Genomic DNA, 57,671 nt, shown 5'->3' with positions numbered 1-57,671 from the left:
TCAGGGTCTGCGGTCCAAACCAGGCGGCCGGAACAACCGTGCCGACCCAAGTCGCCATTTCGGCGGCGGTCGTGGTAACGATATAGGAGATCTTGAAGCCGACACCCGTGAGAGTCACCACGCCAACGATGATGCCGACGGTGGCCGCGGCCGCGCCGACCGCAAGCGCGTATTTCGCGCCATCCCGAAGGCCCTCAAGAACCTCGGTAATCGACATCCGCCGGCGCGGATTGAGGAGCCCGACGGCGATACACAGCGTAATTCCCCAAAATGCTGCGAAATAGGGCGTATAACCGGACAGCAGAATGGCGATCAGCACGACGAGCGGGATTACGGTTGGCCAGTCGCGCCGGAAGGCTTCCTTCAGGTCGGGCATCTCCTCGTCGGTCATGCCGCGAAGGCCGTCACGTTTCGCCTCGAAATGCACCTGAACCAGGACACCGAAGAAGTGCATGAAGGCCGGCACGATCGCCGCTAGGATGATCGTCGTGTACGGAAGGTTGAGGAACTCGATCATCAGGAAGGCGGCGGCGCCCATGATCGGAGGCGTGATCTGTCCGCCAGTGGAGGATGCCGATTCCACCGCCGCTGCGAAGGTGCGCTTGTAGCCCAACCGGATCATCGCAGGGATGGTAAGCGAGCCGACGGTGACGGTATTGGCGACAGAGGAGCCCGAGATCATCCCGAACAACGCTGATCCGAAAATCGATATCTTTGCCGGCCCGCCCGCGTATCGGCCGGCGATCCAGGCGGCACAATCAAGAAACAGCTGGCCTAGCCCGATGCGGGTAGCGAACACGCCGAACAGGACAAAGTGGAACACGTAGGTGGCGACAACGCCCAGAGCGATGCCGTAGATGCCCTGGCTCGTCAGATAGAGGTGATTGATCAACTGCGAGAAGGTCGCGCCCGGATGAACGAGGATGCCAGGCATCGCCGGTCCATAAAGCGAGTAGATCATGAACAGGAGGGCGATGATCGGCAAGGGCCAGCCGACCGAGCGGCGGGTCGCTTCCAGAAGCACGAGCACGAGCACGCCTCCCAGCACGACATCCGTCGTGGTCGGATTGCCAACGCGGAAGGCAAGCTCGTCCAGCGGTATGAAGGGCACGTGCATGACGGCTACGACCGCACCGATCGCCAGCGCCCAATCGAACAAGGAGATGCCCAGTGGGCGAAGCAGGCTCGATGCCGAAGCCGCGCCATAGCCCCGCCGCGTGAACGGAAAGACAAGGAAGATCAATCCGAGCACGAACGAAAGGTGGATCCCGCGATGCAGCACTTCCGACAACAGGCCAAAGCCGGCGGTATAGTAGTGGAAGAGCGACAGCACGATCAGCAACGCGCCGACAAGCCTTGCAGCAAACGGTACGAGCGGCCTGAAACGAATTTCTGAATCGAACTTCTCTTCAAGGGCGCGCGCTTTGGCTTCGTCCAGCTCCAAAGGGGACGTCGTCCTGGTCAAATCTTCGGTCATTGCGGTGCCCCTGAGACGGCTTATACTAAGAGCAATGGGGCGAGCTTGATCTGCTCGCCCCATCCCTGATCGGTGTGTCAGCAGCGTTATTTGAGGACGCCGGCTTCCCGGTAGAACTTCTCAGCCCCCGGATGCAGCGGAATGCCGAGGCTGGTCGTAGCATTCTGCAGGGTGATCAACTTGCCCTTCGCATGGCCGGCATCCAGCGCGGCACGGGTCGCATCGTTCCAGAGCGTCTTGGTGATATTGTAGATCACCTCGTCCGACTGCTTGGCGCTGGTGACCCACTGGGCGGCCACCGAGATCGTATTGGTTTCGCCTACGTCCTTGTAGGTGTCGGCCGGGACCGTGTCCTTGGAGAAGAAGGTATATTCCTCCAGCAACTTCTCGACTTCCGGGCCGTTGATGGGCACCAGCGAGATACCGCTCGAGGTCGCCAGTTCGGAGATGGCACCGGTCGGGTAGCCTCCAACGAAGAAATAGGCGTCAAGTCCGCCATCGCGCAGACGGTCACCAGCCGGACCCGGCTTCAGGTGTTCCGCCTTGATGTCGCTTTCCGTGAGGCCATAAGCGCCAAGAACGATGCGAGCGTCGACGATGGTCCCGGAGCCCGGTTCGTCGATCGAAACGCGCTTGCCCTTCAAATCGGCAACCGAGTTGATCCCGGCGTCCTTGCGGGCGACGAGGTGGATGGTTTCCGGATAGAGCGTTGCGATCAGGCGAAGATCCTCGACTTTGCCCTTGCCTTCGTAAAGGCCCGTTCCGCTGTGCGCCCAATACGCAACGTCGGACTGGGTGAAGCCCGACTCCATGGACCCGCTCTGGATCGCGTTGATGTTGGCGACCGATCCGTTCGACGCAACTGCGGTCGAAACCAGGCCGGGAACACCCTTGTCGCCCGCACCGGAGATCGCATTCGCGATGAGCCCGCCGATCGGGTAATAGGTGCCCGCTGTTCCGCCCGTGCCGATCCTGAAGAAGCTGGGCGCCTGTGCGCCTGCAATGCCGGCGCCGATCGCGACTGCGCCGACGACTGCCGCAACTGCAAAGATCCGTCTGGTGATACTCATGTTGTTCCCTCCCTTGAGTCCACTCAACATGGAGAACCAAGGGAGCTCTTGTCAACCAAGGGAGAGCGTTCGCCGGGTCCAAATCCTCGGCTGTGATGCTAGCGGATCCGACACGTCTGGAGCTCAATCTGCGGCACAATCGGCATGACAAACCGCATAGTGATGTTAGATCTTGCAGATCGTATTTTGGAATATTCGTTTATAAAAATTTAGAGCCGCAGGGCCCTTATGAGGCGATGCGAATGTTCCCGCTTCGACAGAAGGCATGATGCCTGAACCCAGGAGTTTCTTTCATGCGTCTCGTCGATATTTCCGTTAGCAAGCGCCTTTGGGCAGCCGTCGCCGTGCCGATGCTGGCAGCTGGCTATATTGCTTATGCCCAGAGTTCCGAGCGCCTTGAGACCTACCGCGGCATGAGCAGCATCGTTACGGTCAGCCAGGAGATGGTGAAGATCGGTGGCGTGGTTCACAGCCTGCAGATCGAGCGCGGGTTGACCACCGGATTCCTGACTTCAAGGGGAACAACGAACGGACCGGAGCTTCGCCAGGCGCGAACAGCGTCGGATAGTGCGATGGCCGGCTTTGCCGATGCGATGAACACGATCATGGCGGCGGTCGATACGGATCTTTCATCGGCGCGGCGCAGCCTGGAAGACAAGCTCGCCAGGATCACCGCTCTGCGTGCGTCCGTCGACCAGCTTAGCGCGAACGGCCAGGACGTCTTTACGACCTATACCTCCGCCATCTCGGAGATCATCGTCCTGGCGGACCGGCTGTCCAACCTGACATCCAATGCCGAGATTGCGTTGCGGATGTCCGGTTACGTCGACCTGATGCAGGCCAAGGAGGCCGCAGGCCAGGAGCGCGCCTTCGGCAACGCGTTCATCATCGCCGGTCAGGCTGATCCGGCGCGATTTGGTGCTTTCGCATCGTTCGCCGGTGAGCAGGAGGCACTGATCGCATCAGCCTTCTCCACCCAGGACGAAAGCCAGCGGGCGCAGTACGAGCGCATGCTCGCCGACGTCTCGCCGGTGGTTGAGGATTTCCGCGCCAAAATCGTTGGCAAAGGCCTCGGTGCGCCGCTTGAGGGCCTTGAAAGCAAGACATGGTTTACCGCCACCACCAAGCGCATCGACACGCTGAAGGAGATCGAGTCCCAGAACCTCAAGGACATTAGCGAGCAAGCGCTTGAGGCCGCGGCTGCGGCCTACCGAGATTTCCTGACCCTTGTGGTGATCTGCCTCGCGGGTGGCCTGATGACGCTCGCTCTCTCGGGGCTGATGGCGATGACCGTCGTGCGTCCGATCGGGCGCATGGTCGGCGCCATGCGGCGGCTTGCCTCGGGCGATCTCGACTTCGGCCCGGTAACGACTGGCCGCAAGGACGAAATCGGCGAGATGGAACAGGCGGTGCAGATCTTCCAGGAGGCGGCCGTGCGCAACAAAGAGCTGGAAGAAGCTGAGGCGGAGCGCCGCGCTGCGGCCGAGCGCGAACGCATCGCGATGCAACAAAAGGCAGATGCCGAAGCGGAGGCACGCCTTGTCCGCGCGACCGAGATCTTCGCGGCAAGCATGAAGCGGCTGGCTGCCGGTGACATGATGTGCGAACTGCAGCAGCCGCTCGACAGCCATTTCGAGGGCCTGCGCCAAGATTTCAACGCTTCAGTGCGGCAGTTGCGCGAAACACTGCAAAGTGTAGGCATCTCCATCTCGACCGTTGCTGGTGGCTCTCGCGAAGTCTCGTCGGCATCTGACGATCTTTCCCGCCGTACCGAGCAGCAGGCAGCATCACTGGAGGAAACCGCAGCCGCGCTGGAAGAGATTACTGCCAATGTTTCGGCGACCTCCAAGCGTGCCGCCGAAGCCCGCCAGGTCGTGCGCGATGCCGAGGCGAAGGCCGGGCAGGCTGGCGCCGTCGTCGAAAATGCAGTCCTCGCCATGGAGCGGATCGAGCACGCCGCCCGCCAGATCGGCCAGATCATCAGCGTGATCGACGAGATCGCATTCCAGACTAACCTTCTTGCGCTCAACGCAGGAGTGGAAGCCGCCCGCGCTGGTGACGCCGGCAAGGGCTTTGCCGTGGTGGCGCAGGAAGTCCGCGAGCTGGCCCAGCGTTCGGCAAAGGCGGCCAGGGAAATCAAGGAGCTCGTGGGTAATTCGGAAGCGGCGGTCGGCGAGGGTGTGCGTCTGGTCAGCGACACGGGCACGGGCCTCGGCGAGATCACCGAACTTGTCCAGCTGGTCACGCGGCATATGGAGGCGATCGCAACGGCCGCTCAGGAACAGTCGGCCGGCCTGCTGCAGATCAACTCGGCGGTCAACCACATGGACCAGGCGACACAGCAGAATGCCGCAATGGTCGAGGAAATGAATGCCGCAAGCGCTACCCTTGCGCATGAAGGCACGACGCTCAACCAACTTCTCGCGCAGTTCCAGCTCGGCAGCTCCGAATGGACCATTGAGCGGCAGGCCGCGTGACAGGCCTCCGCGGCTTGCTAGCCAGACGTTCAAATATCGGGAGACTGTCAAGCGTCTGACTGAGATGGTAGGCTGGACCGCGCTCGTGCATACGAGAGCCGACGAGGAAGGAGAAGAACGTGTATCTTCGCATCGTCGCTGCGGTTGCGGCCTCCGCCTTGCTGTCCAGCCCTGCTTCCGGGTTCGACGCCGGGGGCTTTGCCATGCAGCAGCATCAACATCAATTGATGCGGCAGCAGAGCACTCCGAACAATTCCAAGGAACAGCCGCGAGCCAGAAGATATAGCAGTCAGGAAAAGAGCCTTCGCGGGAGGCTCCTCCAGCGCAAGCAGCGGCTGCGGATCGAATACGAGCAGCGGGTCAGGCGAGATGGCCGCCCGTCCGCCGATCGCTGGCTCAAGAAGGAAGCCACCCGCCTCGGAAGAGAGGCCGGGCGTGCTGTCCGTGATCTTCGGTAGAGAGCCTGCTCGGGCGGGCTTTAGCTCAAGAACATGCGGATCAAGAGGCTGGCGGCGGTTACCGCACCGACGCCCGCCAACCAGAGGCCGATGAACCAAAACGTCTTCCTGAGGCTGTCATTCGTCAATGATAACCCTCCTCTGGGTCGATCTTCCCGCGGAATACCCAGTAAGCATAGGCGGTGTAGACGAGGATTATCGGCACCAGAACGACCGCGCCGACGAGGAGGAATTCCAGGGAGCTTTCCGGAGCCGCGGCATCCTTGATCGTGAGCACGCCGGGGATCATGTAGGGGTAGAAGCTGATCCCCAGCCCCGCGAAGCTGAGAACGAAGAGGCCGAGTGCTGCGAGGAATGGCTGCAGGTGCTTGTCATGTGTGAGCCCCGTGCCAGAGCGCCAACGCGCAGAGGGCGAGCAGCAGCGGCACGAAGGATGAGAAGAAGGCGGCGGGCCAGCCAAACCAGCGCTCAAAGTACATCTCGTTGATGAACGGCGTCCAGAGCGACACGATCCCGATCAACGCCAGAATCGCCAGGCTTAGCGGCCGCGCAAGCTTTGCCGAGCGCGCCTGGATGTCTCCGGTGGTCTTCAGATTGAGCCAGGTGACGCCGAGAAGAGCGTAGCCCACGAGGACCGCGACACCGGTCAGGATCGAGAACGGCGTGAGCCAATCCCACCAGCCGCCCGCGTACTGCCGTCCTTCCACCGCAATGCCCTGAACGAGTGCGCCAAGCGCGATGCCCTGCATCAGGGCTGCGACAGAGGATCCGATCCAGAAGCCAAAATCCCACAGGTGGGACTCGTGGTGCGTGCGCCAGCGGAATTCGAAGGCGACACCCCGGAAGATCAGGCTGACCAGCATCAGTATGATCGGCATGTAGAGCGCAGGCAGTATGATGGCGTAGGCGAGCGGAAAGACCGCCATCAACCCGCCGCCGCCCAGCACCAGCCAGGTTTCGTTGCCGTCCCATACTGGCGCGATGGAATTCGTCATCACGTCGCGGTCGCGGCGCTTGCGGAAGAACGGAAAGACAATGCCGATCCCGAGATCGAAGCCATCGAGCACGACATAGGCGAGGACAGCGAAGGCAATGATGCCGGCCCAGATGAAGGAAAGATCAACGTCCATGATGGCCTCCAAGCGGATGCTCCTGTGCCGCACCAGGAGTGATCCCGGCGGTCCTGATCGGTCCGGCTTCGAGTTCCCGATGCGTATCAAGTGGCGTCGGCGGTCGGCGCATCAGCTTGAGGAGGTAATAGACGCCAATGCCGAACACGATGAAGTAGACTGCGATAAAGATGAGGAGCGACGTTCCGACCGCTGGCGCGGAAACGGGCGAAAGACTTTCGGCCGTCCGCAGGTGCCCGTAGACCGTCCAGGGCTGGCGTCCTACTTCCGTCGTGTACCAGCCTGCAAGCACGGCCACAAAGCCGGAGCCTCCCATGACGACTGCAGAGCGTTGAAGCCATGGGCTGTCGTAGAGCGTGCCTTTCCAGCGCGCCCAGAGCGACCATAACCCAAGTCCCAGCATGAGGAAGCCGATGCCGACCATCACGCGGAAGGTGATGAATGGCATCAGGGCCGGTGGACGCTGGTCGCGCGGCCACTCCTTCAGCCCCATTATCTCACCATCCAGTTGGTGCTTCAGGATCAGCGAGCCGAGCTTGGGAACCTCCACCGCATAACGCGTGGTCTCGGCTTCGTCGTCGGGTATCCCAAACAGGATCAGTGGAGCACCATTGGTGTGTGTTTCGTAGTGCCCTTCCATGGCAGCGATCTTCGCGGGCTGATGCTCCAGCATGTTCAGTCCGTGAAGGTCGCCGACAAAGATCTGGATTGGGGTGACAATGGCAGCCATCCACATCGCCATGGAGAACATGATCCGCGCCTGCCGGTTCGCCCGGTCCCTGAGCAGGTGCCATGCACCGACCGCGCCGACGGCGAAAGCCGTTGTCAGAAAGGCAGCCAGCACCGTGTGGACCATGCGGTAGGGGAAGGAGGGGTTGAAGATGATCTGCCACCAGTCTTCCGGGATGAACACGCCATTCGCATCGGTGCTGAAGCCTGCTGGCGTATGCATCCAGCTATTGGCAGAGGTGATCCATGTAGCCGAAATCAATGTGCCAATCGCCACCATCGCCACCGCCACCATGTGCGCGGCATCCCCGACCCGCTTGCGACCAAACAGTGCAATGCCGAGGAACCCCGCTTCCAGGAAAAACGCGGTCAGTACCTCATAGCCCATGAGCGGACCGATGACTGGACCTGCCTTGTCCGAGAAGGCTGACCAGTTGGTGCCGAACTGGTAGCTCATCACGATCCCGGAGACGACGCCCATGGCGAAGGTCACCGCGAAGATCGTCTTCCAGTACTCGAAGAGCTTCAGGTATGCCTCGTCGCGCTTCCAGAGCCAGAGCCCGTTCAGGACGGCGAGGTAGCTGGCGGTGCCGATCGAGAAGGCGGGGAAGAGGAAGTGAAACGAAACGGTGAATGCAAACTGGATGCGAGCCAGCATTTCCGCGCTTAGTCCGAGGAAGGTCATCGCGGTCCTCATGATAGATCCGTGGCATGCCAGAGCTGCCACGCGATGAGATCATTCGCGCGCACACAGGTAGCCGCGCGCGAAGGGCATCAAGATGCTCTCAGGAGAAACAACAGGCAAGAGCGGCGGACGATATGTATTTCATCTATCTGCTGGTCTGCCCGCGCCTGGTATGGATAGAGGAGCAGACCGGCCATACCGCTTGTTAGCTCCGCCCGTTGATGGTGTCGCTCCAGTATTGATGAAGGGCCGGTACGTCGCCACTGGTCAGGATCGGCATCGCGCCGTGCAACTGGTCGTCCGTCCAATCCCACCATTTCATTTCCAGCAGCATTGCCACCTCTGTTTCTCCGAAACGGGTTCGGATAGGCTTGGCTGGGTTGCCGCCGACGATGGTGTATGGCTCGACATTGCGCGTCACCAGTGCGCGGGTGCCGATCACGGCCCCGTCGCCGATCCGAACGCCGGGCATGACGATCGCTTCCGAACCGATCCATACGTCGTTGCCAACGACGGTGTCACCGGCAGCCCGGTATCCATTCTCCGCACCGGCGAAGGCTTCCACTTCCGGCATCCAGAAGAAGGGGAAGGTGCTGATCCAGTCGTTGCGATGCCCCTGGTTGCCGGCCATGATGAAAGCTGCACCGGAGCCGATCGAGCAGAAGCTGCCGATAACGAGCTTGTCCGCACCTTCGTCGGGAATGAGAAAACGGGCGCAGTCGTCGAAACTGTGGCCGTGGTAATAGCCGGAATAATAGCTGTAACGGCCAACGATGATGTTGGGATTGGTGACCTGACGGTGAAGCGTGATGCCCCTGAACGGGCTCTCAAAGAAGTTCTTCATGATCTGTACCACTGAATGATGTCGTATTGCGGCGGTCGTTCACAAGCGATGACGCGCACGAACGGGTCTGGCGCCGATGGGATCGGTGTCAGGCGAAAGCTTCTCGCGCCGCTGCGCGGAAGCAGCTTCAGATGGTACAGTCTGCGGACTTCATGACTGCATGATGCGTGACGGGCATCACGAAATCAAGCTTCTGCTTGGATGCGGCCAATCCTTAGCGCGCCCGTTCCAGCATTCCGAAAAGATCGCGTGGGTCGTCTGGATCGGCAACGATATCCAGGTCCTGCGAGAATGGCGTTCCTGAAAGTTTATCGCGCACATAGCGTAGCGCCGAGAAGTCCTCGATCGCGAAGCCGACGCTGTCGAACAGGGTAATCTGACGATCATCGCGCCTGCCGTTATCGAGCCCGGCGATGACCTTCCAGAGTTCGGTCACCGGGAAGTCTTCGCTCATCTGCTGGATCTCGCCCTCAATCCGTGTCTGTGGTGGATATTCCACATAGGTGTCGGCGCGAAGCAGGATATCCGGATGCAGCTCGGTTTTTCCGGGGCAGTCACCGCCGATTGCGTTGATATGGACGCCGGAGCCGACCAGGTTATCGGTGAGGATCTGTGCGTTCTGCTTGTCGGCGGTGCAGGTCGTGATGATCTGCGAACCTTCGATGGCCGCTTCGGCCGTGCGGCAGCTTGTGACTTGCAGTCCTTTCCCTTCCAGGTTCCGCGCGGCCTTCGCCGTTGCCGCCGGATCAACGTCATACAGGCGCACGTGGTTGATCCCGACAACCGCCTTCATGGCGAGCGCTTGGAACTCGGCCTGTGCGCCATTTCCGATCAAGGCCATGGTGGTGGCGTTCCTTGGTGCAAGATGCCGCGCGGCCATGGCTGATGTTGCCGCCGTCCGCAATGCCGTCAGCAAAGTCATTTCGGTGAGGAGGATCGGGTATCCGTTCAGGACGTCCGCCAAGAGCCCGAACGCTGCAACCGTCTGGAACCCGTTCCTCGTGTTCTTCGGATGGCCATTGACGTATTTGAAGCTGTAGTTCGTGCCGTCGGAGGTCGGCATCAACTCGATCACGCCGTCGCGGGAGTGGGAGGCCAGGCGAGGGGTCTTGTCGAAGGATTCCCATCGGCGGAAGTCCTGCTCGATATAATCGCTCAACTCCTTCAGGAACGGCTCGATCCCGACGTGATGCACGAGCCGCATCATGTTCTCGACGCTCACGAAGGGAACGAGTGCTTTTGCCGAGGGCAAAGTCGCGTGCATTAGATCTACCTCTACATTGTCCGACCGTCGGCACGGGATTGTCGGCCGTAGAGACGGAAGATGGGAGGGCGATCGACCCGATCAATGGGCAAGCCCGGAGATACATCACATAACCTAGATGAGGTCTGCGAAACTGCTCGGGAACGGCGGTGAGCACGGAACGTCGATGGTCCTGCCGGTCGGCGGGCGTATTCTCTGACCTGTGTTGGCCCAAGCGCGGGGGGACATATGGGCGCCTACTACCGCCCCAGCCAGACCGTACCAAAAGGAAATCGTCGGATTTTCATGGATCGACCAGATGTTGATCAGTCTTGAGGGGCCGCTTTACCAGGGGGAGGGGCATCGGCAACGATGACCTCAACCCCTGCGGCCTGCAGGCTGGTCAGAACCGCGGATGGAGGCAAGGCGTCCGTGACCAAACGCGAAACTTGGTGAGACTGACAGACGAGGACGAGGGCGGTCTTATCCAGCTTGGAGGAGTCGACAAGCACCGTGACTTGCCTTGCCCGGCTCATCATCGCGCGCGCGGTATAGGCTGCATCGGCGACGAAATCCATGAAACGCCCGCCGCTGTCGACAGCCCCCACCGTCAGGACAGCGTGATCTGTGCTTAGCATTTGGATCTGATCGTTCGTGATTGAGCCCAGTGTTTCGCCACACTCGTGGTAATATTGCCCCCCTAAAAGAAACACGCTGTTGCCGCCTGGAGGTTTGGATGCAGCATGCGCAACGTGCTGCGAGTTGGTGAAGATGGTGATGCCCCTTTTTTCAGCGAGCGCCTCTGCAAAAAGAATGGTCGTTGAGCCGGAGTCGATCAGGAGGCTGTCACCCTCTCCAAAGAGTTCGGCAGCCCTCTTTCCAATCCGGTATTTTGCGTCCCGATTAAGCTCCAGCCGAGATCCGAACGTGTCTTCCTGGGCCGATTGCAGCCTCACCGCCCCGCCGTGAATCTTGCGCAGCAGGCCTTGTTCCGCAAGCGAGGTCAGGTCACGCCGCACCGTCTCCCGCGACGCATCCAGCCACTCGGCCAGATCGACAACCATGGCTCGCCCATCGCGGTAGACACGCTTGAGGATCGCAGACTGACGTGCCTTCACAGCATTGCGCTCCCTCGCTTCCTTGCGTTCCATCTAGATCCTCAGCTTCCGATCGGCATAAGCTCACACCTGACGAGCCGGCTCATACATGTCTTTGCGTGTAGTTTTCGGCGGTGAGCGAGATCGTTCGCCAGCCTAAGTTCCGGGTCAAGACGAGGCGACTGCTGCACCAAACTGCTGGACGCTTTCACGGGCGCTACGGAAGGTCTCGGCCCAGTGAGCGGGAATATCGCGCGGCTGAAGAAGCCGGCCCGTTGGCTTGCATTCGATTTCGTCGCCGGCGCCCCGTGCTGCGAGCTGCGCGCAGCCAAGCGCGGTGAGCTCTGGCTCGTGCGAAATCAGAACCGGCGAACCAAGCACATCGGCCAGGAATTGGCAGAACCACGGATTTTGGCTCATGCCACCGTCGATGCTGATCGGCCCGGCCTTGCCGGCAATGTTCGCCATGGAGGCTTTGACCTCGGCAACACGGAAGGCAACGCCTTCCAGCACGGCCTGCACCATGTCGGTTTTCGATGTGTCCAGTGACAGCCCCATCCACGCCCCCCGGGCGTTGCGGTCCCAATGAGGGCAAGCGAGACCGGCGAGGGCAGGAACGAAAGCCAAGCCCCGTGCAATCGCAGGCTCGGCATCGAAGCGGTTGATCTCGTCGAAGCCGGAGAAGAGACCGATCTGGCGCGCGAAGTTGACGGCGGATGACGCAGCGTAGACTCCGCCATCAAGCGCATAGACCGGCGGCTTGCCCGCCTCGACCCAAGCGATGGTCGGGAGCACCCCGGGTGTACGTAAAAGCCGATCGGTCAATGTCAGGGCGAAAGCGCCGGTACCGAAGGTAATCTTGGCATCCCCGGCGTTGCGGGCGCCATGGCCATAAAGTGCTGCCTGCTGATCAACGATCGAAGCTGTCAACGGAAGTCCGTTAGAGAAGCTGCCAAGCGCGCCGGTTGTGGAGCGAATGGGCGGCAGGGCCTCGATGGGCACGCCGAACATTGCGCAGAGCTCCGGGTCCCATTCAAGGATAGCAAGGTTGAGGAGGCTCGTTCGGGAGGCCGTTGTCGGATCCGTCGCGAACTCACCCGTCAGCCGATCGCGGAAGAACGCATCGGTGGTGCCCAGACGCAGCCGGTTTTGTGCGAGGAGGGTCCGTGCCTGCGGAATGTTTTCGACGATCCAGCCCAGTTTCGTCGCGGAGAAATACGGATCGAGCGGCAGGCCCGCCCGCTCGAGCGTTAGCGTTTCCGCCCCCTCCGACTTGAGCCTGTCGCAAACATTGGCGGTCCGAGCATCTTGCCAGACAATCACCGGCGAGATCGCCGTCTTGGTGTCCGCATCCCAGGCGAGACAGCTTTCTCCTTGGTTGGCGAGACCGACGCAATCCACCTCTGGGGCGGCGCCGAGGCACGCGACGAGATTGGTGATCAGTTCTTCGGGGTCGTGCTCGACGAGGCCCGGCGCGGGATAAATCTGCTGGTGTTCGAAGGAATGCACAAGCCGGATCCCGGCTTCGTCCAGGATGAGCGCCCGGGTCGACGTCGTTCCCTGATCAATCGCAAGAACTCTCACGTTTCCTCCAGCACGATCTCGACCGGAGCGGCATGCGGCGGTAGCGGCACGGTAATGCGGCGCTCGGGGCGGCTGTCGATCCTGATCGATGAGTATTCGACCCCTGCGGCTCTCACCGATAGGCGCCCCTTAACCGGGCGATTGACGCGCAGCTGGAACCGGCGGTGTGCGGTTTCACCTACCCTGCCAAAACGTTGCGGGACGACCCAGGAAAGCGCGTCGCCTTTCAGCGTGACCGAGTGTTGCGAATCTTGCGGCAGTGAGCCCGCCAGTGCAGCCGTGATCGAGCGCGCAACTGCGAATCCTTCGGCCCAACTCCATCCGGCGGTCTCGACCGGACGAAGCAGGTTGCCGGCGGCGAAATAGGCAGGGTCGGAGCAGCGACCGAATGCGTCGATCACGGGACCACCGGTCGCCCTGTCCTTCTCGAGATGGCTGCCGTCGAACAGCGTTGCCTCGGGCCGGAACATGCCGGTGACAATCACACCGTCGGTCTCGATCACGCGCGTTCCTGCGGGACCGTCAACAACAACGCGCTCCACCCGTTCGCGGCCTTCAATGGCGCGGATCGTCGTCGACAGATACAGGGGGACTCCCTTGATTTGCGGGTATAGCGCGGCCGGCCAGCGTGCTGTCGGCTGCGCATTCTGTTCGATCATGGCCACCGGTTTGATCCCGGCATGGCGGCAAGTCATGATTGCGGAGAAGGATACGAGTTCCGTCCCAAGGATGACCGGGCGGCGAAACGGACGACGGCCTTCAAGGTAAACCATGCTCTGCAGTGCGCCGGTCGGAATGATGCCGCCCGGCTTCTCGCCACCGATAAGGCGTTGCGCGCGAGAACTTTCACGCACCCCCGTGGCGATCAGCACGATCTTTGCGTCAATTGTTGTTACGCCAGCGTCCGATGTCACCGTAACGCGTGGGCCAGGTTCGAGCCCGACGACGTTGACGCGCGTTGCGATCTGAACGCCAGCCTCAACTGCCCGCGCGACAAGTGCACGCGCGTAGTCGGGACCCTTCATCAGCCGGCGAAACTCGCGCAGTCCAAAGGGGTAATGTCCGCAATGGCGGGGAATGCCGCCCGCCGTTGATTCGCGGTCCACGACAAGAACGCGTGCGGACTTCGCAAGGATTGTCGCGGCGCCAAGCCCTGCGGGTCCTGCACCGATGACGAGGACGTCGGTTTCCTGCGGCAGCGTCGTCATTGCGCCTTCTCCGCCATCGGCCGGTCGAAGTGGCCTTCGGTGAGGCGGGCCAATTCGGCCGAGCAGAAGAAGCCCTGGCAGCGGCCCATGGTGACGCGTGTGCGTCGCTTCAGTCCCGCAAGCGAATTCGTCGGCACGGGACCATCCAGAGCTTTCTGAATTTCGCGCTTCGTCGCGAGCTCGCAGTGACAGATGATGCCGCCATGACCTTCGGTTTGCCAGTCACGCGGGAAAAATTCGCTGATGTTGGGAACTGTAGGCCACACAGGATCAGCGGGTGCCGCAAGATTTAGCTCTGCGAGTTTGAGCACGTGTTGCGCAATACCGAGCGCTGCCGACAAGCCGGTCGAGCGGATGCCGCCGACAGTGATGTATGTCCTGTCATGGGCAGTGATGCGGTAGTCCTTGAACTCCGTGGCAGGTCGCAGCCCGGCATATATGGCCGTTGCCTGCTGGTCCTTTAGCGCGGGCAGAATCTCCTCGCCACGCCTCTTGAGCGCTTCGAGTGTTTCCGTGACCAACACCGCATGCTCGCGGTCGTCCTGATCTTCCGCCGTCGGGCCAACAAGGAGGTTGCCGAACGCAGTGCGGCACACAACGACGCCCTTGGTGATCTTGTTCGGCACCGGCAGGAGGATATGCGATGCGAGCTTCGCGGCGGGTTTGTCGTAAACGACAAACTGGCCCTTGCGCGGCTTGATGTGGAAGTCGCGGCGGCCGATCAGCTTTTCATCCAGCAAATCGCCCCAGAGGCCGGCGGCATTGATGACTAAACCGACATCGACTGTTCCACGCGATGTCTCTAGCACCCAACCATTATCGCTGCGCCGGCCGGCGGTCACCTCTGCACCGCGCAGGACCTCGGCTCCGTTCTCGATTGCCTGCAGGAGGTAGGCATAGGGAGCTGACCATGGGTCGATGAGATGCTCGCGAGGCACCCGGAAAGCCGCACGCGCGCCTTTGCCGAGGCCGGGTTCCGCCCGTCGCATTGCCGTCTCATCCAGCGCCTCGACATCCGCGACGCCGTTTTGGTGCGCCTGTTCCATCAGGGTCGGCAGGAGCGCTTCTTCTTCCTCGCTCCAGGCGACGACGAGTGCGCCGGACTTAATAAGCGGCAGGCCGAGCTTCCCATGTATCTCAAGATATTCGGCATAACCGGTCGCGACACAGGTCTGTTCGAGCGAGCCAACGGGTGCGTCGAAACCGGTGTGCAGGATCGCAGAATTTCCCTTGGAGGCCCCGTCAAGGATGTCCACCGCCTTTTCGATCACTGCGACACGTGCACCCGCCAGCGCAAACCGCCGTGCTAGTGCGCAGCCGACCACACCCGCGCCGATGACGGCAACGTCGAAACGACCAGGGAGCGCAGAAACATCGTGAGACATGGAGCTTTTTGACCGGACTGACTCAATCTGCTGAGAAATGCCCAGATAGTCAATCGTCGCTACAGGAAATGCCCGGATGCCTCGTTGGCGGCAAACTATTTTGTTGACACGGTCATTGACCTGTCCACAATTGCCATCAGCCAATCATAAGAATTGGAAGGGGACTGCTGAAGTGACGCCGGACACGATTAGAGTGGCCAGTTGGCCTTGTGGTGCGCGATGGGGAGGATGCCGAGATCGGGCCTCGCCGCCGAATCTGGAAATCCTCACGTCAACACCAGGTTTTAACGCACGCTGCTTGGCAACAGTACGCTCCTGAAGTTCTATCGCTGACTGTGGCGCTTCACCGCGAACGGCCAGTTGTGCCATCTTGCGGGATGGCGGGTGGCCGGCAATTCTGGGAACGTCGCTGCCGTGACACTGCACGAGAGAAAGATTTCTTCGCGAAAGGTAGTAAATGTCGTCGGTCGTTAGATCCTACGTGCGGTTCATGGATCACCTTGCGAATTTCATAGGCGAGTTCGCCAAGTATCTCATCTATCTGATGATCCTCGTGCTCTTGTTCGACGTCATCTCGGACAAGGCATTCAACCAGGTCCAGAACTGGACCGTCGAAACGGCGCAGTTCACGCTCGCTGCCTTCTACTTCCTTGCCGGACCCAAGACGCTGAAGGATGATACGCATGTGCGTCTCGACCTGATCTACGCGCACCTGTCCGAACGTGGCAGAGCCATCATCGACATGATCACGGTCTGGATCGTGATGTTTTACCTCGCGGTGATGCTGTGGGGTGCGACGTCCTCGCTCAAGTATTCCTGGATGACTAAACAGAAGCTCCCCTCGCTTTGGGCCCCCTCGCTGGTGCCGATCAAGGTGCTGATGGTGATCTGCATCGTGCTTATGATCCTCCAGTGCATTTCGATTTTCTTCAAAGACGTCGCCAAGGCGCAGGGCAAGGTGCTTGCATGAGCTATGAAATGATCGCCCTCATGATGTTCGCTGGCATGGTATTCCTCATGCTGACCGGACAGAGGGTTTTCGCAATGATCGGCGCGGTAGCCGCGGCAAGCGCGCTCTCGCTTTATGGCAACGCGTCTGCCGAACTGCCCTTCAACGCAGCCTTCAAGCTGTTTTCATGGCACGCGCTACTGACCCTGCCGCTTTTTGTCTACATGGGGCACATGCTCTCCAAGAGCGGTATCGCCGAAGAGCTCTACCAGATGATGCATGTCTGGTTCGGAAAGCTGTCCGGCGGCCTGGCGTTGGGCACGATCCTGCTGATGGTCATCATCAGCGCGATCAACGGCTTGTCTGTCGCGGGCCTCGCAATCGGCTCGGCAATCGCGCTGCCGGAAATGCTGCGTCGCGGTTACGACAAGGTGCTCATCACCGGTGTCGTGCAGGGCGGCTCGACGCTTGGCATCCTGCTGCCGCCGTCGGTGGTGATGGTTCTGTTCGCGGTAATCGCGCGTCAGCCGGTGTCCGACCTATGGCTGGCCGGCGTTTTCCCGGGCCTGATCATGGCAGTGATCTTCGCGATCTATGTCTATGTCCGCGTCAAGCTGAACCCGTCGCTGGCTCCAAAACTCAGCGAGGATGAGTTGGCTATGCCGCTGCGACAGAAGCTTCTGCTGCTGCGTGCCGGTATTATTCCGATTGTCATCTTTATGCTGATGATTGGCCTCTTCATCACCGGCTACACCAGCCTCTTGGAATCCGCCGCTGTCGGCGCAGCCTCCGCAACCGTCGCAGCCGCCATAAAGGGTCGGCTGTCGCTTGCCCTGCTCAATGAGACCGCGCGCGAGACCATGTCGATCACCGCGCTGTTTATGTGGGTGATCCTCGGCGCGCTCGCCTTCTCGTCGGTCTTTGACGGGATTGGCGCCGTGCGGGCCATCGAGAATGTCTTCATTCACAACTGGGAACTTTCGCCCTGGGCGGTCATCATCCTGATGCAGCTCAGCTTCATCCTGATGGGCATGTTCCTCGACGACACCGCGATGCTCGTCATCGTCGCGCCGCTCTACATTCCGCTCGTCGCGCGCCTTGATCTTGGTATCGACCACCAGATGATCTGGTTCGGCATTCTCTACACGATGACCTGCCAGATCGCCTATATCAGCCCGCCTTTCGGCTACAATTTGTTCCTGATGCGCGGTCTGGCCCCGAAGGAGATCACCCTGGTCGACATCTACAAGTCGATTTGGCCCTTCGTTATCATGATCATGCTCACGATCGCACTTCTCATGATCTTCCCGCAGATCGCGACATGGCTGCCGAACTACGTACGCAATGGCTAACAATCAATAAGAACCGAAGGAGAGTGGAATGACTGAAATCATCAAGCCGCAGACGCCGTCCGAGCGTATCCTCGCGAGCCGTCGCAAGTTCCTTGCGGCCGCTGGTCTCGCCGCCCCGGCTGCACTTGCAACGCCCGCAATTGTGCGCGCGCAGGCACCGATCAAGTGGCGTCTCCAGACCTATTCAGGCGCACCGCTCGGTGCGCACGTCATCAAGCCGCAGATCGACGCGTTCAACGCGGCCGCCAACGGCGAAATGGAAATCGAACTCTATTATGCCGACCAGCTGGTTCCGACGGCCGAACTGTTCCGCGCGCTGCAGAACGGCACGCTCGACGCGATCCAGTCGGACGAAGCCACCATGGCCTCGCCGGTCGATATCGCCGTTTTCGGCGGCTACTTCCCGTTCGCAACCCGCTTCAGCCTCGATGTCGCGGCGATGTTCATGTACTACGGCCTCGATAAGATCTGGGAGGAAGCTTACGCCGACGTCGAGAACGTCACGTACCTGTCCACCGGCGCCTGGGATCCCCTCCACATCTTCACCGTCAACAAGCCGATCCGCAGCCTTGCCGACTTCAACGGCCTGCGCGTCTTCGGCGTGCCGACTGCGGGCCGCTTCCTGTCTCGCTATGGCATGATCCCGGTTACCGTGCCTTGGGACGACGTTGAAGTGGCAATGCGTACCGGCGATCTCGACGGCGTGGCATGGTGCGGCTTCACCGAAACCTACGAAGTTGGCTGGGCGGACGTCTGCAAATACGCCCTGTCCAACTCGGTCACCGGCGCATGGTTCGGCTCCTACTTCGCCAACACCGAAAGCTGGAAAAAGGTGCCGCCGCACCTGCAGCAGCTCTACCGCACGACGATCGACCAGTCGCACTATTACCGCAACGTCTGGTACTGGGGCGGCGAAGCACAGCTGCGCGTCCACGGCGAAAAGCTCGAGCAGACTTCGCTGCCGGCCGAAGAATGGGCACAGGTCACCAAGGATGCGGAAAGCTTCTGGGATGAAATGGCGTCCGAATCCGAACGCGCGGCGAAGGTTGTCGCAATCTTCAAGAAATACGCTGCCGACCAGCAGAAGGCCGGCTACCCCTATCGCTAAGCGGTCCTGATAGTAGAAACATACGCCTGCCGGATTTCACATCCGGCAGGCGTTTCTTCATGTGCTTGGCGGCTACGGTACCCGTGCTCTGCCAATATTTCGCCCTAGTGGACTAGGCCTTCACATACCCCAGGCCTTCGACGATCTTCCCGTCGCGGACCCGCATGATGGTGACGCCTCTGACGCGGTCGGCTTCTCCTTTTCCCCACTGCAAGCTCCAGCGAATGGTGCCCCTGTCGTCACCTGCCCATATCTCTTCGAGAGAAAAAGCAAGGCCGCCATTCGAGGCGATGCCTTTCCAGAACGAGAGGCAGGCGTTGCGACCCTCGAAACGTGCGCCATCCGGCGCCGGGCTTGTGTTCTCGAGGACGCAGCTTTCGTCAATCAGATCATCAAGATCGTCCGGACGGTGCTGCTCGAATGCAGCGTTGAACCGTTCGAGGATACTGTGGGTCACGTTGCTTGGGTCGATCATTGCCTCACCTCGTAAGCTGTCTTCCCGGGACCGGTGAAGTTGACGGTGGTGAGGATATCGCGTGGCCGTGGCCGGTGGTGGATCGAAAGTTGCTCTTCTCGGCTAAAGTTGAACTGGTCGCATTTAGCGACCACCTCGTATCGCCTGCCGCATCTCGTGTGGCCGCACCCCGAACTGGCCACGGAATTGCGAACGGAAATGGTGCAGGTTCTCGAAGCCAAGCGAATAGGCTATTTCCCCAACAGTACGATTGGTCGTGACAAGCTCCCGCTTGGCGCGGTCCAGGCGACGCGCCAACACATAACGATGCGGCGGCAGACCGACCGTCCGCTTGAACGATCGTGCAAAGTGGTAAGGGCTGAGACAGGCTTCTCCGGCAAGATCACGGAGAGTGAGGGGCGCCGTCAACTGATCTTCTATTCGCTCCATCACCCGCTTCAGGCGCCTTGGACTTAAAAGCTTCGCGCTTCCCGCCGGTTGCCCAGCGCCCACCACCTGCCGTGCCAGGATGTGCTCGATCGTGCTGATCTCCATCGTCGAGAGATGATGCAGGCCAAGCGTCGCCCTGCGGAGAACGTGGGCGATTCCAATAATATTTCCTTCTACAGTGAACCGGGGACGCGGGTTCTTGTCGAGGGTGGGAATAAATTTGCTGCGCAGATCGCCGCTGCACTCTGCTTCCTCGGCCAGCAGCCCCTCGTCGAAATAGATTTCGAGGGTGTCGCTGAATTCCGGCACGCGCAGAAGTGTCGTCGGCTCTTCCCCAATGACGTAGAAACCGCCGGGTGCGACAGAGACGTCATATGTTCGTCCGCCCTGCTCAAGCGCAACGTGATCATGTTCTGAGAAGACGACCTCAAGCCGGTGCTTGCGCGTCCGCGACGCGCCTTCGAAAGGTGGCATCCAGGCGTAAACGACTTCGACATGCGGAAGCATCAGCCGATGCCGCTGCTCAACTTGGTAGAGCTGGTGCAAACCCGCTCGATGGCTCTCTGACATCAGGCACCTCCAGAAAGGATGGCATCCAGCGTAAACTCGATGGGGCCGCGGTGCAGCGAAGACATCTCTCCACCAGATCAAAGATCGGCGGATTGCTCAAGTCAGTCTTTTAGAATGTGAGCAAAAACCGATCCTCTCGAACACGGGCGCACCTTCTAGCCTGACAACGCAGCCGCTCGATGGAGGGCGGCTGTAGCCGAGGGAATGAACCAAGGAGTTTCGGAATGGTGACGGGATTTAGGACATTATTGCTTCGCGGGCTGACCACGTGGCTTCTCTTCGGTTTGACCGCTGGAGCGGGTTCCGCAGCCGCCCAAGACGCTTCTTCGAGCCTCGAGGGACGATACGCCGGCAATGCGGCACTCGGCACGCAACCCCGATTTCCGATACATCTTGAACTGCGGGAGACGGACGGAACGATAACGGGAACAATCACGATCCCCGGCAACAGCTTTACATTCGATGCACCTGCGGCGGGCGACAGCATCGATGCCACGTTCCGAGGTGAAAGCGGTGACGGCACGCTGACGCTGCGCAAGACTGATGGCGGCTTAAGCGGCACATTCTCTTTCCAAAACCAGCCCGGGGCAATGGACCTCCAACCCACGTCCCAGAGTGCAGACGACTTGTTCCGCCCACGACAGCAGAACCTCGACTTATCCAAACAGCAATGGCTGGAAGATCTTGATGCATTGGCCGAGTTCCTGACGCGGCAACATGCCTCGCCGTTTCATCGCGTTCCAGAAGAGGTATTTGACCGCCAGGTCGCGGAATTACGTCTCGCGATTTCGCGCCTCGACGGGGCAAGCATCGCGATCGAGTTCCGCAAGCTCGCCGCCTTGATTGGCGATGGCCACACGTTCGTGGAGGCGCTGCATGACCGTCCTGCCTTGCCCATCGAGCTCTTCTGGTTCGATGACGGGATCCGCGTTGTTGGCGCGGCGATCTCACAGCAAAACCTGTTGGGCGCGAGGCTGCTCACCATATCCGGGCTCCAGGCGAGCGACTTGGTTGAGCGACTGCGCCCTCTTGTTCCCCAAAGCGGGACGCCCTGGTTTTATCGCGAGAAGCTACCGGGTCTGCTGCGCGATCCTGATGCTCTGAGCTCGGAAGGAATCGATTTTAGCAAGCCTGTCCCTTTCACCTTCGAAACAGTGGATGGCGCTCAGGTTGAAGCTCACCTCACTCCGGAAGCCAGGGACGCTGATCTGCTCCCGTTCTCGGGCAACTTGCCGCTTTGGTTGAGGCAGAAGCAGCAGGGGTTCTGGAGTGAATGGATCGGGAATGATGCAATCTATGTGAACTGGCGCTCCTATGACGGATTGTCGGCAAGCGTCACCCAGTTGATGCAGGAACTGGACGAAAAGCGGCCACGCAAGCTGATGATTGACCTGAGGGACAACAGCGGTGGCGACTTCCAGTTGGGGCGGAAATTCCTGGAGCAGATCAGAGATCGATCCTGGCTCAACCGTGAAGGCGCGCTTTACGTGCTTATCGGCCGCAAGACCTTCTCGGCGGCCATGACCAACGCTGTCGACTTCAAGACGACAACCAACGCGATTTTGATGTGCGAGCCCGCCGGCGCGGCGCCAAACAATTGGCAGGAAGTGCGCCGAACCTATCTCCGACATTCCGGGTTGCAAGTCAGCGTATCAACGCAGCATTACGAATTTCTGCCTGGAGAGCACCAAGTTGAGCCCGACCATCAGGTGCTGCCAAGCCTGAGCGACTGGAGTGATCCGCAGGATGCGTGTGTTCGAGCTGTTCTCAACCAGCCGATCTCGGAAGCGAAATAGACCGTCAGCTTTAGCCAAACCTTCTGTCGGAGAAGAACAAAAGTGGGACGTCACCCAAACGGGGGAAGAAAACGGCCGGCCGAAGTGCAAGGTAACAAGGTACCTTGCGGAGGCCTGAATGTCGCGCATCAAAATCCGGAACAAAAAAGGGTTTGCCCTCGCGGTTCAAGATGTCAGGAGCGATCCTGAGGAAACGCATTTCGTGCGAGAGGTATCACGCGACGCGTGCGACGTTCTGACAGCCTGTGGCCTTGACGGATGGAGTAATGACGGAGCGTCGCAGCGTTATCATTTGCGCGGCGAGAACAAGCTGTTTCGTGCCGCCTTCGAGCTCTTTTCGGTGACCTGTCCCCGCTGCTTGCTGGCTTGCAAGAGTGTCGCCGAAATACCCGCGGCCGTCGTCACGCAACCTGGGCAAGACCAGGTGCCTCCTCGCGATGAATAACACAATTCGGGGAGAGCCAGAACACTACTCCGCCGCTGCCAGCGGTCTCTCGTTCACAGGGATGAATGGCCTCAACTCCTGCACGGCGAAATCTATGCGCTGCGACAGTGCTTCAGAGGAAACCTTGTAGTCTGTGAAGTCACGGTCCGACGCATAGATGGCGGTCGGCATGACGTGCGACATGAAGAACCCGAACAGCGGGCGTAGCTGATGCTCGACCATAAGGGCATGCCGATCCCCACCGCCCGTGCCAACGATGATCACCGGCTTGCCGCGCAGTTCGTGCGGCTCGATCAGGTCGATCAGGTGTTTGAAAATCCCGGGATAAGAGCCTTTGAAGGTCGGCGAGCCGACAACGAGTGCATCGGCAGACACGATCTGCGCGAGCACCTTGTGGGCCTGTTCGTCCAGGTCCTTTCGCCACTGCGCGCGCCCAAGCGATGGTCCGACATCATGCAGGTCGAAGATGGTGGACGCGACTCCATAGGCGCATGACGTCTTTGACAGAACCTCATCCACGAGCGCATATGTCTTGGACGGCCGGTTAAAGCTCCCAGCAAGTCCAACCAGTTTGAATGCCATCAACGATCTCCCGGAGCTCAACAATGAAGGGCAATATGATCTACCGCGGCGCTGAACCAAAGGCATGCCGAACCGAAGTTTCGGCAGCCTGAGGAATTTCTGTCGCGGTCGGGTGGCGAACCGGTGCGGCTGGCACAGCAACGCGCGGTCAACTTCTCGGCAGGCCCGGTGGATTGGTTCGTGATTCCGGAAGAGCCTCTTCCGAAAGCTGCCAGCGGGGGAGGATCTTGGCATAGGTGCCGTTCTTGATCGCAAGATAAAATCTTTTCGCTAAGATTAGCGTCGCACCGTCGGTTATCACTCCGTTGTTGAAAGTCGATGCCATCAGCATGGCGAGCGCTGAACCTCTTCGCGCAGCCATTCACAAAAGCCATGTACCACCCGACGCTGGTCGCCTTCGTGGATCAGCGCGAAGTACCAGTCCGGCCCTTTCAACACCGTGGCGAGCGGCGCGATGAGCAGACCCTCATCGAGGAGTGGCTGAAAGAGTGTGGGCGACAGCAAGGCGACGCCGAGGCCTCGCACCGCCGCATTGGCGGTCAACTCGAACATCGAATAGTCAACAGGCGTGAAGCGTAGGACACTCGGCATCGGGCGCTCGGCGCGCGTAAACCATTTCGCCCAGTCAGGATGGGGCAGGAGGTCGAAGTCGGCCAGATCCTCTGGCGTAACAATGATTCGAGACCCGAGCAGGCTGGGCGCGATCATTGGCGTCACGTCGACAGGCATCAGAGGGCATTCGTCAAGCCTATCCCATCCGCCGCGACCCGTTCGGATGGCTATGTCGAAGGCTGTCGGGTCACGCTCGTCGGAGAGATGTCGAGTTCGATTGCAGCGCCACCCGCGTCGCGATAGCCGGGGAGGCGGGAGCAAGCCAGCGGGACGCGAAGGTTGGCGGCACGGTGACCCGCAGCGGCGTTGTCCGAGCCTGGAACCTGTCGAGGGCGTTGTTGATGTCGTTCAATGCCTTGCGGACTGACCCGGCCAGCGCCACCGCGGCTGGTGTCGGAACAACCCTGCGGCCGACGCGGGTAAACAGCGGCTGACCGAGTTCTGCTTCAAGGCTGCGAATGCGCAGGCTGACGGCGGCGGGTGTGAGCGCAAGGCGATCGGCAGCGCCGGCAAAGCTGCCGACGGCCACGCACATCTCCAAAATCCGAAGCGACTCAACAGATGGTCGAATGATTAGTTTTCCTTGTTACATCGCCAAGAAATGCGCGTTTTGCCGCCGCGGCCCCATGGTGCAAAGTCCCTCTCGTCACGAGAATTGGAGGTCTGCTATGTCGCTGCAATCGAGCACCGCAACCCTGAGAGCCGGGTTAATCGATGTTTTCGCCGATAGCTCCCTCAGCGGCAATCCCCTTGCTGTCGTCGAAGACGCCGACGAACTGTCCGAGGCGCAAATGCGTCGGATCGCCGGTGAGTTTAACCAAGCGGAAACAACCTTCATCATGCGCAGCCGCCAGGCTGATCGGAAGCTCCGCTCGTTTACGGCGGCGGGCGCGGAAGTTGGCGGCGCCGGCCATAATGCGCTCGGCGCATGGCTTTGGCTGGCCCAAGAGGGAAAACTGGGAGCTATCGACGCTTCGCGCGTCTTCCGCCAGGAAATTGGCAGGGAGATCCTGCCGATCGAACTCCGTCCCGTCGACGGACGAATCTTTGGCCACATGAAGCAGTCGGCGCTAACGCTCGGGACAAAGATTGCCGAGGTGGCGCCTTTGGCGGCAGCGCTGGGGCTGGCACTTGAAGACATTCTCACTGAGCCGGCCCCGCGGGTCGCCGATACGGGCGTGGCGCATTTGCTTGTTCGGCTGGCGGATGTCGCGGCGGTCGACCGAGCCGAACCGGCCAGCAAGGGTCTCCTCAAGCTCCTTGCCACAGTGTCGGCAGAGGGCTGCTACATCTATGCCCTGGAGGGGAATGCGCCGCATCGAGCCTATGCGCGGTTCTTCAATCCGACGGTCGGTTTGTGGGAAGATGCGGCAACTGGCACGGCGGCCGGTCCGCTTGCCGCCTACCTTGCGTATGAACGGCTGATCGCGGGCTCCATCGAGGTGGAGCAGGGCACAAAGATGGGGCGGCGGAGCATTCTCCACGTCAACCTGACCCCGGAGCCCGAAATTTCCGGTGCCGGTGTCGTCGTAATGCGGGGCAGCCTTTCCATCTGAACGGGAGGTAATCCGCCATCGAACAACAGCGAGCCGGCAGAAACGCAAAATCGCTTACATCCACACTTTGGAGGACAAATGAATGCTCAAGATCGCGCCTTATCGGATCGAGATCAGTGACGAAGCGATCACCGATCTGAAAGACCGCCTGGCCAGGACACGCTTTCCCCGGGCAGTCAGCGACGACTGGTCAAGAGGCCAGCCCATCAAGCTCATCAGGGAACTGGTCGACCAGTGGCGGGACGAATACGACTGGCGCGAACACGAACGGGCACTAAATCGCCTGCCGCACTTCATGACGGAAATTGATGGGCAACCGATCCATTTTGTCCACGTCAAGTCATCGGTTCCCAACGCGCTGCCACTGATCCTCAGCCACGGCTGGCCGGCCAGTTTCGTCGAGTTCCTCGGCCTCATCGGACCGCTCACCGACCCGAAGGCACATGGACTGGACGAGTCAATCGCTTTCGACCTGGTCATCCCGTCGCTGCCGGGTTTCGGTTTCTCAAGTCCAATGTCGGTGCCTGGATGGGACAGCGCGAGGACGGCCAAAGCTTGGGACACGCTGATGAAGGCTCTCGGCTATGAGCGTTATGGCGCCCATGGTGGAGACGTAGGTGCTCTTGTGGGGCGCGAGCTTGGCATTCTGGCGCCGGAAGGACTCGTCGGGACGCATCTCCTGCAGATCTTTGCGTTTCCAACAGGGCAACCAGGTGAGATGGACAAGCTGTCTTCATTCGAAATGGAGGGAATGGGAAACCTGGCCAAGTTCGAGAAATACGGCGGATACCAAGTTATCCAGTCGAAACGGCCTGGAACTCTGGCGTTTTCTCTGAACGACTCGCCTGCAGGCCAGCTGGCTTGGAACGCAGAGCTGTGGTTCGGGTTCGAAGGGAACGGCGTAGAGCATGTGGATCGGGAGCTTTACCTCACTATCAACTCGATCTTCTGGTTCACCGCCACCAGCGGATCGGCCGCCAATGTCTATTTCGAGGATGCGCAGACCGGGGCGGGATACCGCGAGATCCCTAATCCCACACCCACCGGTGTTGCCGTTTTCCCTGACGACTTTCGGTCCGTCCGCAGTTTTGCCGAGCGCTCCAACAACATCGTCCATTGGACGGAAATGCCGCGCGGCGGGCACTTCGCGGCCCAAGACGCGCCCGATCTTCTGCTCGAAGATATCCGCAAGTTCTTCAATGGCCTCGCTGTTCGGTAGCGTCCTGGCCAGCGACAAAGTTCTGGATCTCGGCTGCGATGGTGTCAGCGACCTTCGTCATCGGGCCGAGATGCGGTGATCGCAGCATCAGGACGTCGAGGTTCAGGCTGCCACCAATGGCATCGATCTCAACAATACCGTCATGGCGGTGTCGTTCAATGAACCGCTTTGGCATCAATCCCAAGCCAAGACCTTCGCGTACAAGCGCCATCTGCAGGCCGGCATGTTCAATCTCGGCAGCGACAACCAACGGCCGGTTTTGCTGTGCCAGTCTGGCCGCGAGGGATCGGCGGGCATCGCAGGGTTCAGGGCTCAGCACCCAGCCGGTCAGTGCCTGCCTTGCCGATGACGCCGCAGAATCGCGTGAGCCGACCACCACCAGTTCTTCCCGACCGATACGCTCGGCACCATAGAAACGGGAGCCGTCGGACAGGATGATCGCGGCCTCTAGCCTCCCCAGCCTATGCTGTTCTGCCAGTTCGCTGCTCCAACCTGAGGTGAGGCGAAGCGACAGGCGGGGAAACCGAGCGATGACCGCCGCAATATTCCCTGCCAAGCGGTCATGTGCAAGGCCGTTAACGAGCCCGAGCCGAAACACGCCTTCCGGTTCGGCAACCGTGGCAATGGCTTTCAGGTCGTTTACCGCGTCCAGAATGTCACGGCTGCGGGTAAGTACCTCATGTCCCATCGGCGTCAGCTTGGGTGGCTTCTGCCGTCGGTCGAGAAGTTGCACCCCAAGCGCCTGCTCAAGCCTCTGGATCTGGCGGCTGACCGCCGGTTGCGTTAGCGGCAGCCGCTGCGCCACTTTCTGGACTGAGCCTTCCTCGGCGAAAAGGACAAAAGTGCGCAGTTCCTCTATCATGCTTCACCTGCATAATCATCTTCCTAACTATGAATTGATTATCGTATCGGGCAAGGGCATCTTGCCGATCCCATCGAAAAGGAGATGCTTGTGATGAAAGCGATAATTCTGCAGGACACTCCCGGCCTCGACAATCTGCGGATCGTTGAACGGCCAATGCCCAAGCCGCGCCGCCAGGAGATCCTGGTTCAGGTCAAGGCGACGGCCTTGAACTATCGCGACGTCGAGATCGTCAACGGGACCTACCACACCGCATTCGATCTGCCGCTCGTGCCGCTGTCCGACGGCGTCGGAGAGGTGGTCGCCATCGGTGAGGAGGTGACGCGTTTCAAGATTGGCGACCGTGTCTGCAGCACCTTCTGGCAGCGCTGGGTTGGTGGTTCCTTCCACATGGCGCAGGCCGCATACCAGCGCGGCGGGCCGATCGACGGCATGCTTGCGGAACATGCCCTGCTCGATGAACAGGCGGCGGTACTGGCTCCCAGAAACCTTACTGATGTTGAAGCCGCCACCTTACCTTGTGCCGCCGTCACCGCCTGGCACGCGCTCGTCACCGAAGGGGCGATCAAGGCCGGCGAAACGGTGCTGGTGCAGGGAACGGGCGGGGTATCGCTCTTTGCCCTGCAGTTCGCCCGCACCAGCGGCGCAAGGGTTATCGTCACCTCCAGCAGCGATAGGAAGCTGGAACGTGCCAAGGTGCTCGGCGCACATGCAGGCATCAACTACCGGCAAGTTCCGGAATGGTCAGATGCCGTGCTTGATCTCACGGACGGCCAAGGCGTCGACCATATTATCGAGGTTGGGGGTCCGCAGAGTTTCGAGCAATCGCTGAAAGCCGCTGCCCGCCGGGGCCAGATCAATATCATTGGCTATCTCGGCGGCAAGGAAGGGGCGATCAATCCGCTTGATATCTTCAAGAGGCAGGTCCAGGTCCGTGGCATTCCGGTCGGTTCACGCGAGTCATTCGAAGCCATGAACCGGGCGATCGAGGTCAACGACCTGAAGCCGGTCATTGATCGCACCTTCCCCTGGACCGAGGCTGCCGAAGCCATGCGCTACCTCGAAAGCGGGTCGCACTTTGGAAAGATCGCACTCGTGCATGCCTAAGATCCTTTTGATGGAACAGGATCCCATAGCTCTGAGGCTGACTACTGTGCGGACTGAAGACGCTGTTGGAGAAGCCAATCCCAAAGTGCCGGATCATTTAGTGCGGCCCACTCCACGCCTGAGTGATCCACATCTTCCAGAACACTCAAACGGGCATTGCGCTTCAAGCTCACGAGGCGTTCGTAGAGCACGATCGAGTCGGACAGTGGAATGACGTCGTCCTTGGTGCCATGGAACACCCAGAAGGCAGCCTTCTCGTTTGTCCGGTTCAGGTAGTGACGGTTGCCGCCGCCGGCGATCGGAACGACAGCGGCGAAGACATCAGGAAACTGCTCGGCCATGGCCCAAGCACCAAAGCCACCGCGGCTGAACCCCACCAGGTAGACGCGAGACCGGTCGACACGGTATTTCGACATGACCTCGTCAAGTGCGGCCGCCACCTTCTCGATCGGGTAAAGCAGTTCCTCGCTTGGGTTCTGCGGCGAGAACACCAGGAACGGAAACTTCTTGCCGTCCTCGAGCAGTTTTGGAATGCCGCTCGAGCGGACTTTCTCGACATCGCTTCCACCCTGATCACCACCGTGCAGCCACACGACAAGGGGCAAGGTTTCGTTCGAAGAATCATAATTGTCCGGTGTGTACATCAGGTAGTTGAGGTTGGCAGTTATGCTGGCTGCTGAAGTGGCAGCCACCTGCTCCGCCTGCGCCATGCCAGGGCCAATAACACCCAGTGCGGCCGTTACCGCCAGTGCCATGATGTTGCGCAACATTTCTATCTCCTCCTCCAGGTCAGAACCCATAGGTAGGGGAAATGGAGCCGGTAAGCCCGAACTCAACCCTTCTTCGCCGCTGCGGCGGAAGGCAAGGGATCAGGCCGTCGTTGGGCTATGGCGTCATCAGCTTCGGAAGCGCTGCCACCAGGGCATCCACCGCCAGCCGCACCTTCAGTGGCATACGAGGCCCATGGTGCCAGACGGCATGGACGTCGTAGAGGAACCCTGGAACATCAGGCAGTACCTGGACCAGGAGACCAGTATCGAGGCGCTCTCGAACCACCCAGAAAGGTAGCCACGCCAAACCCATGCCGGCGGTTGCGGCATCGGCAATAGCGTCGAGATCATCAAGGCGTATCCGGCTTGGCGGCACGATGGTTTGCGGCGGCTGCCCTGGCCGAGGCAGGACCCACAGCGGAACCGGCCCCGACCGGCGATAAACAACTGCGTGGTGATGGATCAGGTCTCCCGCCTGTTGCGGCCGACCGTTGCGATCGAGATAGGACGGTGCCGCACAAATGACCATGCATTGGCGGGCAACGGTACGTGCCATGAGACCAGCGCGATCCTCCAGTTGTCCGGTCCTGACCGCCAGATCATATCCGTCCTCCATCAGGTCGACGATCCGATCGTTGAAGGAGAGATCAAGCTCCAGCGACGAATATTGCTCCGCCAGCTTGAACAGCACCGGAGCCGCGCAGTGTCGCCCGAAATGGACCGGCATCGTGACGCGCAACGTACCTCGTGGCTCCGAGAGATGATCGAGAGCCAGTGCGTCCGAGGCCTCCGCTTCGGCCAGGATCACCTTGCATCGCTCGTGATAAGTCTTCCCGAAGTCGGTGAGGCTTTGGCGCCGGGTCGTCCGGTTAATGAGCCGGACGCCGAGGCGCTTTTCCAAGAACTGGATTCGCGTGGTCTTCGATCCCGTTGGCGGACGGATCTTCGAGCCACTGACGGCCTCCATGTCCAAAGGCGGCGTGCTGGTCGAGTACGGCGGCTTAAGCAAGCAACCCACGCCATTCCCGATCGGCCACGTGCTGAGCAAAAGCCTCACGCTGCGGGGTTATCTGGTCCACGACGTTCTTGGTGATGCCACGCGGCTTGCGGCGGCAAAAAGCTTCATCCTCCATGGACTCGAGACAGGCGCTCTCAAGCCCATCATCGCAAAGACCTTCAGGTTTGAGGAGATCGTCCAAGCACATCGATACTTGGAAGCGAACGAACAACTTGGGAAGATTGTCGTCACTGTTTGATTGTCCAAGCCTGGACGCTTTAACGGTAACCGTCATGCTTGAAGAAGTGCTAATATGGCCTCCTGCCATGGAGGAGGTCATGTTCATCAAGACGATCAGCCCCGAGGAGGCCACGGGTGAAATCGCAGCGCTTTATGAGGCGGAGAAGAAGTCACTCGGCCGTGTGATGCAGGCGACGCAGTGCTGGTCAGCGCGTCCTGATGTTATCGTTCCAGTGGAGAAGTTGCTGAACCAGCTGAGAGACGGCTTCTCGCTCGGCTTGGTCAACTTCCGCCTGATCACTTTCGTTGCCGCACGTTCTGTCCCGTCGGCCTACTGCTCGCATGTTTATTTCCGCAGCCTTGCTCAACTGCTCGGCAGGGAACAGGCTCTGGCGGTGATGAAGGACTACAAGACAGCGGGATTAAGCGAGCAACAGGTCGAGATGCTTGCTTACGCAAAGCAGATCAGTCGTGACGCGTCGCAGATCACGCGCGATCACATACAGCGGCTTCGTGATGTGGGGCTAAGTGATGTCAACATTGCAGACGTTGCGCTGGCCGCTTCGTATCGAAATTTCATGAGCCGGTATTTCGACGCCGTGGGTGCTACCGTGGAGCCGGAATTTCTGGACGAAGATCCGGCCGTCAGGACGGAACTCGCTGCCGGCAAGAGATAGGGACCGCCCTTGCTTTCTGCGGCGTACGGAGGAGACGGCGTTGCCGTCCCCTCCGCCCCTCCCCCAGGGCCGCCGCCTCTAGATCGCCAGATACTCGTTGCGCAGTTGGGCGTTATCGAGCACCTCCTGCGCCGTCCCGGTAAAGGCGACTTCGCCCGTATCAAGGATCACGGCGCGATCCGCGAGCTTCAGGGCGGCAACTGCGTTCTGCTCGACGATGATCGAGGTGATCCCGAGCGCCTTGATCTCTTGCAGGATCCTCTCGATCTCGTGTACGATGACTGGCGCCAGGCCTTCGAACGGCTCATCGAGCAGCAAAAGCTTCAGGTCACGGGCAAGCGCGCGGGCAATTGCCAGCATCTGCTGCTCGCCACCCGAAAGCGTCGTTCCTTCCTGCCGCCGTCGCTCCGCAAGCCGCGGGAAATGCTGGTAGATGCGATCGATCTCCCAGCCTCGGCCAGGTGCCACCTGGGCAAGCGTCAGGTTCTCCTCGACCATCAGGCCCTGGATGATGCGCCGGTCTTCCGGCACGAGCTGGATCCCCGCACGGGCCGCCTGGAAGGACTTCATGCTGTGGATCGGCTGGCCGTCGAGCCAGATTTCGCCACGATGCAGTTCCGGATCATCGAGCCTTGCAATGGCGCGAAGCGTTGATGTCTTGCCGGCGCCGTTGCGGCCGAGCAGGGCGAGGATTTCGCCGTGCCTGATGTCGAAGGTTACGCCCTGGACGATATAGCTTTCGCCGTAATAGGCGTGGATATCCCTCACCGAAAAGAATGGCTGGTCCGAGACGCGAGCGACCGGCTTTGTGTCGAGTGCAACGGCGTTCATCAGTGTGCTCCTCCGAGATAAGCTTCCTGGACGCGCTGGTCGCCGCGTACTTCGTCCGGTGCGCCTTCCGCAATGATGCGGCCCCCCGCCAGCACCGTGATCTTGTCAGCGAGTGAGAACACGACATGCATGTCATGCTCGATGATGACCTTCGTCATGCCTCGGCTCTTGATCTTCTTCAGAAGCTCGATGGTGGTGTTGGTGTCGTGGCGGCTCATGCCCGCCGTCGGTTCATCGAGCAGCAGAAGCCGTGGCTTCTGAATCAGGCACATAGCGAGTTCCAGCCGGCGTTTGTCGCCACGGGAGAGGGCGCCGGCATGCGTTTCCCGACGATCGATAAGGCCGACGTCTTCGAGCATGTGCTCGGCCTCTTCCCGTATCGCCCGCTCGTTTTCGACCGCGCGGAACATGTTGATCTTGAACGCTCCGTCTCTTTTGGCGAAGGCAGGCGTCATGACATTCTGGATAACCGAGAGGTCGGCAAAAATCTCCGGCGTCTGGAACACGCGGGCGACACCAAGCTGGTTGATCTCGTGGGGTTTCCTGCCCGTCAGCACATTTCCGTCGAAGACGACGGCACCGCTGGAGGGTGCCAGGCGTCCGATGATGACGTTGAGCAGGGTCGACTTGCCGGCACCATTGGGGCCGATGATGGCATGCGTCTCGCCCTCCTTCACCTGGAGGTCGATGTCGGACAGGGCATGGAGCCCGCCGAAATGCTTGTTAACGTCGGCGACGTGAAGAACGACGTTCTTGTTGGTCTGCATAGGTTTGTTCCCTTATCCCACCGCTGCTGTCGCGCCGACGCGAGCACTGCTCTTGGATCCCTTGCGCATGTGCCCGAAGCGGGCGCCGATGCGCCGCACACCTTCCATGATGCCGCCGGGCAGGAAGACGACGATGAGCACGAAAAGCAGGCCGAGCGACAGGTGCCAGCCTTCGCCGACAAACTTGCCGCTCACGGCGACCACGACCTCGCGCAGCCCATCGGGCAGGAAGCTGTAGAAGTTGTTGAGCACGTTATCATTGAACGACGAGAAGATGTTCTCGAAGTACTTGATCAGCCAAGCGCCAATCACGGGGCCAACCAGCGTGCCGACACCACCGAGGATGGTCATCAACACCACTTCGCCCGATGCCGTCCACTGCATGCGCTCAGCGCCGGCCAGCGGGTCGGTGACGACGAGTAGCGAACCTGCAAGGCCGGCGAGCATGCCGGAGATGACGAAGGCCGTCAGTGTGTAGGGCCGCGTGTTGAAGCCGGTATAGTTCATCCGGTTCTGATTCGACTTGATGCCCTTCAGCATCATGCCGAACGGCGAATTGCTGATGCGCATCGAGAGGAAGAAGGTAGTCAGCAGGAAGAGGGCGGTGAAATAAAAGCCGTTCCAGCCCGAAAGCGACATGCCGAAGAGGCTCGGCACCGGCGCACCGGATGCACTCGTGAAGAGCCCATCGATGACCCGCGGGTCGCTGAGCGTCATGCGCAGACCAGTCTCGCCGTTGGTGATCGGTGTCAGCACCGAATAGGCGAGGTTGTAGCTCATCTGCGCAAAGGCAAGCGTCAGGATCGAGAAGTAGATGCCCGACCGGCGCAGCGATACGTAGCCGACCGCGACAGCAAAAAGCCCTGACATCACGACTGCAAAGAGAATGGCGGGAATGGCATTGAGGCTGAGAAGCTTGAATGACCACATTGCCGCGTAGGAGCCGACGCCGAAGAAAGCGGCGTGGCCAAACGACAGGTAACCTGTCAGTCCGAACAGGATGTTGAAGCCAACGGCGAAGATCCCGAAGATCATGAACCGCTGCAGCAGGTCCGGATAGGCCGCGCCGAATGGCGTGGCGAGGATCGGTAGCAGCAAAACCACTGCGGCAAAACCGAGGAACAGCGTGAGGTCCTTGCGTGACATGAAGTTCGACATTCTAGGTCTCCATCACGCCGCGACGGCCCAGCAGTCCGCGAGGACGGACGAGCAGGATGATGACGGCTACGAGGTAGATGATGATCTGGTCGATGCCAGGGAAGATCGCCTTCACCTGGGTCATCGACGCGAAGGATTGGAGGATACCGAGAAGGAAGCCGGACGCGATCGCTCCGGGAAGCGAACCCATGCCGCCAACCACGACAACCACGAAGGAGATGACCAGGAAGTCCATGCCGATCGTGTAGTTGGGCGGAAGTAGCGGCGTGTACATCACGCCGGCCATGCCCGCCACGACCGCGGCGATGCCGAACATGATCGTGAAACGCCGATCGATATTGATGCCGAGAATCCCGACTGTCTCGCGGTCTGCCATGCCGGCACGCACGACCATGCCAAAGGTGGTGAACTGCAGGAAGGCAAACACCGCGGCGATGATGCCAGCGGAGAACAGGAAGTAGACCAGTCGCCACAGTGGATAGGTGATGACGCCGGGCGCCATGCCGAGCCAAGCCCCGATGTCGGCGGCGCCGCGCAGGTCCGTCGGCATCGGCTGCGGGATCGGGTTCGGCCCAAAGATCGCCTTGATGATTTCACCGAGCACGATCGCAAGACCGAAGGTGACGAGGATCTGTTCTGCGTGCGGGCGCTTGTAGAAATACTTGATGAGCCCGCGTTCCATGCCGATGCCGATCAACAGCATCACCGGGATCGCCAGTAGCAGTGAGAGGGGGACGGAATAGTTGACGAGGATGGCGCCGAAGTCTCCGAACCAGGCCTGCACCAGCGGCGCACGGATCTCAACGGGTGTTCCCCACGGAGACAGGTTGTTCGGATCAACCGTGACGGTTTCAAGCGTCAGCAACTGGCGAAAGGTGACGGCGCAGAAGGCGCCGATCATGAACAGCGCCCCGTGTGCAAAGTTCACCACGCCAAGCGTGCCGAAAACGAGCGTCAGTCCAAGGGCGATAAGCGCGTAGGCGCTGCCTTTATCAAGCCCGTTCAGGAACTGAAGAAACAAGACTTCAAACAATGCGGCCTCCCCGACCTGCAGTCATTCATGCGGAACCCGCCCCGCCGTCTGTTTGGCGGGGCGGGGGCACGTTCAGCTTAGCGGCACTGAGGAACCGGCTCGGCCGCGCCAAGCTCGCCGCCGAAGATCGCCGGGTCGTAGTTTGCCGTCTCGCGGTCGATTTCCTTGACGATGTTCAATACGTCGAACTGGCTTGTCGGCTTCTCGTTGCCGCGAACGACCAGCACGGACTTCATGCACTGGTGGTCTTCGGCGCGATAAAGCGTCTTGCCATTGCCCATGCCGTCGAACTCGAATCCTTCCAGCGCCTTGATGACTTCCGGCGGGTAGAAGGTTCCGGCGCGTTCGCAGGCATCCGCATAAAGAAGTGCCTGGACGTAGGCCGTGTGAGCGGCCTGCGACGGCGGCGAGCCGTAAGCCGCGCCAAACGACTTGGTGAACGCCTTCGAGCCTTCGTCGGGAAGGTTCCAGTGCCAGTTGGACGTGCCGAAGATGCCCTTGATGTTTTCGCCGGCGCCTTTCGCCATCAGTTCGGAGAACAGCGGCACCACGACCTCGAACTGCTTCCCGTTCGCCTGACGGTCGCGCATGCCGAACTGCACGGCCTGGGTCAGCGAGTTGACCATGTCGTTACCGTAGTGGTTGAGGATCAGCACGTCGGCGCCGGAGTTGAGGACCGGCGTGAGGTACTGCGAGAAGTCCGCGGCACCGAGCGGCGTGCGCACGGTCTGGACCGTCTGCCAACCGAGCGCTTCAGTTGCCGCCTTGATCGATTCTTCCTGCGTCCAGCCCCAGGTATAGTCGGCCGTCAGGTGGTATGCCCGACGCTCCTTGCCGTATTCCTCGCCGAGAACCGGCGCAATCGCGATGCCGGACTGGTAGGCGTTGAAGAAGTGGCGGAAGCCGTAGCGACGCTTGTCCTTGCCGGTCGTGTCGTTGGAGTGCGTCAGGCCGGCCATGAAGATCACGCCCAGTTCCTGGCAAAGGCTCTGCACCGCAATTGCCTCGCCGGAGGAGGAGCCGCCGGTGATCATGATCGCGCCGTCGCGCTCGATCATGCGGGTCGCGCCTGCGCGGGCCACGTCGGACTTGGTCTGGCTGTCCGAGCTGACATACTGGACCTTCTTGCCGAGAATGCCGTTGCCCTTGAGTGCCGAAGGCTTCAATACGTTCAGCAGCCCGCCGTCGCCTTCGCCGTTCAGGTGCTTGATCGCAAGCTCATAGGCTTTCTGCTCGTCTGCGCCTTCTTCGGCGTAAGCGCCGGTGAGCGGCAGGTTGAGGCCGAAGGTCACGGTACTTCCGGTCGGATTGTTGCAGAAGTCCTGCGCCCAGGCGCCGCGCGAAAATACGAGCGGTGCGACACCAGTGGCGAGAATACCAGTGAGGCCCGTCTTGATGACATTGCGGCGTGTGAAGCCGCCCTTGATTGTGCTCATTGAATTCCTCCCTTGTTCACGGAAGCCCGTCCCTCAACGAGCTTAGCGTTTTACTATCCGTCTCAAGTAATAGACACGCAATAGGTCATTGTAAGACAACGAAAATTCTGTAAATCTTTGCACATGGGGAGAATAAAAACTGTCAACGTGTTGACAGGGGAGGTTGGCATTGCGCGCACCGATAGGCTTGAGGATCAGTACGAGGCGCAAGGCTCTGTCCATCTCGCAGGCGGCCCTCGCGCGGGCCGTGGGCGTATCACCGAGCTACCTTAACCTGATCGAGGGCAACAAAAGGCAGGTGGGCGGCACCTTGCTCCAACGCATCGCCGCCGAACTCGGCATCGAGCGGGACGAACTGACCGGCGAGGCGGAGCACCGCCTCATGCACGAACTGATTGAGGCCTTCGCTGATCCCGTGCTCGCGGACAGAGGCATGCGGCCAGAAGACGCTCGCCATCTCGTCGCCACCAGCCCCGGTATCGCTGCAGTCATTGCCCAGCTCTACCGCGCCTATACCACCGCCATGTCGAGCAGTGACGCCTATGCCGATCGACTTCGCGCTGATCCGCTGCTTTCGCAACTCCTCCACCAAGTGCTTTCCGGTATCACCGCAATTCGCTCGGGTGCAGAAATTCTTGATTCGGTGCCGGACCTCAGTAGCGAAGAGCAGACACGCTTTTTAGCGTCGATCAGCCGCGAGGCGCTCGGATTGACTGCGGTTGCCCGCAACCTGATCGGTCAGTTCGACCAGACCTCCAGCCGCAGCCGTTTCGCCTCTGCCCGCCAGGAGGTGGACGACATGATCTTCGCTGCCCAGAACCATTTCCCGGAACTCGAGGGTGCCGCTGCCACGCAGCGCCGGCGAATCGACGCTGATGGACCATTTGACGAAGCAACAATGGTCCACCTGCTTTCTCGCCACCATGCGGTTACGATACAGCGCTCCGCGGAGCCGCGTGGCGGCAAAGCTTTCGGTTACGAGCCTTCGAGTCGAACGCTCTGGTTCCGCAACACGGTTCCTCAGTCGACGCGTCAGTTCCAGATGGCACGCCTGATCGCGGAGTTGAATTGTGCGGACGTGCTGGACGACGTGCCAGGCATGCGCCGGCTTGCATCCCCGATGGCGCGGCAAGGCGCTCGGCGTTATCTCGCGACCTACATCGCCGGGGCGATCCTTTTTCCCTATGAGAGCTTTCTCGCTGACGCAGTGGCACTGCGCTATGACGTCGATGCGCTAAGTGAACGTTACAACGCGAGCTTCGAGCAGATCGCCCACCGTCTCGTCACGCTCCGCCGCAGCGGCGAGGCCGGACTGCCGTTTGGTTTCCTGCGCGCCGATCCGGCGGGCCGCTTGTCGAAGCACTTCCCTCTGCCAGGTCTTCTGCTTCCGACGAGCGGGCATGCCTGTCCGCTCTGGGCGATCTACTCAGCGTTCCGCACTTCGGGACAGATCGTGCGTCAGGTCGCACGATTTTCCGACGGTTCACGATTTCTGTTTGTGGCGAAGGCCGTATCGCGCGCGAGTTCAGGCTTCACCGACGTTGCGCTACCGCATTCCGTATTGTTGATCACGGACATCCTACATGCCGACGAAACAGTCTACGGCGACGGGCTGAACCTGTCGGACTCACGGCTCGACGTCCCAGTTGGTCCGACCTGCCGTCTGTGTACGCGAACCGATTGCGCCAGTCGCCAGGAAGAGCCGTGGTCGCCCGGCGGAGAGAGCATTCCTCCTACTTTAGTAGAGGTCTGACGAGTCACTGCATCATCCGTTTGTGGCTGCGCGGTTCAATGGTAAGGTGGCACCGGAGGAAGAGGGAGGATCAAAGTTGCCAACCGACATTCTCATCGCCGAGGACGAACCGAGCATCCTTGAAGCGTTGAGTTTCGTGTTGCAGCGGGCGGGGTGGACAGTGCAATCGGTGACCGACGGAGAGGCGGTCATGCAGGCTGTGCGTCGAATGCGTCCGCGTGTTCTCGTGCTCGATGTGATGATGCCGAAGAAATCCGGCTTTGAAGTGCTCAAGCAGATCCGTGCTGACGCCTCGCTGCGCGCGTTGCCGGTGCTTGTGTTGACGGCGAAGGGGCAGCAGCAGGATAAACGTGTGGCGGAGGAACTGGGGGCGGACAGGTTTATCACCAAGCCGTATTCCAACGTGGACGTGATCGATACGGTGCGCGAATTGCTTGAAGCAAACACCGCGGAGAGCAGCCCATGAACAGTCATGCTGTGCCATGATTCGTCGCAAGCTTGTTGCGGCGGCACTGTTCTTCACGCTGTTTGGTGCGATTGCGTTCATGCCACCCTTCGCGCTGCTGTTTCGCACCAATACGCGCGTTCTGGGTGTCCCGCTCGAGGCCGCTTATATCTTTGTTGTCTGGATCCTGCTGATCCTGGGTGCACGGTGGTTCAGCCGCGTGCTGCCTGACGATAACGCGACCCCTGCAGATGCGCAGCAGGATCGGTCGTCATGACGCTGACCGCCGACCTGGTCATAGCCACCTCGGTTGCCTATGTCGGCTTGCTTTTTCTCGTCGCGTTTCTCGCCGACCGGCACACGCGCCGGCGCGCCGGCGGCTTCCTGCGCTCGCCGTTCGTCTACACTCTCTCCATCTCGGTTTATTGCACGAGCTGGACCTTTTATGGTGCCGTAGGCTCGGCGGCGCGCACCGGGCTTGAATTCGTCACCATCTACCTCGGCCCTACGCTTGTTTTCATTGGTTGGTGGTTCATCCTCCGACGTCTGGTGCATATCAGCCATAGCCAACGCATCACCTCCATCGCAGACCTCCTTTCCTCTCGCTTCGGCAAGTCTGGCGTCCTTGGCGTGCTCGTCACGCTGCTCGCCGTTATCGCGATTGCTCCCTACATCGCGCTGCAACTGAAGGCAGTGACCTCATCCATTGAGGCAATTGCCGGCGCTTCCGAGTTCGGGCGTGGCAGCCTGGAGGGTTGGGACGAGGGTGGCCTCGCTTTTGGCGTCGCGGCGGGCATGGCAGCTTTCACCATTCTTTTCGGCACCCGTAACGTTGACGCGAACGAACAGCATCATGGCGTGGTCGCCGCCATTGCGCTCGAAGCGGTGGTGAAACTGACCGCTCTGATCGCCGTCGGCGTCTTCGTCATCTATGCGGGCGGCGGGCTAGAAGGCGTTTTTACCGGCGCGGCGGCGGCGGGCATCGACATCTACGACACTGATACCTTCGGCGACCGCTGGATCGCCTCTATGCTGCTCGCCGCGGCGGCCATCATCTGCCTGCCGCGCCAGTTCCAGGTGACGGTGGTGGAAAACTCGGACGAAAGCCACCTCCGCACAGCAAGCTGGGCATTCCCAGCCTACATGCTGGCGATGAGCCTCTTCATCCTGCCGATCGCACTTTACGGGCTGACGATCATGCCCGCCGGCTCCAACCCTGACATGTTCACCCTGACCCTGCCGCTAGCCGCAGGGCAGGGCGGGCTCGCACTCTTCGCCTTCATTGGCGGGTTCTCTTCCGCCACATCGATGATCATCCTGGAGTCGATCGCGCTGTCGATCATGGTGTCGAACCATATCGTAGTGCCGCTGATGTTGCGCTTTGGTGGGGAGGGACATGTCGGCAGCGACCATGGCGTACGACGCCTGCTCCTGCGGGCGCGGCGCGTTTCCATCGTGCTGATCCTGTTCCTCGGCTTCGGTTACTTTTACCTCACGCGCTCGTCAGATGCGCTGGCGCCGATTGGTCTCATCTCGTTCACAGGTGTGGCGCAGTTCCTGCCAGCGATCCTCGCCGCGCTCTTTTGGCGCGACGCATCTGCCAAGGCCGCAATTGCGGCCATATCAACCGGCTTCCTTGTCTGGCTGTGGGCGAGCTTCCTGCCATCCTTCGCCACCTCGTCACCAAGCGTGGCTGCAATCATGACGGAAGGCCCCTATGGCATTTCCTGGCTTCGGCCGCAGGCCTTGTTCGGGCTGGATATGCTGGACCCGCTTGCCCACGGTGTTTTCTGGAGCCTCTTTGCCAACACCACGGTCTTGATCCTGGGCTCGCTTGTCACGCGCCAGTCCGCACTGGAGCACGTGCAGGCCGCGTTGTTCATCGATATGTCGGGACGCAGCCCATCCGAACCTGGTTCGCTCCACGGCTCCGCCACGACCGACGACCTGCTTCTGGTCGCACGCCGCGTGCTCGGCCAGCAGCGAGCCTTTGATCTGTTCTCGGAGGAAGCGAGGCAGACCGGCACGGCCTGGACAAGCCTTGAACCGACACCGGCCTTCATCAACCGCTTGGAGCGAGAACTTGCCGGCTCAATCGGTGCGGCCTCTGCGCATATCATGCTGTCGAAAGTCGTCTCAGGTGGCGAGGTCTCGCTTGAGGAAGTCATGCGCATGGCGGACGAGACCCAGCAAGTCATCGAACACTCGCAAGCTTTGGAACGCACCTCGGCTCAGTTGCGCGCTACAGCTGAAAAATTGGAGGCCGCAAACCTTCAGTTACGGGAAGTGGACCGGCAGAAGGACGAGTTCCTCAGCCAGGTAAGCCACGAGGTCCGCACCCCGATGACGGCAATCCGCGCCTTCTCGGAGATCCTGTTGTCGGAACGCGATCTTGATGAGTCCTCGGTCCGCAGCTTCGTGGACACGATCCACAAGGAAAGCTTGCGATTGACGTCCCTCCTGGACGAGATCCTTGATGTGTCCGCGCTCGAAAAAGGCGATCGGGTTTGGGAGGCAAATCTCTTTGATCCCGAGCGATCATTGGATCAGGCGCTGCGAGTTTGCAACGCGCTTGCCTTGCACAATGGCACCACGCTCCAAGTCACCCAACGCGTGGACTCGGCTCATGTGTCCGGCGATGCGGACCGTCTCAGCCAAGTGTTGATTAACTTGATCTCGAACGCCATCAAATACAACAACGCTCCGTCGCCGACGGTATGGATCAGGTCCTTTATCGACGGCCCACACTACTGTGTGGAGATCTCGGACAATGGCGCTGGTATTCCGGAAGCGGAGCAGCCGCGCATCTTCGACAAGTTCTATCGCGGACAACGGGGTCGGGCGACCGCCTATGCCGGAGCGGGACTCGGGTTGCCGATCAGTCGGGAAATTCTCGCCCGCATGCGAGGCACGCTTGAACTCGTGCCCAGTGCCGCAGAGGGAGCCTGTTTCTGCATGAGGCTTCCTTTGGAGATGCATGCGAGAGCCACAGGCTGAGAAACTGAGCCACTTGTGTTTGGGAACATTCGATCTATCATCGTCTCGTTAAAAGGAGGGGCACAGACATGTACAGGTTCGAGATCTACAAGGACAAGGCTGGCGAATTCCGTTTCCGGTTCAGGGCATCCAACGGTCAGACATTGTTCGCATCCGAAGGATATTCGGCCAAGGCTTCCGCTGTTGCCGCGATCGAATCGATCAAGAAGAACGCACCGGGCGCAACCACGGACGACCAGACGACGGCGATGGCCTGAAGCCTGAAGTCGTTGTTGACTGAAAGGTCTATGTTGATCGTGGCCGCCCGCTCCATGTGAGCGGCCACGCGGCAAGTGACTTCACTTAGGTCACCGACACGACCTTCACCGCACCTCGCCGGTCCAGCACCTCAACCGTCACCTGGTGACCTGCGCGATGCAGGGCCACATCGGCTGCGCCGCTACCGACAGTGAGGTTGCGGATAACGACCTCGTCCAAGAAGGCGGGCAAGACTGGTCGTTCGAAAATGACCTGCGTGTTCTGCGGATCGAAGCTCAACCCGAGACTCGATTGGAGCAGGGAGAGGGGTGCAGCTGCCGCCCACGCCTGAGGTGCGCAAGCGACGGGATAGAAGGTTGGGCCCTGTGCCCGTTGGCGCCTAAAGCCGCAGAACAGTTCCGGCAGGCGTCGCAGATCAATGTAAGTCGAGGCTGCAAACAGTCCTTCGAACACTTTTGAGGCTTCTTTCCGGAAGCCATAACGGCCAAGACCCGACGCAATGAGCGAGTTGTCGTGCGGCCAGACTGACCCGTTGTGGTAGCTCATCGGGTTGTACCGTGCTTCGGTGGATGGAACGGTTCGAATACCCCAGCCGCAGAAGGACGATGGTTCCATCAGCGTCTTCACGACCGCTTCCGCCCGTTCCGGATAAGCTACTCCTGTGAGGAGCGCGTGGCCGGCGTTCGATGCCCTGACACGGCACGCCCGCTTGTCGCCATCGAGGGCGAGGACGAACGTGCCCAGAGAATCATCGAAGAAGGCTGCATCGAACGCGCTTTGAAGGGCTGCCGCCCTGGCCGAGTATTGCGATGCTTGCTCCCGACGGCCCAGTCGACGGCAGATCAACGCTGCGGCACTGAAGGCACCATAGGTGTAGGCCTGTACCTCAGCAAGCGCGATCGGACCCTTGGCGAGGGTACCGTCGGCGTGGAAGACGGAGTCGTAGCTGTCCTTCCAGCCTTGGTTGACCAGACCATCTTCTGTCATCCGCCCGTATTCCACGAAGCCGTCTCCGTCGCGGTCGCCATAGTCCTCCAGCCAGGCGAGGGCGGCTTCGATGTTCGGCCAAAGTCCTCGAAGCGTCTCCAGGTCGCCTGTGCGTTCAAGGTAGGCGCCTGCAAGCATCACGAAGAGAGGCGTCGAGTCGACGCTGCCGTAGTAGCGACGGAAGGGAACCTCACCCAGCTCTGCCATCTCGCCATAACGCACCTCGTGGAGGATCTTGCCCGGTTCGGCATCCGCCGCAGGGTCAACGTCTTTTGCCTGGTTGGCTGCGAGGTGGCGGAGCACGCCTTTTGCAATCGCCGGATCGAGCCACAACGTCTGGAGCGCCGTGATGATGGCATCTCGGCCGAAGACCGTGCTGAACCAGGGGATGCCGGCGTATGGATACGGCCCTTCCGGCGTATCCGTCATCAGCATGTAGATGTCAGATACGCTTCTGCGCAGCGCTTCGTTAAAGATGTCGTTCGATGTCTGAACGGCTGCCGCCCTTGAGGAGGCTTGGCGAAGAGCGCGTCGCGCATCCCGGAAGCCCTTGAAAAAAGCCACTGTCGGCGAAGCTTCCGCCCCCGAGTTGCAGGCGATCTCGATGAAGATCGAGCGGGACTGCCCGGGTTGCAACTGGATGCGGTAGGTTATCTGCTCGGCGGTAATCCGCTTTGGTGCGGGCTCGAACCGAAGCGTCGTGCTTCGCCGGCAGCCGTCAAGGCCGGTGTAGGAAAGCTCCAAGCCGTCTTGCTTGGAAACCGCGGCGCCTTGAGTTCCGCGCTTCCGGCGCTCTGTTCCTCGCACCTCGAACAGATCCGCGAAATCGGCGCTGATGGCAAAATCGATCGAAATCTCGTGCGGCTGATCGTCGAAGTTCTTCACCAGCAGACGCTCGAGGCATCGCCCTTGCCAGAGGAAACGCGTCCGCCGGAGATGAAGGAGATCGTGTTCGAGCACCAACTTGCCGCTGGCATCATACAAGTCGGGGTTTGTCAGGTCGCAGGTCAGCGTTGCGTTGTCGTCCCTCAGAGTGGAACTGAGAAGCATCGGTCGCACGCCACCGATGGTCATGTAAAAATGCGAGAGATAGCGGGTGTCGCGGTGGAAGATTCCCTCCGGGCTCCCCGGACCCGATATCACGTCGCCATTGTGGTCAAACACGGCGAATGTATCGCCGTGTTTGAGGGTGCGAGGTCGTCGTTCCTGCAAGGATGCCGAGGCAGGAATAAAAAGCTGCCCGACCGAGCTCAGCTGGAGCCCGGGGAGATTGGGAGCTTGAGGCTGAATGTCTGCAGCGTCCATGAAACCATCTCCTTGCTCAGGCGACCCCCTGCAGGTCGAGGTTGTCATTGTTCGCGGTTTGGTGTGTCGAGCCGGAGCCAGAAATCAGGTGCTGGTAGATCGAGAGATAATCATCGGCCATGCGCTCGACCGTGAAGCGTCGCTCGAAGGTCTCCCGAACATTCTGCCTCGGAAGCTCATCGAGGCGTTTGAGAGCTGACACGGCGGATGAGATGTCTCCAACGATCATGCCGGAGACGCCGTGGTCGATGATTTCCGGGACTGAGCCATTTCGGAAGGCGATGACAGGTGTGCCGCAGGCCATGGCCTCGATCATGACCAAGCCGAATGGTTCGGGCCAATCGATCGGGAAGAGCAGGGCGCGCGCATTTCCCAGGAAGCTCGCCTTCTGCTGCTCGCTGATCTCGCCGACGAACTCGACATTGGGGCTTTCGCGCACCATCGGTTCGATGACGGTCTCCCAATATTCCCGGTCGGCGTTATCGATCTTGGCTGCAATTTTCAGCTTCACGCCGGCGCGCCCGGCAATCTCGATCGCCCGATCAGGTCGTTTCTCCGGCGAGATCCTGCCAAGGAAGGCAACGTAGTCTTCCTCGGGCTTCGCCGTGAACGGCAGGACGTTGCGTGGCAGCCCGTGGTAGACGGTGCCCGCCCAGTTCACCGGTGGCATCGGCCTGCGCTGGTCGTCAGAAATCGAGACTAGCGGTTGGTTTGGAAAGAACCTGTAGAACGGTTGCAGATCGGGGAGATCAAGCCGCCCGTGCAGCGTCGTCAGCGCAGGCACATTAAGTTGAGCCAGCATCGGGTAATGCAGGAGGTCGATGTGGAAGTGCAAGACATCGAAATCGGACGCCCGTCTGCGGATCTCCTCCAGAAGGATCATGTGATGGGGAAGCGGATCCTTCACCGCCGGATCGAGCCTGAGTGCCGTGGGACAGGCGGAAACAAGCTTTGCGTCGGTGATCGAGTCACCACTGGCGAAAAGCGTTACTTCATGGCCCTGCCGAACGAGTTCCTCCGTCAGGTAAGACACGATCCGCTCCGTTCCCCCGTAGAGTTTGGGCGGAACGCGTTCAGCGAGTGGAGCGATCTGGGCGATCTTCATGATGAACAACCTCCTTCACCGAAAAAGGTAGACCTGCAGCTATCCTCCGCACCGGCTCTGTTTCGAGCACAGGTCGCTGTTGAACGCCCACCGGTTGACAGGGTGGTGAAGAGGAAGACGCACAAAGAAGTCGCGCCAAGGAGACAAAGACATTTTCGCCTTCACCTGTTCAGCAGGACCAAGTTGCCATGAAGCTTGCCGGATGCGGAAGCGGCCTTGATCTAGGAAAGCGGAAACGCGGGATCAAGATGTTGATGCTTACATCGCATGGCAGAGACGTCATCCGCGACGAACGCGCAAGGCAGGTGGCCTCGAAACAATATTGCCTTGATGTCGACAAGCAAGTTATGGGGAGACCCGTTCCAAACGCAGTGCCGCCGTCATGCTGAGCGATCTCAATCTGAACCTCCTGCGCTCGTTCTACATCATCGCCGAAGAGCGAAGTCTCACGCGCGCGGCATCACGGCTTAACATGACGCAGCCCTCCGTAAGTCAGGCGCTGCAGAGGCTGGAGGAGCAGCTCGGTTGCCAACTCGTCTTTCGCGACAGCCGGAGGTTTGAACTCACGGTTCCTGGCCAGAAGATCTACGAGGAATGCGCCGAGATCTTCCGGTCGGTCGAGCGGATCGGGGTGCTGACGAAGGATGCACCCACGGAGGAATCTGGCGAGATCAAGCTCCAGATCATCAGCAATCTGGAGTCTCCGCTGATCAACGAGGCGCTGAGGGTTTATCACCAGCGTCATCCGTCTGTCCGGTGGATGATCGAAGTCCAGAACAGCCAGGAAACGGTGCGGCGCATACTGGCAGAAAAGAGCGGTATCGGCATTTGCCTCTTGCCCCGTCCGGTCTTCAATCTGGACTGCAAGCTGCTCTTCCGGGAGGAGTTCAGCGTCTTCTGCGGTGCCGAGCACCCATTTTACGGACGGGCACAGGTTGAGAAACGCGAGCTGCGCCAGGAATCGTTCATCTCCTTCACCTGTGCGGGCGAGGGCTTGGGGCTGGAACCCATGGCCGTTCTCAGCGAAAGCATCGGCCTTGGAGAACGGATCAGCGGCCGAAGCGCTAACCTGGAAGAGGTGCGGCGCATGATCATCGCCGGCCTCGGCATCGGGATACTCCCGCCGACGGCCGTGCGAACCTATGTCGACAACGGTCAGCTATGGCCGCTGGAGATCTTGGACTTCCCACTTGGGGCTGATGTCTTCTTGGTCTCGTATCCAGGTTGTGCGTTCACCAGTGCGGAGCGGCGGTTCCTGGAACTCCTCGACGAGTTGAAGTCGCTCTACCCCGACATGGCCTGACACGACGCGTCAGGTTTCTGCTGCCGCTGGGCTTCTCGAAGGAGGCCGCTGGTGGCCTCCTTCGAGAAAATTACATCAACGCGTTTATCGGTCCGCCCGAGCGACAACCGAGTGCAGCAGCACGTTCAGACCAGGGGCTAAATCACTAGGGTCACACGACTCTTCGTTGTTGTGGGTGATGCCGCCCTTGCAGGGCGTGAAGATCATCGCGGTCGGGCAATGACGAGCGAGGAAATAAGCGTCGTGCCCGGCCTGTGACTGGATGTCCCGCCAGTTGTAGTTCATCCGCTTGGCTTCCGCGCGGATTTGGCCGACCATCTCGCCGTCGAAGATATCGCCACCCCAGAACCACTCGTCCTCGATCTCCGCCTCGCATCCGGCACGGGCAGCGCTTTCGAAAACGGCGCGGCGCATCTTTTCCGCCATGACGCGGGCGGTTGCAGGGTCGGGATGACGCACGTCGCAGATCGCCTGCGCTGTGTCGGAGAGAATGCCTGGCTTGTTCGGCCATGCCGCTAGCCGTGCGCCGGTCGCTTTCCCGTCGCCAACCGCGAAATCCCAGCCGATGTCATCGACGGCCGTCAGCCACCGTGCCCCGGCAATCAGAGCATTATGGCGAAGATCCATCGGAGTTGGACCAGTATGCGCAGTCCTGCCATTGAACCGCACGCGCATGCCATAGCTGGGATAGCCGCCGGTCACGACACCAACGTCGCGTTTTTCAAGGTCAAGGATTGGGCCCTGTTCGATGTGAAGCTCGAAATAGGCGTCGATGTCGCCTGCCTTGCACGGCTTGTGACCGTCGTAGCCGATCCGATGCAGTTCTTCGCCGAAGCGGGCACCGTCATCGGACACCAACTGCTTGACCCAATCCACCTCGTAGGCGCCGACGAAACAGCCAGAGGCGACCATTGGGGGCGAGAAGCGTGCGCCTTCCTCGTTGGTCCAGTCGACGATGACGATCGGCCGCTTGGTGACGTGGCCACAATCATTGAGGCTGCGGACCACTTCCAGGCTGGCCAGGACGCCGGCAATGCCGTCAAAGCGGCCGCCGTTGATCTGCGTGTCGAGATGGCTGCCGATCATGACCGGTGCAAGCGTCGGATCGGTGCCCTCGCGGCGCCCGAAGATGTTACCAAGCTCGTCGATCTCGACGGTAAGTCCAGCTTCCCGGCACCAGTTGACAAAGAGGTCCCGCATCCGCCGGTCGTCATCAGTCAGGGTCAGCCGCGACAAGCCTCCCGTGCGGCCCTTGCCGATCTCGGCCGAGCTTTCGATGGTTGACCAATAGCGATCGATGTTGGCGCGTTGGTCGGCAGAAAAAGTCATGGTCATTCTCTCATTGGAAGGTGAGCCCGCATCAGGAGCCGAAAGACATCAGCGTCATCAGGCCCGGGAAGAGCACCAGAGCGAGCAATACAAGCGTCATCACGCCAAGGAAGGGCAGGAGGTAGCGGAACGAGGCTGACATCGGGATGCCACCGGTGCGGCACGCGGCCATGAGGTCGATGCCAAGCGGTGGCGTATTTGCACCGATCGCGAGGTTGATGGTCAGCAGGACCCCGAAATAGACGGGGTCTATCTCAAAGGCGCGCAGCACTGGCAGGAAGACCGGGGCAAGGATCAGGATGATCGCGATCGACTCCATGAACGTGCCGAGGATGAGCACTGCGACCATCATCATGATCAGTGCCAGGGTGGCGCTTTCCGTCGTTCCGGTGATCGCGTTGACCACCATCTGCGGGACCTGCTCGACCGTCAGGATCCAGCCGAAGACGGATGCCGCAGCGATGACCATCAAAATACCCCCGGTCATTTCGGTGGTGTCACGGAGCAGGCTGAAGACCTTGGAAAGGCTCAACTGGCGATACACGAAGGCGCCGATGAGGAGCGCATAGGCGACACCGACGCCGGCTGCTTCTGTTGGGGTGAAGATGCCGAAGCGAATGCCGCCGACGATGATGACGGGCGCAAGAAGCGCGAGAATTGATTCCCGCAGCGCCGTACCCAGCCGTGCCCAGGAGAAGGCTTCGCCGCCCTTCCAGCCGTTCTTGCGGGAGATCCACCAGGCCACGACCATCAGGCCAAGACCCAAAAGAATGCCCGGGCCGATCGAGTTGACGAAGAGCTTGCCGATCGAGGTGCCGGTGGCTGTTCCGTAGACGATGAGGACAATAGAGGGCGGGATTACTGTGCCAAGCGAACCGGCGCAACCGAGTGCAGCCGCGGAGAAGCCGGGATGATATCCGCGCTCGCGCATGGCCGGCAGCATCATCGTGCCGATGGCGATGACGTCAGCCACACCAGACCCGGAGAGCGAACCGAACATCATGCAGGCCGCGATCATGACGATCGCAAGTCCGCCGGTACGCCGCCCGACGACAGCGGCACAGAGATTGACAATGCGTGGTGCGAGCCCGCCATGCACCATCAATACGCCCGCGAGCAGGAAGAGTGGGATTGCCAACAGCGTGAAGCTGTCAATGCCGGCAACCATCCTTTGGGCCACAACGATGACCGGGATGGTATCGGCGACAAGCAGATAGGCGATCGAGGAGAGCGCAAGCGCGATCATGATCGGTGCGTCGATCAGGATCAGCAGGACAAAGACGCTCAGGAGTACGATGAGGGCGATGCTCATTTGCGCCATTCCACAAGGAGGATTGCAATAAGGGACAAGGCGGCGCTGACCGGCAGTGCCAGGTAGGTAAGCCCGACCGGCCAACTCAACGCGGTCGTCTCATGGCTCCACGTGAGGACTGTGAGTTTCCAGCCCGTCCAGAGGAGAACGATAAGAAAGAGGGCGGAGCACACGGCGGCGAGCATCGCGAGCGCGGTGCGGAACCTGCCGGGTTTCACAAGCAGGTCCGTCAGCCCGGCCGACAGATGCGTGCGGCGGATGAAAGCGGAAATTCCACCGATGAAGGTAACCCAAACCAGAAGCAGACGAGGAACTTCCTCCGACCAGCGCGGTGTGAAGGAAAACGCATAACGGCACACGACGACGTAGACGATCAACGCGGTGAAACAGGCAACGCCGAGGGCGCCGACCGATGTTACAGCGACATCAATTGTTCGGGCGATGCGTGAAGAACGCGTCGAGGCATCTTGCATTGGAGGCTCCGGAACCGGGAATGGCTGCAATCGGGGTTGGCGGCGCGTATAGTTGCCCACCCGGGTTCGCCGGGCGGGCCGCTTTTCTTTACTTACGATAGGTATCCATGGTGGCGAGCAGATCCGCGCCGAAGGTTTCCTTCTGGCTTTCCCAAATCGGCTCGAGCGCCTTGACGAAGGCGGCCTTGTTAACTTCGTTGACCTGCATACCCTTGGCCTTCAGCTTCTCGAGGAGTTCGAGTTCGCTTTCAGCCACCATGTTGCGCTGCTCGTTGCCCCAACGGACGGCAGCTTCCTTCACGATTGCCTGGTCTTCCGGCGAAACCTGGGTCCATGCGATGGTCGATACAGTCAGGCAGGCTGCGCCCCAGATGTGGCCCGTCATCGAGAGGTACTTCTGAACTTCATAGAAGGACGAGGATTCGATGATCGACAGCGGGTTTTCCTGAGCGTCGAACACACCCTGCTGAAGGGCAGAATAGAGTTCACCGAAGGCGAGTGGTGCTGGCTGGGCGCCGAGCGCCTCGAAGGTCGCGAGCCGTACCTTGTCTGGCGTGACCCGGATCTTCAGACCCTTCAGATCTTCCGGCTTTTCGACCGGACGCACGTTGTTGGTGATGTTGCGGAAGCCGTTTTCCCACCAGGCCAGAACCTCGATGCCCTTTGGCTTCAAGAGGCCGGCGAGCTGTTCACCGAGCTTGCCGTCAAGCGCGGCAAAGGCCTGCTCGCGGCTCGTCCAGGCGTATGGCATTTCGATGATCCCGAGCTTCGGCTCGACGAACTGGAAGGAACCGCTGCCGATCACGCCGGCATCCATCGTGCCGATCTGCATGCCCTCGATGACTTCCTTTTCCGTGCCCAGCTGACCGGACGGGTAAATTTCGATCTTGACGCGTCCGCCTGTCTTCTCGGCCACTTCCTTGGCGAAGGACGTTGCTGCCTTGTGCCAGCTATGGGAATCTGCAAGCACGTGACCGAGGCGGATGGTCGTATCCGCAAGAACGCTTGTTGCAGAAGAAAGGCCGATCATGCCGGCCAGGAGGCCGGCGGCGATACGGCGGGAAAATGCTGGTACGCTCATTTTGGTGTCACCCTCTTTTGTTGCACGAATTATTGGCAGCCATAAATCACTGCCGGTAGCTCCGCATCAAATAGCTGCTGCGAATAGCTGCTATAGGGACGGCCTATAGACCCTCAACTTTATCCCTCTGCGACCGTTGCGATGCATTCGATTTCGATGTCGAAGAGCGCCCAGGGCTTCACTGCGACGCAACTGCGAGCCGGAAAACCGGTCGTGAAGAACTCGCGGTAGACCTTGTTCATATCCGCCGCCAATGCGTTGTCGGTCAGAAACACCAGCGACTTGAAGACGTCGTCAAGCGACGAGCCAGCATGGTTCAGCGTGAAGGACAGTGCCTCAAGGCAGGCACGCGTTTGAGCCGTGATGTCACCCTTCACGATCTCTCCGGTCGTCAGATCGATCGGCGGCATGCCGCAGGTGTAAAGCGTATCGCCGATACGGGTGAGGGCAGATGTGGGAGCGCCAAGCCGGCGGATCGCTTCCGAAACGACGGGAACTTCGATGATCTGATGCTTCATCAGTTGAACCTTTCTTCCAAAGCCTCGCACCTACACCCAGCAGCACTGCCTTTCCAAGCCATTCGACGGGCAAAGGACATCAACGCGTCATTTGCCCGGCATATGCATTCAGTCAGTGGCTCAAGACAGTCAGTGTACATTGACGGCGATCGAAACGCTCTGCCTGATTCTACCCCATAGCCGCGGCGCTTTTGTTGCTGCTAATCCTTGACCGATGTCGGACCCATCGGCTATCTCCCCCGGCCATGGGTAAAACAACGAACCGATCAGGGCTTACGCGTCTGAAACCGCATTCGTAACCGGCCGCAGGATTCCTGTTGCCGGTCCGCCATCGAGCGCCTTTCTGGCCATGCGCCAGAGCTTGCCAATCCAAGAACAACTGACTTTCAAGTCGTATTCCGCAGACAGGGGTTTCCCGTGCAGACGCCATATTACCTGATCGACAAAACAAAGCTCCGCCGCAATCTCGAGATCGTTGCCGCACTGCGCGAGAAGTCGGGTGCAAAGGCGCTGCTGGCGCTCAAGTGTTTCGCAACATGGTCTGTCTTCGACCTGATGCGGGAGTATCTCGATGGAACGACCTCTTCATCCTTGAATGAAGTGCGGTTGGGGCAGACGCGCTTTGGCGGCGAGACGCATGCCTATAGCGTCGCGTATTCAGAGGGTGAGTTCGATGAAGTCGCCGGACGCGCCGACAAGGTCATCTTCAACTCGGCGTCGCAGCTCAACCGTTTCGCCGAGCGCACCGCCAAGCCGCGCGGCCTGCGTCTCAATCCCGGGGTTAGCTCGTCCTCGTTCGATCTCGCAGATCCTGCGCGACCGTTCAGCCGGCTCGGCGAAAACGAGTTGGAGAAGATCGAAAGCCACCTGCATCTGCTCGATGGCTTCATGATCCACAACAACTGCGAAAACAGCGACTTCGACAGGTTCGATGCTCTTCTGACGTCGATCGAAGAGAAGTACGGTTCGCTGTTTGCGAAGGTGAACTGGGTAAGCCTTGGCGGAGGCATCCACTTTACGGGAGAGGGATATCCGCTCGAGCGCCTGTCCGACCGTCTCAAGGCGTTTTCTGACAACCATGGCGTCCAGGTTTATCTCGAGCCGGGCGAAGCATGCGTGACCCGCAGCACGTCCCTGGAAACCTCCGTGCTCGACGTCCTGGAGAACGGAAAACGGCTGGCAATCGTTGATAGCTCGATCGAGGCGCACATGCTCGACCTGTTGATCTACCGCGAGACTGCAAAGGTTGCCGAGCCCGAGCAGGGGGAAACCTATGTGATCTGTGGCAAGTCCTGCCTGGCCGGGGACATCTTCGGCGAGTTCAAGTTCGAGAAGGAGCTGTCGGTCGGCGATCGCGTTTCGATCCAGGACGCGGGCGGCTACACGATGGTCAAGAAGAACTGGTTCAACGGCGTCGACATGCCGGCGATCGTCGTGCGCGAACTCGATGGTTCCGACTGGGTCGTCCGCGCCTTCGACTATAATGATTATGAAAGATCCTTGTCCTGAGGGTCTAAGACAGGAGTGTGCAACACAAAATGAGAAAAAATGTTCTCGTAGTTGGAGCCGGCGGCGTCGGCCGCGTCGTAGCTCACAAGTGCGCCTTGAACAGCGACATCCTTGGCGACATCCATATCGCATCACGCAGCGCCGAGAAGTGCCGTGCAATCGTGGAGTCGATCCACGAGAAGAAGCACATGCGCTCGAACGCGAAGCTGGAATGGCACCAGCTTGACGCAATGGATGTCCAGGCGACTGTTGATCTCATCCGTAAAGCGAACGCCCAGATCGTCATCAACGTGGGTTCGGCTTTCGTCAACATGTCGGTGCTGTCGGCCTGCCTTGAGACCGGTGCGGCTTACATCGATACCGCCATCCACGAAGACCCCCGAAAGATCTGCGAAACGCCCCCGTGGTACGGCAACTACGAGTGGAAGCGTGCCGAGGAATGTGCGAAGCGCGGCGTCACCGCAATCCTCGGTGCCGGGTTCGATCCCGGCGTCGTGAACGCATATGCGCGGCTGGCGAAGGACGAGCATTTCGACCAGATCAAGGATATCGACATCGTCGACATCAATGCTGGTTCGCACGGTAAGTACTTCGCGACCAACTTCGATCCGGAGATCAACTTCCGAGAATTTACGGGTGTGGTCTACTCTTGGCAGAACGGCGCCTGGCAGACCAACAAGATGTTCGAGATCGGCAAAGAGTTTGATCTGCCTGTTGTGGGCAAGAGGAAGGCTTACCTCACCGGCCACGACGAGATCCACTCGCTGTCTCGTAACTTCCCGAACGCCAACGTCCGGTTCTGGATGGGTTTCGGAGATCACTACATCACGGTCTTCAACGTGCTGAAAAACCTTGGCCTCCTCTCGGAGCAGCCGGTGAAGACGGCTGAAGGCCTTGAGGTCGTTCCGCTGAAGGTGGTCAAGGCTGTGCTGCCGGATCCGGCTTCGCTTGCTCCGGATTACACCGGAAAGACCTGCATCGGCGACTTCATCTCGGGAACGAAGGATGGGGTGGACAAGGAGATATTTGTCTACAACGTGGCGGACCACAAGGAAGCCTTCAACGAAGTCGGCGCGCAGGGTATTTCCTACACCGCCGGAGTTCCCGCTGCCGTTGCAGCCCTGCTTATCGCGCAGGGCGACTGGGACGTGCGCAAGATGGCCAATGTTGAGGAACTGTCACCTTGGCCGTTCATCAAGGGGCTTCACCAGAATGGCTTGAAGACTTTCCTGAAGGACGAGCGCGGGGAAGACCGGTTGATCTCGGAATAAGGTAGGAAAGGGCGGTCCAGTGACCGCCCTTTCTGTTTTCGCCTGATCACGGATTCGCCGACGAGGCCTCAGCCGTACACGACATGAAGAACGATTGTCTTCGGGACGGGGACATTTCGAACGGGTGGCTTGGGACGTCGGCGATAGCTGATCCTGAGGCTGCGGCTGGAGTGGGCTCTTCGTCGTGTCGTGAAAACTCTCATGCCGGAACCATACCGCCCGTTTTCGGCGCGGCAACACGAACTCCGGAATGCGGTTACGGAGTAACCTTAACCCGGGCGCATCCCAATTTCGCTTCCGCAGCCTCCGCAGCGGTGTTTGGCTTCGGGGTTCGCGACGTCCATCGCTACATTCATTTTTAGGCAAATCTAACGTTGTGAAGTCCGGTTTAGCATCGGTCGGCGCTCGTTGACATCTGGATTGGTCGATGCTTTGCTCAGATGTCAGACCAATTCGGGAGCGAGCGTGGACGCTGGGAGTGTACTGCAGCCTTTGCCGGCACTGGACCGGGCGAGACAGGTGACGCTGGCGCTTGCGCGCTACGTTGCCGATGCGAAGCTGCAGGCTGGCGACCGACTTCCGGCCGAGCGAGAGTTGATGGCATCGCTTGCCGTTGGACGCTCGACGATCCGTGAGGCGATCCGTCACTTCCAGGCGCTGGGTGTCATCGAAACCCGCAAGGGCAGCGGAACCTATCTGTTGCGGCCAGTTTCTCCTGACACGATTCACATGCCGTTGTCGCTCGATACGACGCGACTGCGCGACGTGCTCCTGCAGACGCTGGAAGTCCGGCGCGGCATCGAGTGCGAGGCCGCAATGGTCGCGGCGCGCATGCGCACTGCAGAAGATCTCACTGTCATCGAAGCCAAGCTCGACCAGATGGAAAAGGTGCATCTTGAGCAGGGGACGTCGGGGCCCGAAGACCTGGCCTTCCATCTCGCCGTCTACGACGCCACGCATAATCCGCTATTCCGCCAGATCCTCGAGCAGATGCGCGAAAGCTTTGAGCATTTCTGGGCCTCGCCTTTCGACCGGAAGGATTTCGCCAGGCGCTCCTTTCCGTTTCATCGCACCCTTTTTAACGCGATTGCCGCCCAGGATCCCGACGGGGCGCGGCGCGAAACACTGAAGATCCTCGAGGTTGTCGAGGAAGACATCAAGGAAATGTCCCAATGAATGAAATGCTGGACCCGTCGCAACTTGCCTCGCTCATCACCGCGCATGATGACGGCAATTTTGCTGATGCGGTCGTGCCACCGATTTTCCAGACCTCGCTTTTCACCTTCTCACAATATGACGAGATGCTCGCCGCCTATCGCGGCGAAAAGGTACGCCCGATCTATACGCGTGGCCTCAATCCCACGGTGCGCATGTTCGAGGAGATGCTCGCCAAGCTCGAAGGGACGGAAGATGCGCTGGGTTTCGCCAGCGGCATGTCCGCCATCTCGTCGGCGGTTCTCAGCTTTGTTGAGCCGGGCGACAGGATCGTCGCTGTCAAGCACGTCTATCCCGATGCTTTCCGCCTGTTTGGCACGATCCTCAAGCGAATGAAGGTGGAAGTGACCTATGTTGACGGTCGCGACGAGGAAGCGGTCGAAAAGGCGCTTCCGGGCGCCAAGGTCCTCTACCTGGAAAGCCCGACAAGTTGGGTCATGGAAGCGCATGACGTCGGCGCGCTGGCGGCGCTCGCAAAAAAGCATGGCGTCGTCTCTATGATCGACAACAGTTGGGCGAGCCCGTTCTTTCAGCGGCCGATCACGCTCGGCGTCGACCTCGTCATCCACTCGGCTTCGAAATACCTCAGCGGACACAGCGACGTCGTTGCCGGCGTCGTGGCAGGATCGAAGGAGATGATCGCCCGATTGAAGGCTGAGGCATACCCATATCTGGGCGGAAAGCTTTCACCCTTTGATGCCTGGCTACTGATCCGCGGGTTGCGCACGCTGCCCTTGCGGATGAGGGCCCATGAGGCGTCGGCGCTGACCATCGCGCGACGATTGCAGGAACTCGATGTGGTCGAGCAGGTCTGCCATCCGGCGCTTGCAAACCGCCTGCCGCCCGGCCTCAACGGCACGTCCGGGCTGTTTTCCTTCATCTTCAAGGAAGGCATCGATGTTCGCGCCTTTGCCGATCATCTCAAACTCTTCAAGCTCGGCGTCAGCTGGGGCGGCCACGAAAGCCTGATTGTACCAGGCGAAGTGGTGCTGCAGCAGAAGGCCCAGCCGAATTCCGCGCATACTTTCGGCATCCATGCGCGGTCCGTTCGCCTCCATGTCGGTCTCGAAGGAACAGAGGCCTTGTGGAGCGATCTCCAGGAGGCCATCGCCGTAGCCTCGTAGTGCATCAACGATAAACAATCGGGAACAGGACAATGAAGAAAACACTCATAACAGCCGCATTATTCGCCGCGATGATGGCGAGCAGCGCCATGGCGGACACGACGCTGAAGCTGGTCGAAGTCATCACCAGCCCCGAGCGTACGGAAACGCTAAAGTCGCTGGTCGGCAAGTTCGAGGCGGCCAATCCAGGCACGAAGGTGGAGATCATCTCGCTTCCCTGGAACGAAGCGTTCCAGAAGTTCGCGACGATGGTTTCGGCCGGGGATACGCCGGACGTGATGGAAATGCCGGACACCTGGCTTTCGCTCTATGGCAACAACGGCTTGCTTGAGAGCCTTGAGCCCTACCTCGAAAAGTGGGAACACACCGCAGGCTTGACGCCTCGCGCGCTTGAACTTGGCCGCGACGTCAAGAACACCGCTTATATGCTGCCCTACGGCTTCTATCTTCGCGCAATGTTCTACAACAAGAAGCTCCTGAGCGAAGCCGGTGTTTCCGAACCGCCAAAGACGATGGACGAGTTCGTCAAGGCATCGGAAGCCGTGTCCAAGCTGCCCGGCAAGTATGGTTACTGCATGCGCGGTGGACCGGGCGGTCTCAATGGCTGGATGATCTTTGCTGCCTCCATGGCCGGCGATAACAAGTACTTCACCGAAGACGGCACCTCGACCATGAACAGCGAAGGCTGGGCCAAGGGTATCGAGTGGATGGTCGATCTCTACAAGAAGGGCCTGGCGCCGAAGGACAGCGTCAACTGGGGCTTCAACGAGGTCGTTGCCGGCTTCTATTCCGGCACCTGTGCCTTCCTCGACCAGGATCCCGATGCACTGATTGCCGTAGCCGAACGCATGAAGCCGGAAGATTTCGGCGTCGCTCCGCTGCCGAAGGGCCCGACCGGCAAGTCTTATCCGACGATCGGTTATGCTGGCTGGTCGATGTTCGCCAGCAGCAAGAACAAGGATCTATCCTGGAAGCTGATCGAAACGCTGGAGAGCCCCGAAGGCAATATCGAGTGGAACAAGCGGATCGGCGCGCTGCCGGCTTACTCCGCCGCCGAGAAGGATCCGTTCTACGCCGGTGACCAGTTCAAGGGCTGGTTCCAGGAACTGGCCGACAAGGATACCGTTCCGACCGTCATGCCGACCTTCCTTGAGGAGTTCGCCTTCTTCAAGGATTCGCTTGCGATCAAGACCTCGCAGCAGGCCTTGCTGGGCGACATCTCCGCCAAGGAACTGGCTGACCAGTGGGCAGACTATCTGACCAAGGCTCAGAAGAAGAACCTTTCCAAGAAGTAGTCGATGCAGTGTCGGTGCGGGCATGCCCGCACC

The 57,671-nt window shown here is 60.1% G+C and carries 50 protein-coding genes and 4 pseudogenes (1 of these 54 running past the window's edge); 23 read left to right on the top strand and 31 right to left on the bottom strand.

Translation table 11 applies throughout. From position 1 onward, the window contains the following. Positions 1 to 1,477, bottom strand: the 5' portion of a protein-coding gene (locus M0654_RS08470; protein WP_248682717.1) for a TRAP transporter permease. 578 nt of this gene lie to the left of the window's left edge; only the first 1,477 of its 2,055 coding nucleotides appear in the window; it begins with the start codon at positions 1,475 to 1,477; the stop codon falls past the left edge of the window. Between the two features lie 86 nt (positions 1,478 to 1,563). After that, a complete protein-coding gene (locus tag M0654_RS08465; RefSeq protein ID WP_248682716.1) occupies positions 1,564 to 2,547 on the bottom strand; it encodes a TAXI family TRAP transporter solute-binding subunit in 984 nt (327 codons plus the stop codon). Positions 2,548 to 2,840: 293 nt separating this feature from the next. Here M0654_RS08465 and M0654_RS08460 point away from each other — a divergent pair, with 293 nt between their 5' ends. Then, positions 2,841 to 5,024, top strand: coding sequence for a methyl-accepting chemotaxis protein (locus tag M0654_RS08460; RefSeq protein WP_248682715.1), 2,184 nt, complete (start codon positions 2,841 to 2,843; stop codon positions 5,022 to 5,024). A 119-nt stretch (positions 5,025 to 5,143) separates the two neighbouring features. Then, a complete protein-coding gene (locus M0654_RS08455) occupies positions 5,144 to 5,482 on the top strand; it encodes a hypothetical protein (RefSeq protein ID WP_248682714.1) in 339 nt (112 codons plus the stop codon). 124 nt (positions 5,483 to 5,606) lie between these two features. Here M0654_RS08455 and cydB read toward each other — a convergent pair. From cydB to M0654_RS08415, 8 genes and pseudogenes are all read right to left on the bottom strand, one after another. Then, a pseudogene (gene cydB, locus M0654_RS08450) lies at positions 5,607 to 6,612 on the bottom strand (cytochrome d ubiquinol oxidase subunit II). Beyond that, positions 6,602 to 8,038: a cytochrome ubiquinol oxidase subunit I gene (locus M0654_RS08445; RefSeq protein ID WP_248682713.1), complete on the bottom strand. Its 1,437-nt coding sequence runs from the start codon at positions 8,036 to 8,038 to the stop codon at positions 6,602 to 6,604. Before M0654_RS08445 ends, cydB begins: the two are co-directional and overlap by 11 nt. A gap of 193 nt (positions 8,039 to 8,231) precedes the next feature. Continuing rightward, positions 8,232 to 8,870, bottom strand: a complete 639-nt coding sequence (gene catB / locus M0654_RS08440) for a type B chloramphenicol O-acetyltransferase (protein WP_248682712.1) — start codon at positions 8,868 to 8,870, stop codon at positions 8,232 to 8,234. Between the two features lie 214 nt (positions 8,871 to 9,084). Beyond that, a complete protein-coding gene (locus M0654_RS08435; RefSeq protein WP_248682711.1) occupies positions 9,085 to 10,134 on the bottom strand; it encodes an ornithine cyclodeaminase in 1,050 nt (349 codons plus the stop codon). 305 nt (positions 10,135 to 10,439) lie between these two features. Further along, positions 10,440 to 11,264 carry a DeoR/GlpR family DNA-binding transcription regulator gene (locus M0654_RS08430; protein ID WP_248682710.1) on the bottom strand — a complete coding sequence of 275 codons (825 nt, stop codon included), beginning with the start codon at positions 11,262 to 11,264 and terminating at the stop codon, positions 10,440 to 10,442. Between the two features lie 114 nt (positions 11,265 to 11,378). Further along, entirely contained in the window at positions 11,379 to 12,794 is a 1,416-nt protein-coding gene (locus tag M0654_RS22870) for an FGGY family carbohydrate kinase (RefSeq protein ID WP_248682709.1), read from the bottom strand. Next, positions 12,791 to 14,002, bottom strand: a complete 1,212-nt coding sequence (locus M0654_RS08420; protein ID WP_248682708.1) for an NAD(P)/FAD-dependent oxidoreductase — start codon at positions 14,000 to 14,002, stop codon at positions 12,791 to 12,793. The genes M0654_RS22870 and M0654_RS08420 overlap by 4 nt, the downstream gene beginning before the upstream one ends. Then, a complete protein-coding gene (locus tag M0654_RS08415; protein WP_248682707.1) occupies positions 13,999 to 15,387 on the bottom strand; it encodes an NAD(P)/FAD-dependent oxidoreductase in 1,389 nt (462 codons plus the stop codon). The genes M0654_RS08420 and M0654_RS08415 overlap by 4 nt, the downstream gene beginning before the upstream one ends. A 490-nt stretch (positions 15,388 to 15,877) precedes the next feature. Here M0654_RS08415 and M0654_RS08410 point away from each other — a divergent pair, with 490 nt between their 5' ends. Genes M0654_RS08410 through M0654_RS08400 form a run of 3 tightly spaced genes read left to right on the top strand, consistent with a single transcriptional unit; the run spans position 15,878 to position 18,796 of the window. Continuing rightward, complete coding sequence (locus M0654_RS08410; protein WP_248682706.1) at positions 15,878 to 16,357, top strand: TRAP transporter small permease subunit; 480 nt, start codon at positions 15,878 to 15,880, stop codon at positions 16,355 to 16,357. Then, the gene (locus tag M0654_RS08405; protein WP_248682705.1) at positions 16,354 to 17,688 is read left to right on the top strand and encodes a TRAP transporter large permease; all 1,335 of its coding nucleotides are present in this window, start codon (positions 16,354 to 16,356) and stop codon (positions 17,686 to 17,688) included. The genes M0654_RS08410 and M0654_RS08405 overlap by 4 nt, the downstream gene beginning before the upstream one ends. Positions 17,689 to 17,716: 28 nt before the next feature. Continuing rightward, the gene (locus M0654_RS08400) at positions 17,717 to 18,796 is read left to right on the top strand and encodes a C4-dicarboxylate ABC transporter (protein ID WP_248682704.1); all 1,080 of its coding nucleotides are present in this window, start codon (positions 17,717 to 17,719) and stop codon (positions 18,794 to 18,796) included. A 112-nt stretch (positions 18,797 to 18,908) separates the two neighbouring features. Here the strand turns inward: M0654_RS08400 and M0654_RS08395 are convergent, their stop codons facing one another. Beyond that, positions 18,909 to 19,271: a nuclear transport factor 2 family protein gene (locus tag M0654_RS08395; protein WP_248682703.1), complete on the bottom strand. Its 363-nt coding sequence runs from the start codon at positions 19,269 to 19,271 to the stop codon at positions 18,909 to 18,911. Between the two features lie 123 nt (positions 19,272 to 19,394). Then, the gene (locus tag M0654_RS08390; RefSeq protein WP_248682702.1) at positions 19,395 to 20,246 is read right to left on the bottom strand and encodes an AraC family transcriptional regulator; all 852 of its coding nucleotides are present in this window, start codon (positions 20,244 to 20,246) and stop codon (positions 19,395 to 19,397) included. A 248-nt stretch (positions 20,247 to 20,494) separates the two neighbouring features. Between M0654_RS08390 and M0654_RS08385 the strand changes: the two genes are divergently transcribed. Together M0654_RS08385 and M0654_RS08380 are read left to right on the top strand one after the other, a co-directional pair. Continuing rightward, entirely contained in the window at positions 20,495 to 22,066 is a 1,572-nt protein-coding gene (locus M0654_RS08385; protein ID WP_248682701.1) for a hypothetical protein, read from the top strand. A 118-nt stretch (positions 22,067 to 22,184) separates the two neighbouring features. After that, positions 22,185 to 22,511, top strand: a complete 327-nt coding sequence (locus M0654_RS08380) for a hypothetical protein (RefSeq protein ID WP_248682700.1) — start codon at positions 22,185 to 22,187, stop codon at positions 22,509 to 22,511. Between the two features lie 24 nt (positions 22,512 to 22,535). Here M0654_RS08380 and msuE read toward each other — a convergent pair whose 3' ends face one another. The 4 genes and pseudogenes from msuE to M0654_RS22860 all read right to left on the bottom strand — a co-directional run bounded on the left by msuE (position 22,536) and on the right by M0654_RS22860 (position 24,234). Further along, positions 22,536 to 23,096, bottom strand: a complete 561-nt coding sequence (gene msuE, locus M0654_RS08375; protein WP_248682699.1) for an FMN reductase — start codon at positions 23,094 to 23,096, stop codon at positions 22,536 to 22,538. Positions 23,097 to 23,241: 145 nt separating this feature from the next. Next, positions 23,242 to 23,343 (bottom strand): annotated as a pseudogene (locus tag M0654_RS08370) (ABC transporter substrate-binding protein); the annotation flags it as partial. Positions 23,344 to 23,417: 74 nt separating this feature from the next. After that, on the bottom strand, positions 23,418 to 23,822 hold the full coding sequence (locus tag M0654_RS22865) for a LysR substrate-binding domain-containing protein (RefSeq protein ID WP_313791076.1): 405 nt from the start codon (positions 23,820 to 23,822) through the stop codon (positions 23,418 to 23,420). Between the two features lie 70 nt (positions 23,823 to 23,892). Next, complete coding sequence (locus M0654_RS22860) at positions 23,893 to 24,234, bottom strand: LysR family transcriptional regulator (protein ID WP_313791075.1); 342 nt, start codon at positions 24,232 to 24,234, stop codon at positions 23,893 to 23,895. Positions 24,235 to 24,373: 139 nt separating this feature from the next. On the opposite strand from M0654_RS22860, the gene M0654_RS08360 reads away from it, so the two are divergent. Next, the gene (locus tag M0654_RS08360; protein WP_248682698.1) at positions 24,374 to 25,261 is read left to right on the top strand and encodes a PhzF family phenazine biosynthesis protein; all 888 of its coding nucleotides are present in this window, start codon (positions 24,374 to 24,376) and stop codon (positions 25,259 to 25,261) included. A gap of 82 nt (positions 25,262 to 25,343) precedes the next feature. Then, on the top strand, positions 25,344 to 26,480 hold the full coding sequence (locus tag M0654_RS08355) for an epoxide hydrolase family protein (RefSeq protein ID WP_248682697.1): 1,137 nt from the start codon (positions 25,344 to 25,346) through the stop codon (positions 26,478 to 26,480). Here the strand turns inward: M0654_RS08355 and M0654_RS08350 are convergent. After that, complete coding sequence (locus tag M0654_RS08350; RefSeq protein ID WP_248682696.1) at positions 26,458 to 27,342, bottom strand: LysR family transcriptional regulator; 885 nt, start codon at positions 27,340 to 27,342, stop codon at positions 26,458 to 26,460. The genes M0654_RS08355 and M0654_RS08350 overlap by 23 nt on opposite strands. A 93-nt stretch (positions 27,343 to 27,435) precedes the next feature. Between M0654_RS08350 and M0654_RS08345 the strand changes: the two genes are divergently transcribed. Beyond that, entirely contained in the window at positions 27,436 to 28,449 is a 1,014-nt protein-coding gene (locus M0654_RS08345) for a zinc-dependent alcohol dehydrogenase family protein (protein ID WP_248682695.1), read from the top strand. Between the two features lie 41 nt (positions 28,450 to 28,490). Here the strand turns inward: M0654_RS08345 and M0654_RS08340 are convergent, their stop codons facing one another. Further along, a complete protein-coding gene (locus tag M0654_RS08340; RefSeq protein ID WP_248682694.1) occupies positions 28,491 to 29,219 on the bottom strand; it encodes a carboxylesterase family protein in 729 nt (242 codons plus the stop codon). Between the two features lie 115 nt (positions 29,220 to 29,334). Beyond that, positions 29,335 to 30,129 (bottom strand): annotated as a pseudogene (locus M0654_RS08335) (LysR substrate-binding domain-containing protein); the annotation flags it as partial. Between M0654_RS08335 and M0654_RS08330 the strand changes: the two are divergent. Together M0654_RS08330 and M0654_RS08325 are read left to right on the top strand one after the other, a co-directional pair. Beyond that, positions 30,125 to 30,475: pseudogene (locus M0654_RS08330) on the top strand (zinc-binding dehydrogenase); the annotation flags it as partial. The pseudogenes M0654_RS08335 and M0654_RS08330 overlap by 5 nt on opposite strands. Positions 30,476 to 30,554: 79 nt before the next feature. Beyond that, on the top strand, positions 30,555 to 31,133 hold the full coding sequence (locus M0654_RS08325; RefSeq protein ID WP_248682693.1) for a carboxymuconolactone decarboxylase family protein: 579 nt from the start codon (positions 30,555 to 30,557) through the stop codon (positions 31,131 to 31,133). A gap of 78 nt (positions 31,134 to 31,211) precedes the next feature. Here M0654_RS08325 and M0654_RS08320 read toward each other — a convergent pair whose 3' ends face one another. From M0654_RS08320 to M0654_RS08300, 5 genes are all read right to left on the bottom strand, one after another. Then, a complete protein-coding gene (locus tag M0654_RS08320; protein ID WP_248682692.1) occupies positions 31,212 to 31,964 on the bottom strand; it encodes an ABC transporter ATP-binding protein in 753 nt (250 codons plus the stop codon). Continuing rightward, on the bottom strand, positions 31,964 to 32,731 hold the full coding sequence (locus tag M0654_RS08315) for an ABC transporter ATP-binding protein (RefSeq protein WP_248682691.1): 768 nt from the start codon (positions 32,729 to 32,731) through the stop codon (positions 31,964 to 31,966). Before M0654_RS08315 ends, M0654_RS08320 begins: the two co-directional genes overlap by 1 nt. Before the next feature lie 12 nt (positions 32,732 to 32,743). Continuing rightward, positions 32,744 to 33,889, bottom strand: coding sequence for a branched-chain amino acid ABC transporter permease (locus tag M0654_RS08310; protein WP_248682690.1), 1,146 nt, complete (start codon positions 33,887 to 33,889; stop codon positions 32,744 to 32,746). Position 33,890: 1 nt separating this feature from the next. Then, complete coding sequence (locus tag M0654_RS08305; protein WP_245450580.1) at positions 33,891 to 34,922, bottom strand: branched-chain amino acid ABC transporter permease; 1,032 nt, start codon at positions 34,920 to 34,922, stop codon at positions 33,891 to 33,893. A 77-nt stretch (positions 34,923 to 34,999) separates the two neighbouring features. Then, a complete protein-coding gene (locus tag M0654_RS08300) occupies positions 35,000 to 36,358 on the bottom strand; it encodes a substrate-binding protein (protein ID WP_118851870.1) in 1,359 nt (452 codons plus the stop codon). A gap of 169 nt (positions 36,359 to 36,527) precedes the next feature. Here M0654_RS08300 and M0654_RS08295 point away from each other — a divergent pair, with 169 nt between their 5' ends. The 5 genes from M0654_RS08295 (at position 36,528) to M0654_RS08275 (ending at position 41,810) form a co-directional block, all read left to right on the top strand. Next, positions 36,528 to 38,111: a helix-turn-helix domain-containing protein gene (locus tag M0654_RS08295; protein ID WP_248682689.1), complete on the top strand. Its 1,584-nt coding sequence runs from the start codon at positions 36,528 to 36,530 to the stop codon at positions 38,109 to 38,111. A gap of 76 nt (positions 38,112 to 38,187) precedes the next feature. Continuing rightward, complete coding sequence (locus M0654_RS08290) at positions 38,188 to 38,577, top strand: response regulator transcription factor (protein WP_118851868.1); 390 nt, start codon at positions 38,188 to 38,190, stop codon at positions 38,575 to 38,577. Positions 38,578 to 38,593: 16 nt separating this feature from the next. Further along, entirely contained in the window at positions 38,594 to 38,833 is a 240-nt protein-coding gene (locus M0654_RS08285) for a hypothetical protein (protein ID WP_248682688.1), read from the top strand. Continuing rightward, positions 38,830 to 41,553 (top strand): sensor histidine kinase, encoded by a 2,724-nt coding sequence (locus tag M0654_RS08280; protein ID WP_248682687.1) that lies wholly within the window; start codon positions 38,830 to 38,832, stop codon positions 41,551 to 41,553. Before M0654_RS08285 ends, M0654_RS08280 begins: the two co-directional genes overlap by 4 nt. A gap of 68 nt (positions 41,554 to 41,621) precedes the next feature. Then, positions 41,622 to 41,810 carry a YegP family protein gene (locus M0654_RS08275; protein ID WP_118851866.1) on the top strand — a complete coding sequence of 63 codons (189 nt, stop codon included), beginning with the start codon at positions 41,622 to 41,624 and terminating at the stop codon, positions 41,808 to 41,810. 85 nt (positions 41,811 to 41,895) lie between these two features. Here M0654_RS08275 and M0654_RS08270 read toward each other — a convergent pair whose 3' ends face one another. After that, positions 41,896 to 44,103 (bottom strand): amylo-alpha-1,6-glucosidase, encoded by a 2,208-nt coding sequence (locus tag M0654_RS08270; RefSeq protein WP_248682686.1) that lies wholly within the window; start codon positions 44,101 to 44,103, stop codon positions 41,896 to 41,898. 16 nt (positions 44,104 to 44,119) lie between these two features. Further along, positions 44,120 to 45,208, bottom strand: coding sequence for a glycosyltransferase family 4 protein (locus M0654_RS08265; protein ID WP_248682685.1), 1,089 nt, complete (start codon positions 45,206 to 45,208; stop codon positions 44,120 to 44,122). Between the two features lie 382 nt (positions 45,209 to 45,590). Here M0654_RS08265 and M0654_RS08260 point away from each other — a divergent pair, with 382 nt between their 5' ends. Next, complete coding sequence (locus M0654_RS08260; protein WP_248682684.1) at positions 45,591 to 46,511, top strand: LysR family transcriptional regulator; 921 nt, start codon at positions 45,591 to 45,593, stop codon at positions 46,509 to 46,511. A gap of 84 nt (positions 46,512 to 46,595) precedes the next feature. On the opposite strand, the gene M0654_RS08255 is transcribed toward M0654_RS08260, so the two are convergent. The 5 genes from M0654_RS08255 to M0654_RS08235 all read right to left on the bottom strand — a co-directional run bounded on the left by M0654_RS08255 (position 46,596) and on the right by M0654_RS08235 (position 51,224). Beyond that, the gene (locus M0654_RS08255) at positions 46,596 to 47,840 is read right to left on the bottom strand and encodes a Zn-dependent hydrolase (RefSeq protein WP_248682683.1); all 1,245 of its coding nucleotides are present in this window, start codon (positions 47,838 to 47,840) and stop codon (positions 46,596 to 46,598) included. A 31-nt stretch (positions 47,841 to 47,871) separates the two neighbouring features. Next, positions 47,872 to 49,152 (bottom strand): TRAP transporter large permease, encoded by a 1,281-nt coding sequence (locus M0654_RS08250; RefSeq protein WP_248682682.1) that lies wholly within the window; start codon positions 49,150 to 49,152, stop codon positions 47,872 to 47,874. Next, complete coding sequence (locus tag M0654_RS08245) at positions 49,149 to 49,625, bottom strand: TRAP transporter small permease (RefSeq protein WP_248682681.1); 477 nt, start codon at positions 49,623 to 49,625, stop codon at positions 49,149 to 49,151. Before M0654_RS08245 ends, M0654_RS08250 begins: the two co-directional genes overlap by 4 nt. Positions 49,626 to 49,713: 88 nt before the next feature. After that, a complete protein-coding gene (locus M0654_RS08240) occupies positions 49,714 to 50,706 on the bottom strand; it encodes a TRAP transporter substrate-binding protein (RefSeq protein ID WP_248682680.1) in 993 nt (330 codons plus the stop codon). A gap of 119 nt (positions 50,707 to 50,825) precedes the next feature. Beyond that, the gene (locus M0654_RS08235) at positions 50,826 to 51,224 is read right to left on the bottom strand and encodes a RidA family protein (RefSeq protein WP_248682679.1); all 399 of its coding nucleotides are present in this window, start codon (positions 51,222 to 51,224) and stop codon (positions 50,826 to 50,828) included. 417 nt (positions 51,225 to 51,641) lie between these two features. On the opposite strand from M0654_RS08235, the gene M0654_RS08230 reads away from it, so the two are divergent. The 5 genes from M0654_RS08230 (at position 51,642) to M0654_RS08210 (ending at position 57,638) form a co-directional block, all read left to right on the top strand. Next, complete coding sequence (locus M0654_RS08230; protein WP_248682678.1) at positions 51,642 to 52,733, top strand: carboxynorspermidine decarboxylase; 1,092 nt, start codon at positions 51,642 to 51,644, stop codon at positions 52,731 to 52,733. 29 nt (positions 52,734 to 52,762) lie between these two features. Continuing rightward, the gene (locus M0654_RS08225; protein ID WP_248682677.1) at positions 52,763 to 54,004 is read left to right on the top strand and encodes a saccharopine dehydrogenase family protein; all 1,242 of its coding nucleotides are present in this window, start codon (positions 52,763 to 52,765) and stop codon (positions 54,002 to 54,004) included. 465 nt (positions 54,005 to 54,469) lie between these two features. After that, positions 54,470 to 55,180, top strand: coding sequence for a FadR/GntR family transcriptional regulator (locus M0654_RS08220; protein WP_248682676.1), 711 nt, complete (start codon positions 54,470 to 54,472; stop codon positions 55,178 to 55,180). Continuing rightward, complete coding sequence (locus M0654_RS08215) at positions 55,177 to 56,343, top strand: PLP-dependent transferase (RefSeq protein WP_248682675.1); 1,167 nt, start codon at positions 55,177 to 55,179, stop codon at positions 56,341 to 56,343. The genes M0654_RS08220 and M0654_RS08215 overlap by 4 nt, the downstream gene beginning before the upstream one ends. Positions 56,344 to 56,375: 32 nt before the next feature. Next, complete coding sequence (locus M0654_RS08210; protein ID WP_248682674.1) at positions 56,376 to 57,638, top strand: ABC transporter substrate-binding protein; 1,263 nt, start codon at positions 56,376 to 56,378, stop codon at positions 57,636 to 57,638. The last annotated feature ends 33 nt before the right edge of the window (positions 57,639 to 57,671 follow it).

The organism is Neorhizobium turbinariae, assembly GCF_023223505.1.
Classification (GTDB): Bacteria; Pseudomonadota; Alphaproteobacteria; order Rhizobiales; family Rhizobiaceae; genus Neorhizobium; species Neorhizobium turbinariae.
This window is presented reverse-complemented; position numbering and strand designations above follow the sequence as displayed.

Coding starts and splice junctions, on each gene's coding strand:
- M0654_RS08280 (WP_248682687.1), top strand. CDS start 38,830: ATGACGCTGACCGCCGACCTGGTCATAGCCACCTCGGTTGCCTATGTC.
- M0654_RS08325 (WP_248682693.1), top strand. CDS start 30,555: ATGTTCATCAAGACGATCAGCCCCGAGGAGGCCACGGGTGAAATCGCA.
- M0654_RS08315 (WP_248682691.1), bottom strand. CDS start 32,731: ATGCAGACCAACAAGAACGTCGTTCTTCACGTCGCCGACGTTAACAAG.
- M0654_RS08465 (WP_248682716.1), bottom strand. CDS start 2,547: ATGAGTATCACCAGACGGATCTTTGCAGTTGCGGCAGTCGTCGGCGCA.
- M0654_RS08415 (WP_248682707.1), bottom strand. CDS start 15,387: ATGTCTCACGATGTTTCTGCGCTCCCTGGTCGTTTCGACGTTGCCGTC.
- M0654_RS08320 (WP_248682692.1), bottom strand. CDS start 31,964: ATGAACGCCGTTGCACTCGACACAAAGCCGGTCGCTCGCGTCTCGGAC.
- M0654_RS08245 (WP_248682681.1), bottom strand. CDS start 49,625: ATGCAAGATGCCTCGACGCGTTCTTCACGCATCGCCCGAACAATTGAT.
- M0654_RS08410 (WP_248682706.1), top strand. CDS start 15,878: ATGGATCACCTTGCGAATTTCATAGGCGAGTTCGCCAAGTATCTCATC.
- M0654_RS08385 (WP_248682701.1), top strand. CDS start 20,495: ATGGTGACGGGATTTAGGACATTATTGCTTCGCGGGCTGACCACGTGG.
- M0654_RS08210 (WP_248682674.1), top strand. CDS start 56,376: ATGAAGAAAACACTCATAACAGCCGCATTATTCGCCGCGATGATGGCG.
- M0654_RS08250 (WP_248682682.1), bottom strand. CDS start 49,152: ATGAGCATCGCCCTCATCGTACTCCTGAGCGTCTTTGTCCTGCTGATC.
- M0654_RS08420 (WP_248682708.1), bottom strand. CDS start 14,002: ATGACGACGCTGCCGCAGGAAACCGACGTCCTCGTCATCGGTGCAGGA.
- catB (WP_248682712.1), bottom strand. CDS start 8,870: ATGAAGAACTTCTTTGAGAGCCCGTTCAGGGGCATCACGCTTCACCGT.
- M0654_RS08405 (WP_248682705.1), top strand. CDS start 16,354: ATGAGCTATGAAATGATCGCCCTCATGATGTTCGCTGGCATGGTATTC.
- M0654_RS08300 (WP_118851870.1), bottom strand. CDS start 36,358: ATGAGCACAATCAAGGGCGGCTTCACACGCCGCAATGTCATCAAGACG.
- M0654_RS08285 (WP_248682688.1), top strand. CDS start 38,594: ATGATTCGTCGCAAGCTTGTTGCGGCGGCACTGTTCTTCACGCTGTTT.
- M0654_RS08445 (WP_248682713.1), bottom strand. CDS start 8,038: ATGAGGACCGCGATGACCTTCCTCGGACTAAGCGCGGAAATGCTGGCT.
- M0654_RS08260 (WP_248682684.1), top strand. CDS start 45,591: ATGCTGAGCGATCTCAATCTGAACCTCCTGCGCTCGTTCTACATCATC.
- M0654_RS08355 (WP_248682697.1), top strand. CDS start 25,344: ATGCTCAAGATCGCGCCTTATCGGATCGAGATCAGTGACGAAGCGATC.
- M0654_RS08395 (WP_248682703.1), bottom strand. CDS start 19,271: ATGATCGACCCAAGCAACGTGACCCACAGTATCCTCGAACGGTTCAAC.
- M0654_RS08270 (WP_248682686.1), bottom strand. CDS start 44,103: ATGGACGCTGCAGACATTCAGCCTCAAGCTCCCAATCTCCCCGGGCTC.
- M0654_RS22865 (WP_313791076.1), bottom strand. CDS start 23,822: ATGCCTGTCGACGTGACGCCAATGATCGCGCCCAGCCTGCTCGGGTCT.
- M0654_RS08380 (WP_248682700.1), top strand. CDS start 22,185: ATGTCGCGCATCAAAATCCGGAACAAAAAAGGGTTTGCCCTCGCGGTT.
- M0654_RS08310 (WP_248682690.1), bottom strand. CDS start 33,889: ATGTCGAACTTCATGTCACGCAAGGACCTCACGCTGTTCCTCGGTTTT.
- M0654_RS08255 (WP_248682683.1), bottom strand. CDS start 47,840: ATGACTTTTTCTGCCGACCAACGCGCCAACATCGATCGCTATTGGTCA.
- M0654_RS08340 (WP_248682694.1), bottom strand. CDS start 29,219: ATGTTGCGCAACATCATGGCACTGGCGGTAACGGCCGCACTGGGTGTT.
- M0654_RS08350 (WP_248682696.1), bottom strand. CDS start 27,342: ATGATAGAGGAACTGCGCACTTTTGTCCTTTTCGCCGAGGAAGGCTCA.
- M0654_RS08430 (WP_248682710.1), bottom strand. CDS start 11,264: ATGGAACGCAAGGAAGCGAGGGAGCGCAATGCTGTGAAGGCACGTCAG.
- M0654_RS08235 (WP_248682679.1), bottom strand. CDS start 51,224: ATGAAGCATCAGATCATCGAAGTTCCCGTCGTTTCGGAAGCGATCCGC.
- M0654_RS08240 (WP_248682680.1), bottom strand. CDS start 50,706: ATGAGCGTACCAGCATTTTCCCGCCGTATCGCCGCCGGCCTCCTGGCC.
- M0654_RS08275 (WP_118851866.1), top strand. CDS start 41,622: ATGTACAGGTTCGAGATCTACAAGGACAAGGCTGGCGAATTCCGTTTC.
- M0654_RS08265 (WP_248682685.1), bottom strand. CDS start 45,208: ATGAAGATCGCCCAGATCGCTCCACTCGCTGAACGCGTTCCGCCCAAA.
- M0654_RS08435 (WP_248682711.1), bottom strand. CDS start 10,134: ATGCACGCGACTTTGCCCTCGGCAAAAGCACTCGTTCCCTTCGTGAGC.
- M0654_RS08215 (WP_248682675.1), top strand. CDS start 55,177: ATGAATGAAATGCTGGACCCGTCGCAACTTGCCTCGCTCATCACCGCG.
- M0654_RS08345 (WP_248682695.1), top strand. CDS start 27,436: ATGAAAGCGATAATTCTGCAGGACACTCCCGGCCTCGACAATCTGCGG.
- M0654_RS08400 (WP_248682704.1), top strand. CDS start 17,717: ATGACTGAAATCATCAAGCCGCAGACGCCGTCCGAGCGTATCCTCGCG.
- M0654_RS08460 (WP_248682715.1), top strand. CDS start 2,841: ATGCGTCTCGTCGATATTTCCGTTAGCAAGCGCCTTTGGGCAGCCGTC.
- M0654_RS08360 (WP_248682698.1), top strand. CDS start 24,374: ATGTCGCTGCAATCGAGCACCGCAACCCTGAGAGCCGGGTTAATCGAT.
- M0654_RS08225 (WP_248682677.1), top strand. CDS start 52,763: ATGAGAAAAAATGTTCTCGTAGTTGGAGCCGGCGGCGTCGGCCGCGTC.